Origin of the sequence: Companilactobacillus insicii, assembly GCF_003946015.1 — a bacterium.
GTDB lineage: Bacteria > Bacillota > Bacilli > Lactobacillales > Lactobacillaceae > Companilactobacillus > Companilactobacillus insicii.
In genome coordinates, this window is sequence record NZ_RHNU01000016.1 from 1 (window position 1) to 54,065 (window position 54,065).

At 36.4% G+C, this 54,065-nt stretch carries 40 protein-coding genes and 5 tRNA genes; 11 read left to right on the forward strand and 34 right to left on the reverse strand.

The features are described 5' to 3' along the window. Positions 1-96: 96 nt before the first annotated feature. From rpoC to pth, 20 genes are all read right to left on the reverse strand, one after another. Positions 97-3,765, reverse strand: coding sequence for a DNA-directed RNA polymerase subunit beta' (gene rpoC, locus EKM79_RS06460; RefSeq protein ID WP_125567079.1), 3,669 nt, complete (start codon positions 3,763-3,765; stop codon positions 97-99). Positions 3,766-3,794: 29 nt separating this feature from the next. Next, complete coding sequence (gene rpoB / locus EKM79_RS06465) at positions 3,795-7,400, reverse strand: DNA-directed RNA polymerase subunit beta (protein ID WP_125567081.1); 3,606 nt, start codon at positions 7,398-7,400, stop codon at positions 3,795-3,797. Positions 7,401-7,656: 256 nt separating this feature from the next. Next, positions 7,657-10,149, reverse strand: a complete 2,493-nt coding sequence (locus tag EKM79_RS06470) for an ATP-dependent Clp protease ATP-binding subunit (protein WP_125567083.1) — start codon at positions 10,147-10,149, stop codon at positions 7,657-7,659. 291 nt (positions 10,150-10,440) lie between these two features. After that, positions 10,441-10,514: transfer RNA gene (locus EKM79_RS06475), tRNA-Pro, on the reverse strand. Positions 10,515-10,534: 20 nt separating this feature from the next. Then, a tRNA-Gly gene (locus EKM79_RS06480) sits at positions 10,535-10,606 on the reverse strand. A gap of 4 nt (positions 10,607-10,610) precedes the next feature. Then, positions 10,611-10,683: transfer RNA gene (locus EKM79_RS06485), tRNA-Thr, on the reverse strand. Between the two features lie 49 nt (positions 10,684-10,732). Beyond that, positions 10,733-10,815: transfer RNA gene (locus EKM79_RS06490), tRNA-Leu, on the reverse strand. Positions 10,816-10,865: 50 nt separating this feature from the next. Next, positions 10,866-10,938, reverse strand: a tRNA-Val gene (locus tag EKM79_RS06495). Positions 10,939-11,467: 529 nt separating this feature from the next. Next, the gene (lysS, locus tag EKM79_RS06500; RefSeq protein ID WP_125567159.1) at positions 11,468-12,952 is read right to left on the reverse strand and encodes a lysine--tRNA ligase; all 1,485 of its coding nucleotides are present in this window, start codon (positions 12,950-12,952) and stop codon (positions 11,468-11,470) included. Positions 12,953-13,026: 74 nt separating this feature from the next. Beyond that, positions 13,027-14,031: a tRNA dihydrouridine synthase DusB gene (dusB, locus tag EKM79_RS06505; RefSeq protein WP_125567085.1), complete on the reverse strand. Its 1,005-nt coding sequence runs from the start codon at positions 14,029-14,031 to the stop codon at positions 13,027-13,029. A gap of 79 nt (positions 14,032-14,110) precedes the next feature. Next, positions 14,111-14,992 (reverse strand): Hsp33 family molecular chaperone HslO, encoded by an 882-nt coding sequence (gene hslO / locus EKM79_RS06510; protein ID WP_125567088.1) that lies wholly within the window; start codon positions 14,990-14,992, stop codon positions 14,111-14,113. Between the two features lie 67 nt (positions 14,993-15,059). Next, complete coding sequence (gene ftsH / locus EKM79_RS06515) at positions 15,060-17,219, reverse strand: ATP-dependent zinc metalloprotease FtsH (protein WP_125567090.1); 2,160 nt, start codon at positions 17,217-17,219, stop codon at positions 15,060-15,062. Positions 17,220-17,301: 82 nt separating this feature from the next. Further along, a complete protein-coding gene (gene hpt / locus EKM79_RS06520) occupies positions 17,302-17,847 on the reverse strand; it encodes a hypoxanthine phosphoribosyltransferase (protein ID WP_125567092.1) in 546 nt (181 codons plus the stop codon). Between the two features lie 2 nt (positions 17,848-17,849). Further along, the gene (gene tilS / locus EKM79_RS06525) at positions 17,850-19,178 is read right to left on the reverse strand and encodes a tRNA lysidine(34) synthetase TilS (protein ID WP_125567094.1); all 1,329 of its coding nucleotides are present in this window, start codon (positions 19,176-19,178) and stop codon (positions 17,850-17,852) included. A gap of 85 nt (positions 19,179-19,263) precedes the next feature. After that, entirely contained in the window at positions 19,264-19,665 is a 402-nt protein-coding gene (locus tag EKM79_RS06530; protein ID WP_125567096.1) for a S1 domain-containing RNA-binding protein, read from the reverse strand. Positions 19,666-19,687: 22 nt separating this feature from the next. Then, complete coding sequence (locus tag EKM79_RS06535; RefSeq protein WP_125567098.1) at positions 19,688-20,080, reverse strand: FtsB family cell division protein; 393 nt, start codon at positions 20,078-20,080, stop codon at positions 19,688-19,690. Between the two features lie 94 nt (positions 20,081-20,174). Beyond that, positions 20,175-20,417, reverse strand: coding sequence for an RNA-binding S4 domain-containing protein (locus EKM79_RS06540; RefSeq protein WP_125567100.1), 243 nt, complete (start codon positions 20,415-20,417; stop codon positions 20,175-20,177). A gap of 2 nt (positions 20,418-20,419) precedes the next feature. After that, on the reverse strand, positions 20,420-21,976 hold the full coding sequence (locus tag EKM79_RS06545) for a putative polysaccharide biosynthesis protein (RefSeq protein ID WP_125567102.1): 1,557 nt from the start codon (positions 21,974-21,976) through the stop codon (positions 20,420-20,422). Positions 21,977-21,981: 5 nt separating this feature from the next. Then, positions 21,982-25,509 carry a transcription-repair coupling factor gene (gene mfd / locus EKM79_RS06550; protein WP_125567104.1) on the reverse strand — a complete coding sequence of 1,176 codons (3,528 nt, stop codon included), beginning with the start codon at positions 25,507-25,509 and terminating at the stop codon, positions 21,982-21,984. Positions 25,510-25,783: 274 nt separating this feature from the next. Continuing rightward, positions 25,784-26,341: an aminoacyl-tRNA hydrolase gene (gene pth / locus EKM79_RS06555; protein WP_125567107.1), complete on the reverse strand. Its 558-nt coding sequence runs from the start codon at positions 26,339-26,341 to the stop codon at positions 25,784-25,786. A 147-nt stretch (positions 26,342-26,488) separates the two neighbouring features. Between pth and EKM79_RS06560 the strand changes: the two genes are divergently transcribed. From EKM79_RS06560 to EKM79_RS06585, 6 genes are all read left to right on the forward strand, one after another. Further along, positions 26,489-27,472, forward strand: coding sequence for an L-lactate dehydrogenase (locus EKM79_RS06560; RefSeq protein ID WP_125567108.1), 984 nt, complete (start codon positions 26,489-26,491; stop codon positions 27,470-27,472). A 105-nt stretch (positions 27,473-27,577) separates the two neighbouring features. Continuing rightward, complete coding sequence (cbpA, locus tag EKM79_RS06565; protein ID WP_125567110.1) at positions 27,578-28,240, forward strand: cyclic di-AMP binding protein CbpA; 663 nt, start codon at positions 27,578-27,580, stop codon at positions 28,238-28,240. Positions 28,241-28,549: 309 nt separating this feature from the next. Further along, positions 28,550-29,437, forward strand: coding sequence for an ABC transporter ATP-binding protein (locus EKM79_RS06570; RefSeq protein ID WP_125567112.1), 888 nt, complete (start codon positions 28,550-28,552; stop codon positions 29,435-29,437). Continuing rightward, a complete protein-coding gene (locus tag EKM79_RS06575; RefSeq protein ID WP_125567114.1) occupies positions 29,427-30,179 on the forward strand; it encodes an ABC transporter permease in 753 nt (250 codons plus the stop codon). The genes EKM79_RS06570 and EKM79_RS06575 overlap by 11 nt, the downstream gene beginning before the upstream one ends. A 24-nt stretch (positions 30,180-30,203) precedes the next feature. Then, positions 30,204-30,968 (forward strand): ABC transporter permease, encoded by a 765-nt coding sequence (locus tag EKM79_RS06580; RefSeq protein ID WP_125567116.1) that lies wholly within the window; start codon positions 30,204-30,206, stop codon positions 30,966-30,968. A gap of 21 nt (positions 30,969-30,989) precedes the next feature. Continuing rightward, on the forward strand, positions 30,990-31,349 hold the full coding sequence (locus EKM79_RS06585) for a helix-turn-helix domain-containing protein (protein WP_125567118.1): 360 nt from the start codon (positions 30,990-30,992) through the stop codon (positions 31,347-31,349). 105 nt (positions 31,350-31,454) lie between these two features. On the opposite strand, the gene EKM79_RS06590 is transcribed toward EKM79_RS06585, so the two are convergent. The 6 genes from EKM79_RS06590 to EKM79_RS06615 form a co-directional block, all read right to left on the reverse strand. Further along, positions 31,455-33,242, reverse strand: coding sequence for an ABC transporter ATP-binding protein (locus EKM79_RS06590; protein ID WP_125567120.1), 1,788 nt, complete (start codon positions 33,240-33,242; stop codon positions 31,455-31,457). Beyond that, positions 33,235-34,995 carry an ABC transporter ATP-binding protein gene (locus tag EKM79_RS06595; RefSeq protein WP_125567122.1) on the reverse strand — a complete coding sequence of 587 codons (1,761 nt, stop codon included), beginning with the start codon at positions 34,993-34,995 and terminating at the stop codon, positions 33,235-33,237. Before EKM79_RS06595 ends, EKM79_RS06590 begins: the two co-directional genes overlap by 8 nt. A 109-nt stretch (positions 34,996-35,104) precedes the next feature. Further along, positions 35,105-36,217 (reverse strand): alanine racemase, encoded by a 1,113-nt coding sequence (alr, locus tag EKM79_RS06600; protein ID WP_125567124.1) that lies wholly within the window; start codon positions 36,215-36,217, stop codon positions 35,105-35,107. Between the two features lie 27 nt (positions 36,218-36,244). Then, positions 36,245-36,613, reverse strand: coding sequence for a holo-ACP synthase (gene acpS, locus EKM79_RS06605; RefSeq protein WP_125567126.1), 369 nt, complete (start codon positions 36,611-36,613; stop codon positions 36,245-36,247). A gap of 113 nt (positions 36,614-36,726) precedes the next feature. Continuing rightward, positions 36,727-38,259, reverse strand: a complete 1,533-nt coding sequence (gene cshA, locus EKM79_RS06610) for a degradosome RNA helicase CshA (protein ID WP_125567128.1) — start codon at positions 38,257-38,259, stop codon at positions 36,727-36,729. An 81-nt stretch (positions 38,260-38,340) separates the two neighbouring features. After that, complete coding sequence (locus tag EKM79_RS06615) at positions 38,341-39,705, reverse strand: UDP-N-acetylmuramoyl-tripeptide--D-alanyl-D-alanine ligase (RefSeq protein WP_125567130.1); 1,365 nt, start codon at positions 39,703-39,705, stop codon at positions 38,341-38,343. An 89-nt stretch (positions 39,706-39,794) separates the two neighbouring features. Between EKM79_RS06615 and EKM79_RS06620 the strand changes: the two genes are divergently transcribed. Then, positions 39,795-41,021, forward strand: a complete 1,227-nt coding sequence (locus tag EKM79_RS06620; RefSeq protein ID WP_125567132.1) for a multidrug efflux MFS transporter — start codon at positions 39,795-39,797, stop codon at positions 41,019-41,021. A 26-nt stretch (positions 41,022-41,047) separates the two neighbouring features. On the opposite strand, the gene EKM79_RS06625 is transcribed toward EKM79_RS06620, so the two are convergent. From EKM79_RS06625 to EKM79_RS06650, 6 genes are all read right to left on the reverse strand, one after another. Beyond that, on the reverse strand, positions 41,048-41,296 hold the full coding sequence (locus tag EKM79_RS06625; protein ID WP_125567134.1) for a type B 50S ribosomal protein L31: 249 nt from the start codon (positions 41,294-41,296) through the stop codon (positions 41,048-41,050). Between the two features lie 100 nt (positions 41,297-41,396). Beyond that, complete coding sequence (gene abc-f, locus EKM79_RS06630; protein WP_125567137.1) at positions 41,397-42,890, reverse strand: ribosomal protection-like ABC-F family protein; 1,494 nt, start codon at positions 42,888-42,890, stop codon at positions 41,397-41,399. A gap of 285 nt (positions 42,891-43,175) precedes the next feature. After that, positions 43,176-44,453: a UDP-N-acetylglucosamine 1-carboxyvinyltransferase gene (locus EKM79_RS06635; protein WP_125567139.1), complete on the reverse strand. Its 1,278-nt coding sequence runs from the start codon at positions 44,451-44,453 to the stop codon at positions 43,176-43,178. A 37-nt stretch (positions 44,454-44,490) separates the two neighbouring features. Next, a complete protein-coding gene (locus EKM79_RS06640) occupies positions 44,491-46,104 on the reverse strand; it encodes a CTP synthase (RefSeq protein WP_125567141.1) in 1,614 nt (537 codons plus the stop codon). A gap of 162 nt (positions 46,105-46,266) precedes the next feature. Beyond that, the gene (rpoE, locus tag EKM79_RS06645; protein WP_125567143.1) at positions 46,267-46,911 is read right to left on the reverse strand and encodes a DNA-directed RNA polymerase subunit delta; all 645 of its coding nucleotides are present in this window, start codon (positions 46,909-46,911) and stop codon (positions 46,267-46,269) included. A 46-nt stretch (positions 46,912-46,957) separates the two neighbouring features. Continuing rightward, positions 46,958-47,398 carry a YwiB family protein gene (locus EKM79_RS06650; protein WP_125567145.1) on the reverse strand — a complete coding sequence of 147 codons (441 nt, stop codon included), beginning with the start codon at positions 47,396-47,398 and terminating at the stop codon, positions 46,958-46,960. A gap of 62 nt (positions 47,399-47,460) precedes the next feature. Here EKM79_RS06650 and EKM79_RS06655 point away from each other — a divergent pair, with 62 nt between their 5' ends. The 4 genes from EKM79_RS06655 to mscL all read left to right on the forward strand — a co-directional run bounded on the left by EKM79_RS06655 (position 47,461) and on the right by mscL (position 52,022). Then, positions 47,461-48,288: a lipoate--protein ligase family protein gene (locus tag EKM79_RS06655; protein ID WP_125567147.1), complete on the forward strand. Its 828-nt coding sequence runs from the start codon at positions 47,461-47,463 to the stop codon at positions 48,286-48,288. After that, positions 48,288-49,628 (forward strand): HD domain-containing protein, encoded by a 1,341-nt coding sequence (locus EKM79_RS06660; RefSeq protein WP_125567149.1) that lies wholly within the window; start codon positions 48,288-48,290, stop codon positions 49,626-49,628. Before EKM79_RS06655 ends, EKM79_RS06660 begins: the two co-directional genes overlap by 1 nt. 114 nt (positions 49,629-49,742) lie before the next feature. Beyond that, entirely contained in the window at positions 49,743-51,443 is a 1,701-nt protein-coding gene (locus EKM79_RS06665; RefSeq protein ID WP_125567151.1) for a glycerol-3-phosphate dehydrogenase/oxidase, read from the forward strand. A 165-nt stretch (positions 51,444-51,608) separates the two neighbouring features. Then, positions 51,609-52,022, forward strand: coding sequence for a large conductance mechanosensitive channel protein MscL (gene mscL, locus EKM79_RS06670; RefSeq protein ID WP_125567153.1), 414 nt, complete (start codon positions 51,609-51,611; stop codon positions 52,020-52,022). Positions 52,023-52,060: 38 nt separating this feature from the next. On the opposite strand, the gene EKM79_RS06675 is transcribed toward mscL, so the two are convergent. Together EKM79_RS06675 and EKM79_RS06680 are read right to left on the reverse strand one after the other, a co-directional pair. Next, positions 52,061-53,476: a DASS family sodium-coupled anion symporter gene (locus EKM79_RS06675; protein WP_125567155.1), complete on the reverse strand. Its 1,416-nt coding sequence runs from the start codon at positions 53,474-53,476 to the stop codon at positions 52,061-52,063. 96 nt (positions 53,477-53,572) lie between these two features. Continuing rightward, complete coding sequence (locus tag EKM79_RS06680) at positions 53,573-53,767, reverse strand: hypothetical protein (RefSeq protein ID WP_125567157.1); 195 nt, start codon at positions 53,765-53,767, stop codon at positions 53,573-53,575. Positions 53,768-54,065: the final 298 nt, after the last annotated feature.

A 54,065-nucleotide genomic window follows, 5' to 3' on the forward strand; every position in this document is an offset into this window, starting at 1 on the left:
TGTCACCAGTAGAATACCGGGAACATGCTTTAGCAGCTTAAATATTTAATTTTGTCTAACTTTTGTCTTGCACTTCATGCGGTCTTTTCAACTTAATTAGTGTTTTTCTTCTTTTGCAGCATCTTCAGCTTTCATTTGAGCTTCGATATCTGAAATTGTATATGCACCATTTAATGAGTTATCAGCCATAGGACCAGTCTTCTTAGGTTCCATGTGGTTATACTTAGCCATACCAGTACCGGCAGGGATAAGTTTACCAATAATAACATTTTCCTTAAGTCCAAGAAGTGGATCATTCTTACCTCTGATGGATGCATCAGTAAGAACTCTTGTTGTTTCCTGGAAGGAAGCAGATGACAAGAAACTATTTGTTTCAAGAGATGCCTTAGTAATACCAAGCAATACTGGACGTCCTGTAGCAGGAATACCACCGTTAAACAATGTTTCACGGTTGTGATCTGTAAATTGAGAAATATTCATTAATTGACCTGGTAATACATCAGTATCACCTGGATCAAGAATTCTGATCTTACGTAGCATTTGTCTGATCATAACCTCGAAATGCTTATCAGAAATATCAACACCTTGCATACGGTAAACCTTTTGAACTTCTGCAAGTAGATAATTTTCTGTCGTTTGAACATTTGTAATCTTGATCAATTCCTTAGGATCGATTGAACCTTGTGTTAACTTACCACCACGATCAACGTGATCACCTTCAGCAACAGCAACACTTGATGTATAAGGAACACTATAAGATCTAGTATCGATGTCACCTTCAACAGTGATTTCTTTAGTATGTTCTGCAGGGTTTTCGTCGATTGCGGTAACAGTACCGTCAACCTCTGAAATAATAGCAAGACCTTTAGGGTTTCTAGCTTCAACAATTTCTTGAACACGAGGAAGTCCTTGTGTAATATCATCGCCACCAGCAACACCACCGGTATGGAAGTTACGCATAGTCAATTGTGTACCTGGTTCACCGATTGATTGAGCAGCAACAGTACCGACTGCTTCACCAATTTCAACTTCTTCACCAGTAGCCAAGTTACGACCATAACATTTCTTACATACACCATGTTTTGTATCACATGTAAATGCTGAGCGGATTGTTACTTCCTTAACACCGGCATCAACAATCTTTTGTGCCAATGCTTCGTCCATAAGAACTCCACGAGCAGCAAGAACTTCACCAGTTTCAGGATCTTTAACAGTCTTTTGTGTATAACGTCCAACAAGACGATCATACAATGGTTCGATCATATCTGTACCTTCCATAATTGAACTTACTAGAAGTCCACGGTCAGTACCACAATCTTCTTCACGAACAATAACATCTTGAGCAACATCAACAAGACGACGAGTCAAGTAACCTGAGTTGGCTGTCTTCAAAGCCGTATCAGTCATACCTTTACGAGCACCGTGGGTTGACATGAACATTTCCAAGACAGATAGTCCTTCACGGAAGTTAGAAATAACAGGGATTTCCATCATACCACCGTTAGGAGCAGCCATAAGTCCACGCATACCTGCTAGCTGAGTAAAGTTTGAGATGTTACCACGGGCACCAGAGTCCGACATCATTGAAATAGGGTTTGTTGGATCAAATGAATCAATTAGTAATTGTTGAATTTCATCTTTTGTATCATTCCATACACTGATAACACGATCATGTCGTTCATCATCAGTGATAAGTCCACGACGGAATTGCTTAGAAATTGAAGCAACTTGTTTGTGGGCCTTTTCGATGATTTCAGGCTTTTCAGTTAAGTTAGGAACGTCTGTAACACCAACTGTTAATCCAGAAAGTGTACAAATTGTGTAACCTAATTCCTTCATATCATCAAGTAATGATGATGTTCTTTGAACGCGGTAAACCTTAAATACTTTAGCAATGATATCTGACATATAACCACTCTTGATTGGATCTACAAGATCCATATCATCAAGGCACTTATTAATATCTTCACCCTTACCTAGGAAGTACTTGTCTGGAACACCGTTTTCCAAGTTATCGTCAGTTGGTTCATTTAAGTATGGGAAATCTTCTGGAAGAATCTCGTTAAAGATAACCTTACCAACACTAGTCATCATGATCTTATCACGTTGATCATCTGCGAATGGCTTACTTGGCATTGATGAGACAGCCAAACCAATTCTTGTATGATAGTGAACATCACCGTTAAGTAATGCAGTTTGAACTTCATTAGAATCCTTGAAAATCTTACCTTCACCAGTCATATGTCTTGTTTCAATTGTTAAGTAGTAGTTACCCAAAACAACATCCTGTGATGGTGTAACGATAGGCTTACCATCTTTAGGAGCAAGAATATGGTGAGCAGCAAGCATAAGCATACGAGCTTCAGCTTGAGCTTCATCTGATAGAGGAACGTGAATAGCCATCTGATCACCATCAAAATCGGCATTGTAAGCTTCACAAGCCAATGGGTGAAGACGGATGGACTTACCATCAACCAATACAGGTTCAAAGGCTTGAATACCAAGTCTGTGAAGTGTAGGGGCACGGTTAAGTAATACTGGACGTTCTTTAATAACGTCTTCTAGTACATCCCAAATATCATCATCTTGACGATCAATCTTTCTTCTAGCGTTTTTAACGTTAGAAGCAATTTCACGTTTAACTAATTCATGCATAACAAATGGCTTGAATAATTCAAGAGCCATCTCACGAGGAAGTCCACATTGATAGAACTTCAATGTAGGACCAACATCGATAACCGAACGACCAGAATAGTCAACACGTTTACCAAGTAAGTTTTGACGGAAACGTCCTTGCTTACCTTTAAGCATATGTGAAAGTGACTTCAATGGACGGTTACCAGGTCCTGTAACAGGACGGCCACGACGACCATTATCGATCAACGCATCAACAGCTTCTTGAAGCATTCTCTTTTCGTTTTGAACAATAATGTTAGGAGCATGTAAATCCAACAATCTCTTCAAACGGTTATTACGGTTAATTACACGACGGTACAAATCGTTCAAGTCAGAAGTGGCAAAACGACCACCTTCAAGTTGAACCATTGGACGTAAATCTGGTGGGATAACAGGAATAGCTTCCATTACCATCCATTCAGGTTTGTTACCAGATTTTTGGAATGCACTGATGATATCCAAACGTCTGATAGCACGTGTACGTTTTTGACCTTGAGCTGTCTTCAAAGTTTCACGTAATTCTTTAACTTCAGCATCCATATCGACTTTGCTTAGAAGTTCTCTGATACCTTCGGCACCCATTTTGGCAACGAACTTATCACCGAATTCTTCGCGTTTCTTACGATATTCTGATTCTGTAAGTAGTTGTCTTTGTTCCAAGTCTGTTTCACCTGGGTCAATAACAACATATGAAGCAAAGTAAATTACTTCTTCAAGGTTTCTTGGACTCATGTCCAATACAAGTCCCATACGTGATGGGATTCCCTTGAAATACCAAATGTGTGTAACTGGTGCAGCTAATTCGATATGAGCCATACGTTCACGACGAACCTTTGAACGTGTAACTTCAACACCACAGCGGTCACAAACAATACCCTTATAACGGATACGTTTGTATTTACCACAGGCACATTCCCAGTCTTTAGTTGGTCCAAAAATTCTTTCATCGAATAGACCATCTTTTTCTGGTTTCAAAGTACGGTAGTTGATTGTTTCAGGTTTCTTAACTTCTCCATAAGACCAGCTACGAATCTTGTCAGGAGATGCTAAACCAATTTGCATACTTTCAAATTTATTAACGTCTATCAAAAGGTAACCTCCCTAAATCTAAATTATTACTATTTTTCTGATTTAGTACTTTGTGATTCGGCTGATTGTTGTTCTTCAAGCTTCTTAGCTTCTTCTTCAGCACGTTTTTGTTCTTGTTGTTTAGCAAACTTAGATAGAGCGTCAATACTTACTGTATCTTCATCTTCATCCATATCTCTAAGTTCAATTTCTTTTTGATGAGAATCAAGAACCTTCATATCAAGTCCTAGAGCTTGTAATTCTTTAACCAGAACACGGAATGATTCCGGAACACCTGGCTTAGGAATACTTTCACCCTTAACAATTGCTTCGTAAGTCTTAACACGACCTACAATATCATCAGACTTATATGTCAAGATTTCTTGAAGTGTATAAGCGGCACCATAGGCTTCAAGTGCCCAAACTTCCATTTCACCAAATCTCTGTCCACCAAATTGTGCTTTACCACCAAGTGGTTGTTGAGTAACTAGTGAGTATGGTCCGATTGAACGAGCATGTAACTTATCATCAACCATGTGGGCTAACTTCATGTAGTACATAACACCAACCGCAACACGGTTCTTGAATGGTTCACCAGTACGTCCATCATAAAGAATTGACTTACCATCTGAATCCATATCAGCTTCTTTAACAATATCCCATAATTCATTATCTTGAACACCATCGAAAACAGGTGTAGCCACATGAATTCCAAGTTTTCTAGCAGCCATTCCTAAATGAAGGTCTAGAACTTGTCCGATATTCATACGAGATGGAACACCCATTGGATTCAATAGAATGTCAACTGGTGTACCGTCTGGCATATATGGCATATCTTCTTGAGGGACAACAATTGAAACGGTACCTTTGTTACCATGACGTCCGGCCATCTTGTCACCAACTTGAATCTTACGCTTTTGAGCAATGTAAACACGAACTAGCATATTTACACCAGGATCCAATTCATCGCCGGCTTCACGAGTAAATACCTTAACATCTTGGATAATACCGCCACCACCATGTGGTACACGAAGTGAAGTATCACGTACTTCACGAGCTTTTTCACCGAAGATAGCGTGTAATAGACGTTCCTCAGCTGATAATTCTGTAACACCCTTAGGTGTAACCTTACCAACTAAGATATCACCATCACGTACTTCAGCACCTACACGGATAATACCGAACTCATCGAGATCTTTAAGTGATTCTTCACCAACGTTAGGAATCTCACGTGTAATTTCTTCAGGTCCAAGTTTTGTATCACGTGCTTCTGATTCATACTCTTCAATATGGATTGAAGTATAAGCATCTTCACGTACAAGCTTTTCAGAAAGCACAATGGCATCTTCGTAGTTGTACATGTTCCATGTCATAAAGGCAATAAGTGGGTTTTGACCTAATGCTAATTCACCGTTTTCCATAGCAGGACCATCGGCAATAATATCACCCTTTTTAACCTCTTCACCTTTACGTACAATTGGTCTTTGGTTATAACTCTTACCATTATTTGAACGACGGAATTTTGTAACTTTGTATTCGTCAGTTGTTCCATCATCATCACGTTTAACAGTGATCTTTTTAGCATCAACATAATCGATAGTACCATCATGTTTTGCAAGTAAGGCAGCACCAGAATCATGAGCTGCAATATATTCCATACTTGTACCAACAAGTGGAGCATGTGGATTGATCAAAGGAACAGCTTGACGTTGCATGTTAGCACCCATCAAGGCACGGTTAGAATCATCGTTTTCCAAGAAAGGAATACATGCTGTAGCAACTGAAACTACTTGCTTAGGTGAAACGTCCATATAATCGACTTTTTCAGGTGTTGTTTCAATATTGTCATCTTTGTGACGAGCCAAAATTGTATTATCAACAAATGAACCATCATCGTTTAACAGAGTATTAGCCTGAGCAACAATGTAGTTATCTTCTTCATCAGCTGTTAAATAATCGATTTTATCCGTAACTTTATGTGTATCCCATGAAACACGACGATAAGGTGTTTCAATGAAACCATACTTATTAATAATGGCATAACTGGCCAAGTTATTGATAAGTCCGATATTAGGACCTTCGGGAGTTTCAATTGGGCACATACGACCATAGTGAGTATAGTGAACATCACGAACTTCATATCCGGCACGGTCACGAGTCAAACCACCAGGTCCAAGAGCTGATAGACGACGCTTGTGTTCTAGCTCACCAAGTGGGTTTGTCTGATCCATGAATTGTGACAATTGTGATGAACCAAAGAATTCCTTGATTGAAGCTACAACAGGTCTAATATTAATCAATTGTTGAGGTGTAACTGTTGAGGAGTCTTGAATTGACATTCTTTCACGAACAACACGTTCCATACGTGATAAACCAATACGGAATTGGTTTTGAAGTAATTCACCGACTGAACGAATACGACGATTACCCAAGTGATCAATATCATCAGTTGTACCAATACCTTCTCTAAGGTTCAAGAAGTAGTTGATTCCAGCTAAAATATCAGCAGGTTGAATTGTACGAACGTGTTCGTCAATATGACCATTACCAATAAGGTTAACAACTTTTTCATTGTCGTTTTCTGAGTAAATCTTAATTGATTGAACAGTAATTGGGTCTGTCAATACACCTTCATCAGATGGTTGAAGAGTAACAGTCTTGAAATCATCACGATCTAAGTATGGGCTAAGCTTGCTCATAGCATCGCGATCTAATACTGTATCTTTAGCCAAAATAACTTCACCAGTGTCAGGATCAGCAAGTGTTTCAGCCAATGTCTTGTTCAATAATCTTGTTTTAATGTTAAGTTTCTTGTTGACTTTGTAACGACCAACAGGAGCCATGTCATATCTACGTGGGTCAAAGAATCTTGCATATAGCAATGAACGTGAACTATCTGCAGTCTTTGGTTCACCAGGACGGAGTCTTTCATAGATATCCTTCAAGGCTTCTTCAACACGTGAATCACTGGTATCTTTATGAACATCTTTTTCAAGAGTAAGGTTCAATGTGTCGTTTTCACCAAAAATATCAAGAATTTCAGAATCTGCACCGAAACCTAAGGCTCTGATCAATTCAGAAATAGGTAACTTTCTAGTTCTATCGATTCTTACATATCCTAGACCTTTAGCATCTGTTTCAAATTCTAGCCATGCACCACGGTTAGGAATAACCGTTGTACCGTAGTTAATACGACCATTCTTATCAGTATCTTCATTGTAATAAATACCAGGTGAACGTACTAATTGAGAAACAATAACACGTTCGGCACCATTAATAATGAAAGTACCTTGCTCTGTCATGATTGGGAAGTCGCCGAAGAAGACATCTTGTGTCTTGATCTCACCAGTTTCATGATTAGTTAACTTCAAAGTAACATGCAATGGTGCTGAGAAGTTAGCGTCATGTTGTCTTGCTTCTTCAACAGTATATTTAGGTTCTAGTAATTTGTAGTCAACATATTCCAATGAAAGATTTCCAGCAAAATCATCAATAGGCATAATGTCATCAAACATATCTTTTAGTCCTTCATCTAAGAACCAGTTATAAGAGTTTGTTTGGATGTCTATTAAATTTGGCAGTGGAAGTACTTCCTTGATCTTTGCATAACTACGACGAACACGGTGTGCACCATAATTAACGTTATGATAAGTCAAATTTTTCACCTCAACATATAATTTATTCAAAATATAACGCCAAGCCTAATATTACAATTGTGTTACAAATTGCAAGAAAACGGTTTAAAAAACGGTTTTTAGGCAAAAAAAAACCAAAAATAGAACTGAATCTATTTTTGCTTTTTTCTTATACGGCATAACCACGGACAATAGATCGCGGCTTACGTTTTGAACTTTAAATCTCATAAAAGAATACTACTCGCAATCATTATAATTGTCAATAGTCAAGTTCTTTTTAATGAGTTAACGATTTTCTAGCCTTTTTGGCTGTTTTAGCTTTCTTCTCCGAAACACTAATAGATAACTTACCTTGCTTTGAACCAACTTTAATTGTATCCCCTTCGTTAACTTTGTTCATTAACAGCATTTCACTTACAGGATCTTCAATTTCACGTTGAATAGTTCTTCTCATTGGACGTGCACCATATTCTGGATTATATCCGTCCTTAACTAAGTCACTATATGCAGATGGAGAAATTACTAATTTAATATTTCTTTCTGATAGACGTTTGCTCAAATTATTACTCATAATCTTAGCAATTGCCTTAAGTTGATCTTTATCTAGAGCCTTAAAGATGATTGTTTCATCAACACGATTCAAGAATTCAGGTCTGAAGAATTTCTTCAGCTCAGTGTTAATACGTTCTTGCATCTCCTTGAAATCATCATGAACATCCTTAGCACCAAATCCAACCGACTTGTCATCTTGAAGTGCACGAGCACCCAAGTTTGAAGTCATAATGATAATAGTATTTCTAAAATCAACCTTGCGACCTTTAGCATCTGTTAAAATCCCATCATCTAAAACTTGAAGTAACAAGTTGAAAACATCTGGATGAGCTTTTTCTACTTCATCTAATAGGATAACAGAATAAGGTTCATTTCTAACCTTCTCAGTCAATTGTCCACCTTCATCAAACCCGACATAACCAGGAGCTGATCCAATCAACTTAGATGTGCTGTATTGTTCCATGTATTCTGACATATCGACACGAATCAAATTGTCTTCTGATCCAAACATTACTTCAGCGATAGACTTAGCAAGCTCAGTCTTACCAACACCTGTAGGTCCTAAGAACATAAATGAACCAATTGGACGATTAGGGTCCTTCATACCACTTCTAGCACGACGAATAGCACGTGACACTGCACTAATAGCATCATTTTGTCCTACAACACGCTTATGTAACTCACGTTCAAGATTAAGAAGACGTTCACTCTCTTTACGAGTGATTTGCTTAACTGGTACACCTGTCCATTCAGCAATGATTTCTGCAATGTCATCTACTTTAACAACCGGCTTCTTAGAACGACCATTGTCTTGATCATCCTTAATTTTAGCAATTTTCTCTTGAACATCTTGTTCGTGTTCACGAATTTGAGCAGCCTTTTCAAAGTCTTGATCAAGAATTGCATCATTCTTATCATTAATAAGTTGCATTGATTCATTAGTTAATTTTTCAAGATCATTGTTCTTAGATACATTATGGATACGAACCTTAGCTGAAGCCTCGTCCATAAGATCAATTGCCTTATCAGGTAAGAAACGATTTGTTAAATATCTAGACGATAATTTAACAGCGGCTTGAATTGCCTCATCAGAAATTGTTAAACCATGATGTTGTTCATATCTTGGACGCAATCCTTCCAGGATCTTGACTGATTCTTCTTCGGTAGGCTCTTCGATATGAACTTGAGCAAAGCGACGCTCCAAAGCCGTATCTTTTTCAATGTACTTTTGATACTCATTAAGAGTAGTTGCACCAATCAATTGAAGTTCACCACGTGCAAGAGCCGGCTTCAAAATATTAGAGGCATCAATAGCACCTTCGGCACCACCTGCACCAATCAAAGTATGTAATTCATCAATGAATAAAATAACATGCTTATCCTTGTAAATCTCTTCGATGATTTTCTTTAATCTATCTTCAAATTCACCACGATACTTAGTACCAGCAACTAATGAGCCCATATCCAGCATCATAATACGCTTGTTTTGCATATCAAGTGGTACGTCCTTAGCAACGATGGCATTAGCCAGTCCTTCAGCGATGGCCGTCTTACCAACACCTGGTTCACCGACTAAAACTGGATTGTTCTTAGTTCTACGACTAAGAATTTGAATTGTACGTTCAACTTCTTTTTCACGTCCAATTACTGGATCAATTTTATTTTCAGCCGCAATTTTCGTTAAATCACGTGCTAATGAATCAAGTGTTGGTGTACCAGCAACTTCCTTCTTCTTTTGAGATTGACCAATACCACGACGAGTTGTCTTATTAGACATTCCCATCTTATTAAGTAGTAGACTCTTTGTCTTCGTTAAACTTAATCCCAAATTAGATAAAATACGATTTGCCAAATTATCAGCATCGTCTAAGATAGCTAGTAAAATATGTTCAGTACCAATACGACTTGTATTATATTGATTAGAGATTTCTTCAGAACTTGCAAGAATTGTTTGTCCCTTAGGTGAATAAGGAAGGTAAATCCCCTTGGCGGTATTAGATGAAACATCACCATAGCCAGTAAGATGCTCGATCTCTTCCTTAACATCATTCTCGCTAACAGCCAAGTCCCTTAAAGTAATACCGGCAATACCATCATTCTCCATTGTTAGGCCTAGTAGAATGTGTTCGGTACCAACAGCATTATGATGAAATATTTTAGCCTGGTCTTGGGCCAAAACAAGTGCGTTCTTTGCGCTTTCGGTAAATACTTTGTCCATGATAACTACCTCGACTTATAAATTCTTTAGTGTAGAAAGTATAATTCTGTTGTGTAAAAATGCAAGTGATAAACCTCAAGTACTACGTAAATCACTAATTCCACAAAAAAGTTTGATTTCTATATTAACATTAATATAATTTTTTTTGTACCAAAGTTACTTATTTCATAAATAAATAACCTCTTACTGCTATTATCCCACAAACTACACTTTCACATTACAAAAGAGCACAAACAAAAGAGATCACCCACTTCTAATATGAAGTCGATGATCTCTTCTAACTGTTTTAAATCGGGAAAACAAGATTCGAACTTGCGACCCCCGCGTCCCGAACGCGATGCTCTGCCAAGCTGAGCTACTTCCCGATTAGCTCTATGAATAATGAAGCGGAAGACGGGATTCGAACCCGCGACCCCCACCATGGCAAGGTGATGTTCTACCACTGAACTACTTCCGCATAATGCCGACTAGAGGATTCGAACCTCCGACCCCCTGTTTACAAGACAGATGCTCTGCCAACTGAGCTAAGTCGGCATCAGTATAACACAAATTATAAATAAATTCAATATTTTTTATATCGAAATACGGGTGAAAGGACTTGAACCTTCATGTCCATAGGACACTAGAACCTAAATCTAGCGCGTCTGCCAATTCCGCCACACCCGCAAAGTGTTAATGATGCTATTTATAACCATTAAACCTATTTAACAGTTTAATGGAGGATACAGGGATCGAACCTGTGACCTCCTGCTTGTAAGGCAGATGCTCTCCCAGCTGAGCTAATCCTCCATGTGTTCTTGTAACAAACAACTTTATTATTATACCTAAAACAAATAAAAAAAGTCAACGATAATTCGTCAACTTTTTTAAAATAAATTTTATTTGATTAATTGGTGTTTCTATTTCCGACTACGGTTACTAAATATTTCATCTGCCGTGGGGACCGATGCGAGCCACAGTACGGTCTCGCACCTCGACTTTAAGCTTTGCTTCGCAAATCTTAAAGATCGTCCCGTGGTGTAAGAGCGGATGGTTCACCGCTCTTACACCACATACACGGCAAATGAAATATTTCTCCACCTTCGTCTAGCAGCACTTAATAGAAGTTTAGCCATACCCTCTAGATCAGTATTCCATATCAAACAGCCGGAGGGAAAAAGTGATAAGACAGCTGTGACAGTTCTGTAGGATGTCGTATAGCCAGACGTACAGAATCGGACGACTTTTGAAATCTGCAATTTCTGCAGAGTTCTTCAGACCTTGGCTGAAGTCGGTCCCACAGCAGACTTATCACCTTTTGACCGTAGGTAAACCACTATTAATTATTACTATTATCTTCAGGCTTCATAGTAGGGAAAAGCACAACATCACGAATTGTTGGTGCATCAGTTAATAACATAACAAGACGATCAATACCAATTCCTAATCCACCTGTTGGTGGCATACCATATTCCAAAGCTTCAACGTAATCATCATCGATACCTTCAGCTTCGTCATTACCTTCATTTCTTTCAGCAACTTGAGCTTCGAATCTCTTACGTTGGTCAATAGGATCATTTAACTCTGTAAAGGCATTACCATATTCATTACCTAAGATATACAATTCGAATCTATCAGTAAATCTAGGATCCTTCTTATTCTTCTTAGCAAGTGGTGAAACTTCTAGTGGATAGCCATAAATAAATGTTGGTTCTTTAATCTCATCTTCCACAAATGTTTCAAAGAACTCACTAATGATATGTCCAACTTGCCAATACTTCTCATAATGAACATTATTATCGTCGGCCAACTTACGGGCTTCATCGACAATCATTTCTTGAGTGAAATCAATACCTGTCTTTTCTTTAATAGCATCAACCATAGATACACGCTTGAATGGCTTACCCAAATCAACATCTTCACCTTGATAAGTGATTTCAGTTGTTCCAAGAGCCTTTTGAGCAGCATGTCTAATAATGCCTTCAGTTTCGTTCATAACATCGTTAAAGTCAAAGTATGCAGCATATGTTTCAAGTGAAGTAAATTCAGGACTATGTTGTGTATCTAAACCTTCATTACGGAATACTCGGCCGATTTCATAAACTCGCTCAAAGCCACCAACAATAAGTCTCTTCAATGGCAATTCAAGAGCAATTCTCAAATACATGTCTTCATTAAGTGCATTGTAATGTGAAATAAAGGGTTTAGCATTAGCACCACCGGCTTGTGCATTCAAAGTAGGTGTTTCTACTTCCATGAAGCCTTCACCATCTAAATATTCACGAACAGCTGAAATAATCTTTGAACGCTTTTTAAAGCGGTCGAAACTATCTTCATTAGCAATTAAATCAAGATATCTTTGACGATACTTTTGTTCAACATTTGTTAAACCGTGAAACTTGTCAGGTAGTGGACGTAATGACTTAGCTAACATTGTTACCTTAGTAGCCTTAACAGTAAGTTCACCCATATCAGTCTTCATAACGTGACCTTCAATACCTAGATGATCACCGATATCTGAACGTTTGAAGATATGATAATTTTCTTCACCAACTTCATCTTTACGTACATAAATTTGAATTTTGCCACTTCTATCTTTAATATCAGCAAATCCTACTTTACCCTTACCACGTTTAGTCATCATACGACCAGCAATAATTACTGGTGTATTTTGTTCCTCAAGAACTTCTTTTGCTTCTTCGCTATATTTGTCTTGGAGTGTCTTTGCCAAGTCGGTTCTAACAAAACGTGAACCGTATGGATCAACGCCTTCATCATATAACTCTTGAAGTTTTTCACGTCTAACCCGTAGTTGGTCATTCATGACTCTTGTTTTCTTTATATCTTCTTTAGTTGGTTGCTTCTTATTATTTTCGTTACTCAAAATTCTTCCCCTGTCTACGAAATTTTTGGAGATCTAGCTTCTCGTTGTTCGTAACTTTCAACAAATTGATCTAATGTGTCAAAAACTGCCTGCATTGAATCTTCATTCATTACTTTAGCACGAGTTCTGACTGCATGGGGAATCCCCTTTAGATAATATGCTGCTTGTTGACGAAATTCAGGAACACCGACGTGCTCACCCTTTAAGTCTACCAGACGTTCGAGTTGAAGTTTAGCTATATTCACTTTTTCTCTAACAGTTGGTTCGGGTAATAACTCACCTGTTTCAATGTAATGTTCCATGGCATTAAGCTTCCATAAGTTTCCAAGGACAGCACGACCGACCATAGCAGCATCCGCACCAACCTCTTCAATCATGAACTTAGCATCCTCTGGAGTCTTAATATCACCATTACCCATAAATGGAATGGTCAACTTCTCGGCAACGTCATGTAAAATATCCCAATTAGAATGTCCAGAGTAAAACTGCGCTCTTGTACGTCCATGCATAGCAATAGCTGCTGCTCCACCTTCTTGAGCGGCTAACGCATTCTCCACAGCATACAAATGGTCATCATCCCAACCAGTTCTCATTTTTACAGTAACTGGCTTATCAATTGCTGAACTAACTGCATGAACAACATCATAAACCTTATCTGGATCTAATAGCCAATGTGAACCAGCATCTAATTTAACTACCTTTTTAACTGGACATCCCATATTAATATCAATAATATCAGCACTTGTATTCTCAGCCACAAATCTAGCGGCATTGACAAGCGATTCCTTATCACCACCAAAGATCTGAATACTTACTGGATGTTCTTTAGGATCAATAAATAACATACCAAGTGTCTTTTCATTATGATACTTAATACCCTTGTCACTAATCATTTCACACACTACTAATCCAGCACCAAATTCACGTGCGGTTAATCTAAAGGATGCATTAGTAATGCCTGCCATTGGTGCAACAACTATTTGATTTGGAATTGTTACATTACCTATTTTCCATTCCATTACACTTACCTCTAAAAGAAGCTGTTTTTATTTACAACTTGTCATGATAACAAATTTTGTAATTGAATGGCAAACTTGATTACTTGTTTTCAGAGATTATTTCCTGTAATTCCGCTTCACTAAATTGATATTTATTTCCACAGAATTTGCAGACAGCTTCTGCTCCATGATTCTCATCTATCATTGCTTGTAATTCATCTGTGGACAATGTTGCTAAAGATTTGCCAAACTTTTCTTTAGAACAATCACATTTGAATTGAACTGGCATTGTATCAAGAATTTTCATCTCGATACCATTCATTAGCTTATCCATAACTTCTTCGTTACTCAATCCTTCATTCAGTAAAGTCGACAAATTAGGAATGATTTTAAGATTATTTTCAATTTTATCAATATCAGAATCATTAGCACCTGGTAATGTTTGAATCAAAAATCCACCAGCAGCTCCTACAGTTTCATTTGGTTGAACAAATACTGAAACTCCAATAGCTGAAGGTATTTGTTCCGATTTGGCCATATAGTATGTGAAGTCGGCTCCAATTTCACCTGAAACTAATGGTACTTGTCCTGTAAATGGTTCCTTTAAATGTAAATCCTTAGTAATACTTAAAGTCCCTTGTGTCCCAACAGCACCTTTAACATCAATATGGTGATCATCATTTAGCGGCAAGCTGACATGATTATTTTGAATATATCCCTTCACATCACCATTGGCATTAGCATCAATAACAATTGCGCCTGCAGGTCCATCACCAACAATACGAGTAGTTAAGACCTCATCTTCTTTTAACGTTGAGGTGGCTACTAATATGGAGCCAATCATCGTACGTCCCAGTGCAGCTGTAGAATTGCTCCAAGTATCATGTCTCTTTTGTGCTTCAGCAACTGTTTCAGTGGCATTAACAACGTAAACTCTGAATTTTCCATCTTTCGAAACAGCTTTTGTTAAAATATCAGACATTTTTTTAATTCCTTTCCGTGAAAAAAACGACTCCTTCGAGTCGCTTCTTTGATTGATACATATTTTACTACTTATCTTCATTATTATCAGAATTATCATCATTAGATGAATCTGATTTGTTATCAGCGTCGCCTTTGGCTTCAGAATCACTTGATTTTTCTGATGGGAATTCAGTTTGATTAACATCAGAATCATCAGTCTTATCTGTAGTTGACTTAGCATCTTGTTTAGCAGCATCTTTGGCTTCAACAGCACGTTTTGCTTGTTCAAATGTAGCAGCACTTTCACTTGGGAATTCTGTGTTGATATCATTATCTGGCATCTTGCCATCATTGAATAAACTCAAAATTTCCTTTTCGTTAAGTGTTTCATACTTCAATAGTGCTTCGGCAATCAACTTATGTTGTTCACGATGGCTTTCGATGATTTCTCTAGCTTGTTCGTGACCTTCATCAAGAAGACGTTTAACCTCTTGATCAATAGCCTTAGCAGTATCTTCTGAGTAAGCAGGTATTTGACGATATCCACCACTACTAAATGGTTGTCCATCCTTTTCAAGTTGAACTGTACCTAGACGATCAGTCATACCATATTCAGTAACCATAGTACGAGCAATTTGTGTAGCTTGCTCAAAGTCATTTGAAGCACCTGATGATTGTGTACCAAAGATAATCTCTTCAGCAGTACGTCCACCAAGTAATCCAGCAATTTGCTCAGTAAATTCTTTCTTAGTTATAAGGTTTTGGTCATCCTTAGGAAGCATGATAGCATAACCACCAGCCTTACCACGAGGAACGATCGTAACCTTTCTAACAACTCGAGAATCGTTCAGAACTAAACCAATAAGAGCATGTCCAGCCTCATGATATGCAACCATGTGACGCTCTCTATCAGAGATGACACGATTCTTCTTGGCTGGTCCGGCAATAACACGGTCTTCAGCCTCATCAATATCCGTTGGATCGATTCTTTGCTTACCACGTCTAGCGGCAACCAAAGCAGCTTCATTAAGCAAGTTTTCAAGATCAGCACCAACAAAACCTGGTGTTGTTTGTGCCAATTGTTTCAAATCAACATCATCAGTAAATGGCTTGTTCTTGGCGTGAACTTTAAGAATAGCTTCACGTCCCTTAACATCTGGTCTACCGACTAAAATCTTACGGTCAAAACGTCCTGGACGAAGTAAAGCTGGATCCAAAACATCTGAACGGTTAGTAGCTGCCATAACGATGACACCTTCATTACCGGTAAATCCATCCATTTCAATAAGTAATTGGTTAAGTGTTTGTTCACGTTCATCATTTCCACCACCGGTACCAGAACCACGTTGGCGACCAACGGCATCGATTTCATCGATAAAGATAATTGATGGAGCATCTTTCTTAGCATTCTCAAATAAATCACGAACACGAGAAGCACCGACACCAACGAACATTTCAACGAAATCTGAACCAGAAATTGAATAAAACGGAACTTTAGCTTCACCAGCAACGGCTTTGGCTAGCAAAGTCTTACCAGTACCAGGAGGTCCTTCAAGAAGAACACCTGATGGGATTCTTGCACCTAGAGAAACATACTTACGGGGATCTTTCAAGAACTCAACAACTTCAACAAGTTCTTGTTTCTCCTCTTCTGCACCAGCAACATCTGAAAATCTAACTTTGTTCTTCTTAGGGTCTTCAGGTTTGACTTTGGACTTACCAAAGTTCATAACACGGTTTGCACCGCCACCTTGTCCTCCACGCCCCATCATCGCAAAGATGATAAAGAAGAAAAGAATAAATGGTAATACTAAAGTAAGAATTATTGAGATCCATTGAGATGATTGTGACTTAGCAGTTGCAGTCGTCTTAACTTTCTCAGCCGTAGCGGCGTTATTAATTCTCTTCAGCGTATCATTATTGGGTAGTACGGTCGAAGTAAATTGAGTTACTTTAGATTGACTAGTGGTTTGGCTTCTATTGAAAATAGAAACAGAACGTGTTGTTTCTGTTGTTTGAGCCTTTTTGTACTGACCAGTTACTTGGTAAGCACCACTAATAGGTTCAATCTTAAAGCTCTTAACTTTTCCTTGTTTCAACTGTGTAATAAATTGATCTTGGCTAAGTGTTTTAGATTGATCTGAGGATTGACCACCAGCAAACCAACTTGCTGCGAGCACTAAAACTACGAAGAGCAAGATATAAAACAGGCTATTATTGATTAACCTATTTCGATTATTTTTCATATATTTCCTCCTAATTACTTAGACGTTACATATTGTAACATTGACAAGCATTAACACAATAATAATTGTACCGCTAACTTAATTATTTTGTACTATAAATGTCCGGCTTCAATACACCCACATATGGCAGGTTACGGTAATGTTCGTTATAGTCCATCCCATACCCCACGACAAAGGCATCAGGTATCTGTACACCGATATAATCCACCTTTACGTGCTTGATTCTTCGAGAAGGTTTATCTAAGAATGAAACTAACTTAATAGATTTAGCCTCTCTTGTTTCAAACAACTTAACTAAACGGTCTAATGTGTATCCAGTATCTATAATATCCTCAACTATAACCACATCACGTCCGCGTAATGAAGTATCTAAATCCTTAATAATTCTAACATCACCAGTTGTCGTAGTATTTTCACCACCATAACTAGAAACATCCATGAAATCATATTCCATAGGAATATCAACGTGCTTAATCAGATCCATCATGAACATGGCTGCTCCACGCAAAATACAAACAAAAAGTGGATTCTTGCCTGCATATTCCTCAGTTAGTTCCTTTCCAAGACGCTCATTTGCCTTAGCAATCTCTTCTTCTGAAACTAATATTTTTTCAATATCCGAATTCATTTCTATACCTCATCCTCAAAGTCAATTTTCAAAAAATAATTACCTTTTTTTAAATAATCGCTTAAATTATAAATTTTTTCAACCCAAACTACCTGATTATCGAATAATAAAATTGGAATCTTATTTCTTTTATATTCTGGAACTTTTTCATTGATAAATCTTTTACTCAATTTTTGATGCCTGCCAGCGTCTATTAACAATTTGTCACCATTACGACGATTACGTAACGTTATTACTTCTGGCATTTCATCAACGATGACATCAGCTTCCTCTGCCTTACATCTCTTAATGGTGAATTTTTTTTCATCAATTATAACTGTCTGGTCAATTTTAATTTTATAACTATAATTTTCACTCAAATTATTATTTGATAGTAAGAAATCATCATATGAACGAATGAACTTCCAATTATCTTCTAAATTAATAGATGCATTGGGATTACTGCCGGTTATCACTGTAATTATTTGTTCTACTTGCTTGTTACTAACAGGAATATTCAAATTACGTGTAAAGAACCCACCCCAGAACAATGTTTGTTGACTGGAATCTATCTGTTTAAGCGGCTTAAGATCACCCTTAATCTGATTCTTATAAAACTTTATGTTCATTTCTGTTTCCAATTGTCTAAATTGTGAAACCGCCAAATCTATTAAAGCTGTTAATTGCTGATCAAATAATCTGAAATGAGATAACATCTGACCATTTTCTTTTTGTAACTCTGGAAAAATATTATTACGCAATCTATTTCTCATAGTTATATTCTCAAAGTTAGTCTCATCTTGAACATGATCTATATCATGTTTTTTTGCATATTTTCGTAGTTCAGCTTTTGAAAAACCTAAAAGTGGACGTACAAGTTGTCCATCATAAAAATCACGCTGTTGTTTCAAACTCGTTACTTCATAGACATTTCCTGAACGAATCATCTTCATTAGAATATTCTCGGCTAAATCATTAGCATGATGAGCCGTTATTAAGGTATCAAAATTGTTTTCTTGCATTATTTTAGCAAAGTAATGATACCTAAAATCTCGCCCTGCTGCTTCCATCCCTACATCATCATCAGGCTTTGATGTCCACTTAGTTGTATAGAATTTATAATTATTCTTTTCGCAATATTTTCTCAGGAATTCTACTTCATCCGCACTACTAGGACGTAAGTCATGATCGACATTGACTACAGCAAATGAATCCCTATCAACGATTCTAGAAATAAGATCCAACAAAACCATTGAATCTACACCGCCAGATACTGCCACTAATAACCTTTTTGCATGATATTCCTTTAATGTTTTTCTAACGGTTCCCAGAATTTTTTTATCTAACTCCAAATTTTTCCTCCTGAGTGCTCGCTTATCTGAAATAAAAAAAGCTGAGACAATCGTCACAGCTCTTATTTTGTTCTATTATTTTTTATTAACTTCTACGACCACCACGGCCACCGCGTTTACCTTCAGTATTCTTGCGAATAACACTCATTCGTTCTTCGCTTTCCTTCATGAATCCTGACATCATGTCGTCAAAGCTTTCAACTGGTTTACGTTGTGGCTTCCTTTCATGATGTTGATACTTAGGCTTTCTTGGTTGCTCTGTAGCTTGTTTAATCGAAAGTGCTATTTTATGATCTTTCTCATTAAGAACTAAAACCTTTACGGTATCGCCAACTTTAAGCACATCGTGGATGTCTTTAACGTATCCATTAGCAATTTCACTAATGTGAACCATTCCACTTTGTCCTTCACCGAGATCAACGAATGCCCCAAAATTTGTAATTCCAGTAACTTTACCTTCTGTTTTAGATCCTACTTCAACTGTCATCTAAATATAATAGTTCCTTCCCCTATTTTTGAATCGCATTAACACTATCTGGTAAATTATAAACTAATTCACCAGGCTTAGAATACATATACTTTTCCCGAATATATTTTTCTAAGTAATTCTTATCCTTAAGCTGATTTATTTCTACTTTCAAGTCACTTTGCGTTGCTTTTTGCTTGCTAAGTTTTTTTTGATTAACCTCAATCTTTTGCGCTGTTGATGTATAAGTCATATGAGCACTAACGATTTGGGACCCCAATATAAGCAAAACGATAGCAAAGAGAACGCCAATAGTAACTAGTCGCCTTTTATGAACTTTTTTTTCAAAATTACTGCGACTAGGTTTTGTAGAAGTTTTTTTCTGCTTTGGTTCAAGCACTGAAACATTGGAATTTGCTAACTTACGTACTTCCATGCTACTACTCCCCTTGAAATTATTACTATGAGTATAACAATTTTAAAGAATGTTTTGAACCAGTTTCGAGTTTTTTTAATCTAATTGCAATCTTTTAATTAATTTCTTCATACATATCGGCGGAATCGGTCTTTTTAGTGGTTTCTTTAATATTTAATACTTTAATTTTCATAGTTTTTTCGCCAAAATGTAATTCTAATTCGTCACCAACAGAGACTTCTGTAGAAGATTTAGCTACACGATCATTGATCAGTGCACGTCCATTATCCGCAAACTCCTTGGCAACGGTTCTTCTCTTAATGATTCTACTTACCTTTAAAAATTTATCTAATCTCATAATTAATCCTCAATCTTCATGAATTTTGTAATGAACTCGCCCATAGGCAAGATTTCCCATTCACTTTTACTCAAAATCTTTAGTTTCTTAGATAATCCCAAATACACAAATACCCCAATTGGAATTAACACGATACTAATTAATATACTGTGACCACGACTTAAGAACAAGTAATGTGAGCTAATAATTGCTAATAGTTTAATTACTACGCCCATAAATAATCCGATTGAAACAACCTTGATCAAAAAGCTTCTGCTTAATAAAAAGACGCCATTATCATAAATCAAGTACATCCCAATTAGGATTATACATTCACTTAAAATCGTTGCTAATGCTGCTCCCACAATATTAAAATGCGGAATCAAGATTATATTAAACGCAATTTTGACGAGCAACGACAGGGCAAATATTACTAACTTAACCAAATTCTTTTGATCGTCACCACTCGTTATAGCTACCATCAAATTGATAAATGAAACTATTACGATGGACAACATATAAATTGCCAGCGCCAGTGATCCATCCGCATTAGTAAATAACATCGTATTTATTTCAGGCATCAAAGCAACTAAACCTGAAGTTTCAGCAACCGCTAGCCACAAACATACACGCATCATTTTTTGAATAATGGTCTTGTTAACATTAGTCTGATTGGTCTCTCTAAGCTGTGGCATTATGGTGGAAACAAATGATAATGAAATCACAATTCCCAATTGAATTAACGGCTGTGCTCGATCAAAAACACCCTTCAAAATCTCAGCCTGATTAATTGGCATGCCACCATACATAAGAAGCCTTAAGACTGTAAAGGAATCAATGAACTGATAAAAAATCGTAATTCCCGTAAAAACAACAATCAATAAAATTTCCAGAGTTAATCCTCGTTCAATTTTGATTTTTGCTTCCCGATCATCTTGCAGAAGAGGTTCTCGCTGTTTAATAAAAGTTGCCATAAGTATCAGCACCGCAAACAATCCACCAATAAAGGCACCACTATTAGCTATTGTACCCATTTGATAAATACCTAAGAACCCTTTACCAAACAGAACTGCTGATCCAATAATAACTACAATTCTAATAAACTGTTCCAAAATTTGTGAAACCGCACTCGGCGTCATTTCCAAGTCACTTTGGAAATAGCCCCTAAAAGTAGCTTCAAAAGGTACCAATAAGAACGTCAGTGATACAGCTCTGATCTCATGATACAAGTTTGGATCTCCCATAAAACTGGCTAAGTATCTAGCCGAACCCCAAAGAAAAATAGTTAACATCATACACCCAGCCAATAGTGCAGCAAAAGTCAACTTTAACAATTTGCTTCTTGCTCTAGGGCTGTCTTGTTGTGCAAAAGTCTTTGATATAACTACTGGCAATCCAGATAAAGCTAAAACAGAAAAAATACCATAGATTGGATACACTTGCTGATAAATAAAATATCCCCTATCACCAACAATGTTTTGTAGCGGAATCCGATAAATTGCACTCATTAATTCTGAAAAGAGCGAAGCAATCGTCAGAATCCAGGTACCTTTGATGGCTCTTGATACTTCTTTCTTCATCGTTATTAGTTTTTAATTTTTTCTTTCTTTAATTTATCAAACTCTTTTGCCATTTCTGCGGCAAATTTTTGCAATTGTGAGAACCATTCATTCTTATCAACACTACCAGAATCTAGTGAAATACTAAATTCGTCATTGTTGTTATGAACGGTTGCCTTCATAGTTGTATTACCCAAGAACTTGAAAACAAGATCTCCTGTCAAATAATCATTAGCCTTGTCAGAGAACTTAATCACAATTATGCCACTTTTCATAATTACATTCTTAACAAGTGATTCATCTAATGACGTTTTCAAAAGACTAACATCCAACAAATTAGAAACCTCTTGTGGATAATCGCCAAAACGATCTAATAATTCAGATCTAACCTCTTGATAGTTCTCATCAGAGTCGATTTGTCTAATTCGCTTATATAATTCAACTTTTTGGCGCTCATCACTAATATAACTTGATGGAATATAAGCATCCAATTCCAAATTAAGTTCAGCATTGGTCTTCTCAGCCTTAGTATGACCCCTTTTCTTTGCAACTGCATCATTTAGCATCTGAGTATACAAATCGAAACCAACAGAGTCAATGAACCCATGTTGCTGCTTACCTAATAAGTTACCAGCACCACGGATAGATAAATCACGCATAGCAATTTTGAAGCCTGATCCTAATTCCGTGAAGTTCTTTATGGCCTCCAAACGCTGTTCGCCTACTTCTGTCAGAACCTTATTAGGTTTATACATCAAATAAGCATATGCAACGCGATTCGAACGACCGACACGTCCACGGATTTGATACAGCTGTGACAAGCCATATCTATCAGCATTCTCAACAATCAACGTATTCGTATTAGGCATATCCACGCCAGTTTCGATAATTGTTGTAGTTACTAAAACATCATACTCACCCGCAAGATAATCAGCAATAACACCCTCCATTTGAGTTTCAGTCATACGTCCGTGAGCGGTCGCAATTCTTGCCTCTGGAACTAGAGCCTGCAATTGACCTGCTACTTGCTCCATATCGTCAACACGGTTGTGCAAATAAAATACTTGTCCACCACGTTCCATCTCACGCTTAATCGCTTGAGCAATAACATCGTAATTTTGTTCCATAACATAAGTTTGAACTGGATAACGGTTGCTAGGTGCAGTTTCAATCAATGATAGATCACGAACACCTAACATCGACATATTTAAAGTTCTAGGTATTGGTGTTGCAGTCAATGTTAATACATCCACATTGGCCTTTAGCTGCTTAATTTTTTCCTTGTGCTTAACGCCAAACCGTTGTTCCTCATCAATTATCAACAAGCCAATATCTGAAAATTTAACATCCTTTGATAGCAAGCGATGCGTTCCGACAACAATATCGACTTGTCCGTCTGATAATCCTTGAATAATCTCTTTACTATGCTTTCTAGACTGAAATCTCGAAAGAACTTCAATATTAACTGGAAATCCTTCGAAGCGATCTTTCATCGTCTGATAATGCTGTTCAGCTAATAAAGTCGTTGGTGCTAAAAATACAACTTGCTTACCTGCTTCAACAGCCTTAAACGCTGCTCGTAATGCAACTTCTGTCTTACCAAAGCCAACGTCACCAACAAGCAGACGATCCATAGGATGTGCCTTTTCCATATCACGTTTGATCTCATCAATTGATCGTAACTGATCTGGTGTTTCTGGATACGGGAAGGCATTATCAAAGTCATGTTGCATATCGTCATCTTTAGGGAACGGATATCCTTTTTCAGCTTCACGTTTAGCATACAAATCAATTAAATCATCAGCGATATCTTCAATACTTGATTGAACTTTACGTTTTGTCTTCTGCCACTCATTGCCACCAAGTTTGTTGATACGAGGTGACTTACCTTCAGCTGACACGTATTTTTGAACCATATCAAGTTGCGAAACCGGAATGAACAAACGACCATCATCACGATATTCAATCGTAATATAATCCTGATGCTTACCATCGACTTCCATGGTCTGCATACCAATGAACTTACCAATACCATGGTTGACGTGAACCACGTAATCACCAGGCTTCAATTCGTTATAACTCTTCAAACGTTCAGCATTCGCCAAAGTTTGATGACGACGACGCTTAGGTTGTTTATTGAATAATTCCTTTTCAGTTATTATTGCAACTTTCTCATCTGGCATCTCAAAACCTAGACCTAAACTAGCATTCATAATTTGAGTTTGATCTTCAATTACCTTATCAGAAGTTGTCAATGTAGCTTTAATACCAAAATCAACCAAAGTATTATTAATAGCAGAAATACGCTTTTCATTACTGATCAGTAGAAGAATCGTATAACCTTGCTTTTGCCAGCGTTCAACTTCTGACTTCAGCAATGGCATCTGACTGAAAAATTGTTGCATACTTCTGACCGGAACATTGTGCAACTGATTAAGTCGAATATGTCCCATCCCTTGTTGAAAAGCTGACATGTAAACTTGAGGATTTTCGTTCTTTTTCATTATTTCAATGAAACTCTGACGAATAACTTGTTCAGGAAGTGCCTTCCCATACTCCAATTGACTTGCTAACCAGGCCTGATTATCAGCTTTATTGTCATTTGATTGTTCAACTAAACGTGAATACTCGTCAAACATGACAATATTATCAGAGCCCATGTACTCTAATAAATTACTAGGTTTATCAAGTAGGAAGTCAATAATACTACCAATATTATCTGGTCGCATGCCTTCAGATAATTCTTCGATCATCTGTGCAAAAGTCAATTCAAGGTTACTTTTGATATCTTTTTCTTTATCAGCTGAATCTAATTGTTTTCCATAACTTTTTTGTAATTTTTGCAAACCTGTTTCGACTTGATCAGAAGTTATAACACGATCATTGGCAGGTAAAATCTCTATCTCATCTAGTTCTTCCATACTTCGTTGAGTTTCCGTATCAAAGAACTTAATTTTATCAACCTGATTGCCGAAGAATTCTATTCGAACAGGATTGTCCACATTCAATGGATAAATATCAACAATATCACCACGAATAGCAAAATCTCCTGGTTTAGCAACTAACTTATTCTTTTTATAACCCATTTGAACAAATGTTGAATTAAGATTCTCCAAATCATATTCTTCATCCATTGCAATTTTTAATTGAGCCGATTTGAACAATTCCTTAGGTGACAATGCATATTCCAACCCAGCCACAGAGGTAACAACGATACCTGCTTCATCACCAACTAAAAAGCTCAAAGCATCTAGTCTTTGACTCAATTCATCAGGAGAACTAGTAGCTATTTCAGTAGATATTGCCTCTTCAACAGGAAAAATATGAATGTGTTCACTATCCAGCAAGTTTAAATCATCATACAAGCGATTTGCATGGAAATTAGTATTTTCAACTATTAGAATCTTTTTATTTTTTTGTTTAAGTGTTTGTAATGCAAATAGGGAAATCGTTGAACCAATCAATCCCGTCAACATGTTTTTGGTTTTTGGTTTGACTTGTTCAATAAATTCCCCGAGATTTAGTTTATTAGATATGAAATCTATTAAGTTCAAGGTTTGACCCCCTTTCTGTAGAGAGTGGAAAAAGCCGGTAGATCCTGAGCACTGCCTAGACTATCGGGAGTGGCACGAAGTGACGCTTTCGATAGTCGTAGCAGGCGCAGGGATCTGGCTTTTGGAACTCGTTTTGGAAACTGACTAAATATGCATAAACGAGTTCCGGAGGGGCAAACCTCTGTGCTTACTACGATTAATGATTGCGCCAACTTCGTTGTCACACTCATTAATCTAGGTAATGCTCAAGGTCTTACCGCCCCTCCTACACTCTCTAATTATACTTATTCATCAACTGGTCAAACGTATCTCCTGCAACCCAATCCTTAACAGCACTTACCGCATTGTCAATTCCAGTCAATGCAACTGGTTCTTGATCCTTAGTAAACGGTGTTAAAACCCAATTTACGACGGTTTGCTTGTCTGGATGCTGAATTCCAATTTTGATACGTTTGAAATTTTTTGTACCCATAGATGAGATTATACTCTTAATTCCATTATGACCACCGGCTGAGCCCTTGGCACGTAGTCTAATTTTACCAATAGGCATATCAAGATCATCTTGAACTACCATTATTTCTTCTGGCTTGATTTGATAGTATCCAGTCAAAAACTTAACAGCACGTCCGGATTCATTCATAAATGTTAGTGGCTTAACTAAGAAGACTGTTTCACCTTCGACTTTGAATTTACAATATTCTGCCTCAAAGTCTTTTTTCATTTGTGTTTGATTATATTCTTCCATTAATTTATCGATCGTCATAAAGCCCATATTGTGCTTTGTACGATCATATTTTTTTCCAGGATTTCCTAATCCAACGATAAGTTTCATATATTAATACCTCATTTCAACATGTAATTATATCATGCAAAAAGTGCGAATTTTTCAATTTTTTCACAATCACCCTGTTTATTTTCAGATATTATTTGTATAATTGGATACGAAACATATTTATTCTCGAAGGGATGATTATAAAAAATGACAACTCCAACAAACGAAAAGAACCATCAAAAAGTACTTCTAGTTGGTGACGGTGCCGTAGGTTCAACATTTGCCTACGCAATGACACTTCAAGGTATTGCACAAGAACTAGTTATCTGTGATATCGCCAAAGATAAGATTAAGGGTGACGCAATGGACCTTGCTGATGCACTTCCATTCTCATTCCCTAAGAACATTCACGCTGGTGAATATTCAGATGCTAAGGATGCTGACATCGTTGTTATCACTGCTGGTGCTCCACAAAAACCAGGTGAAACAAGACTTGACCTTGTTAACAAGAACTTGAACATCTTGAAGACAATCGTTGACCCAATCGTTGAATCAGGATTCAATGGTATCTTCTTAGTTGCTGCTAACCCAGTTGATATCTTGACATACGCTACATGGAAACTTTCAGGCTTCCCTAAGGAACGTGTAATTGGTTCAGGTACATCACTAGATTCAGCTAGATTACAAAAATTCGTTGGTGAAGAATTAGACATCGACCCTCGTTCAGTTAATGGTTACATCATGGGTGAACACGGTGATTCAGAATTCGCTGCATGGTCACACTTGTCAATCGGTGGCGTTACAATGGCTGAATGGATGGAACAACATCCAGAAGTTACACAAGACACACTTGACGCAATTTACAAGAAAGTTGTTAACGCAGCTTACGACATTATCAATACTAAGGGTGCTACATTCTACGGTATTGGTACTGCACTTGCAAGAATCTGCAAGGCATTGCTAAACGACGAAAACACTGTTCTTCCATTATCAAACATGATGACTGGTCAATATGGCGTTTCAGACATTTATATCGGTTCACCTGCTATCATCAACCGTAAAGGTCTAAAACAAATCATCGAAGTTCCATTAAACGATGAAGAATCAGCACAAATGAAGAAATCAGCTGCAGAACTTGAAAAGATCCTTAAAGATGGTTTTGAAGCTACAGGAATCAAGGGTCGTCAATAATCCTTAATTCCTACACTAAGAGTTGAAACTTATGTTTCAGCTCTTTTTTTTTCCATTTTTTTACTGTATCATTGATTCAATTAGAGAAGATTGGATGTGTGATATATGTTAGTTAAATCATTAGTTTTAAAGAAGGAAAAACTCACAACCGTCAAAGAAACAGTTACTCTTGAAGAAGCTTTGAAAGTTCTTGAAGACTCAGGATTTCGTTGTGTGCCTATTCTTGATGAAAGTGGCCAAATATTCAGGGGAAATATTTACAAAATGCACATTTATCGTCATAAGTCACGTGGTGGGGATATGAACTTACCTGTTACAACATTAATGAAGAACGCTACTAAGACAATCAGTGTTGACTCGCCTTTCTTTAAGGTATTCTTCAATATCAAGGATCTCCCATACATTGCAGTTCTTGACGAATCAAACTTATTCTATGGAATTTTAACTCACTCAAGACTATTGAGTATGTTATCTGACTCATGGAATCTTGAAATTAGTAGCTATGTTCTTACGGTAAGTTCATCTGGTGATCGTGGGGACTTGGAAAAGATGTCCAAAATTATTTCAAAATACGTTTCAATCTCAGCATGTGTAACATTAGATGCAAAATCTAATGAAGTTGTTCGTCGTACGCTATTTACACTGCCTTCAGGAACAAGCGTTGATACTTTGAAAGAGATCATCAAGCGTCTGGAGAAGAAGAGCTTCGTTGTTGCAGAAATCGATGATTTGAAATCAGGCAAGATTTTGAATCGTGACACACTTTAAAATACAAATAAAATATCATTTTTGATATGACATAAAGACAAAGTTCTGGTTTTCAGAACTTTGTTTTTTTTTATACTATTTTCGATTATTGCAAATAATCAGCTATCATTTTTAGCAAACTTAGAGCAACCTCAAAAAATACTGTTAAACCAATACCTGTAGTATTATTACGAAACCATTAGTTGCGCAAATTATCTTCTCAATTTACAAGATGATTGACACTAATTGCTTGTATGCAACTAGCAAATTGAACGACGGTAGAATTAGTTAATAAACATAACTAATTTATATTTAGGAGGTAAAAAATATATGCTCGTCGTTCAAAATATTAATACTTATATTGGTAGAAAAAAAATAATCAAAGACGCTACCTTCAAGATTCACCCAGGAAATATTACCGGGTTGATTGGACCCAATGGGGCTGGAAAAACAACCTTGATGAAAACAATTCTAGGCCTTACTAAATTTGATGGGCAAATTCAACTTAACCAAATCGCCGTTACAGAAAATCAATACACCGCGCTGGCGAATGTTGGGGCTTTAATTGAGCACCCCGCCATTTACCCATTTCTAACGGGAAAACAAAATCTAGCACTTTACGCACATGATCCAGACGATTGTCAACGTCTCATCTCCCAGTTAAACATGACTAAATATATTAATGAGCATGCCAAGGGATACTCCCTAGGTATGAAGCAGAAGCTAGGAATTGCTATTGCCCTATTAAACAACCCAGAATTAGTAATTCTGGACGAACCAATGAATGGCCTCGACGTCGAATCTACGATTGGTGTTCGTCAACTTATTCACCAGTATGCAGATAAGGGGACTGCCTTTCTCATTTCCAGTCATATTCTGAGTGAGCTTCAAAAGGTCATGACACAAGTTATACTAATCAATCGCGGCCAAATCATCGTTGATCAACCCATCGCAGAATTTGAGCACCTTCATCATCAAACTTACAAATTACTAACAGATGATACTCGCTTAACTGTTAAAAACTTTATAAAACATCATATTTGCTACACTTTGAATAATGATACCTTTCAAGTCAATCCTAAGAATATCTTTGAAATTCAAGACATACTTAGTTCACAAAATATACATCTAAAAGAATTAGCTCCAATTTCTTGTAATTTTGAACAGATTGTCATTCAGCTTTTAAATCAAGAACGAGGTAACCGCCATGATAACTAATTTGAGAGAAGAACTATTTAAATTTAGTCATCAAAAATCGGTCGTAGCTGGAATTATAATACTGATTCTTCTAATGATTTACAGCGCCTTAACGACCAAAACGGATGCGACACAAGTTATCTTTGAATTTGGGGCCGTTCAATGGATTCCCATTATCATAATTGCAGTTGGATCAACTTTCTTTGCTATGGAATATCAAAATAGAACAATTGTGATCCTTGTTTATAAACACACGAAGCGTTGGCAAATATACTTCTCAAAATTGATGATTGTCTGGTTATACAGCATCGTCTTAACGATAATCACCACTATTTTAACTATTATTATTAAATCCTTATTTATAGATACACCATGGTCAACATTAATTACCAATCATCAAACACAACTTACTTTGCTCATCGGTAATATCATCGGCACACTTATTTATGCGCTATTCATTGTTGCCCTGTCGTTCATGTTGATTATGATAATGAAAGTTAATGCTGTAGTGATTGGAATTGGGCTATCACTAGGGTTTCTGGGTGCTGGCATTTCAGTTGCACTTATGAAGTCGTTTACCTCTTTAATACCAATCCTACGTTGGAACCCACTAAATATGATTTTTATAACACAGCAACTGGCAAATCCACCGTATGCAGCAATCTCGCATTTAAGTTTGATTGAAATTGTTGGAGGTAATTTAATCTATACCATTATTTTCATAATTCTAGGTTATAACTTATTTAAAAAACGGCGAATCTAATTTAATTAAGGAGGCATATTTAAAATGGCTTTTAGTCTCTATCAAGAATTCTATAAACTCAATCATCGAAAACTAACCTGGATATCACCGCTCGTATTACTCATACTCATGATTCTAACCGGTATATCAATCGGGTATAATGAAAGTAAGTTGCTCATGGCCACCTGTTACAACGCACCAGATTGGATTATGCTCATTCTAGTCGTTATCGGATCTACGACCTTTTCCATGGAATTCCAAAATAATGCGATTCTAACATTACTCTACAAGTCACACAATAAGGTCATAGTCTATCTGTCAAAATATATTGTTATTCTAAGCTATAATCTCTGGCTACATTTGCTTGCCATATTATTCACATTAGGACTTAATGAAATTTCCATAAATCAGTCTGTGCCATGGTCTACACTCTATCTGTATCAGCAACCACTTTGGGAAAATATGTTGAAAACTTCTACAATTGACGTACTCACCACAACATTTATTATCAGTCTAATCTTTCTGTTCTCATGCCTAATCAATAACAACGCCATTGTAATTAGTTTCAGCCTACTCATGGTTTTCACGGGACAATTTATCTCCGCAAATTTGCTAAACTCTGAAAAGTTCACGCAAATTTTACGTTGGAACCCATTTAATATGACAAATCTAACTCGTCAATACTATAACTACACAACTTATTTTGATACCAGTCACTTACTTAACCAGCAACTATTACAAGGCACATTGAGTTACACACTGCTCTTCGTAATCGTTGGCTACCTTATTTTTAGGAAAAAACACTTTTAACTACTCAAGGAGGATTCAAATATGAATAAGTTTCCTGCACAACTCAAAAAAATTCGCAAAGAACAAAATACAACACAAGATGACCTAGCTAGCCAACTTTTCGTCACACGTCAGGCCATTTCAAAATGGGAATCTGGTGATTCAACTCCGGACCTAAATAATTTAATAAAACTAACAGATATTTTTAACGTCAGTTTGGATACTTTGGTATTCGGTGCCGAGCACGAAACCAAGGTTGACACGTCCGAATTTGTTTTTGATCCCAAACACAACCGTTACGTTCGTCGATTAGGTAAAATGAACTTTTGGGACTTCTTGTCTGGTTATTGGTGGGCAGTTCTCGCAATTGCCTTCATAATTGGTTTCTTTTCCATTTTTTGATTTAATCGATAAATACAAATAATAAAGCAGTGTACTTCAACGACTAGTATCAGTCGATAGAGTGCACTGCTTTATTGTATTTTCGCTACGTTTTTTACGTTTAAATCAATCCATTGATTGAAGCTCATACAATTCCGAATACAAGCCGCCTAACTTCAATAGTTCATCATGCGTTCCACGTTCTGCAATTCGACCATGGCTAAGAACTAAAATTTGATCAGCATCTTGAACTGTTGATAACCTGTGTGCAATTGCTATAGTAGTCCGATCATCCCTCATCTTTGACAATCCCCGAGTAATACTCTGCTCTGTTTGTGGATCAATATTGGCAGTTGCCTCATCTAAAATCAACACTTTAGGATTGCGGACAATCGTTCTGGCGAACGAAATTAGTTGACGTTGGCCAGTTGAGAAGCTACTACCACGTTCAATCACCTTGGCATTATACTTGTCAGGTAATTTCTCAATAAAACCATCTGCATCAACGAATTTAGCTGCCTGTTGAACTTGTTCATCCGAGATACTGTCATCATACATTCTTATGTTATTAGCAACGTTCCCATAAAACAAATATGGTTCCTGAATAACTAAACCGAGTTTATCTCGTAATTCTTTAGTTGAATAATCACGTATATCATGGTCATCAATTAAGATTTGTCCTTCTCCAAATTCATAAAACCTCAACAATATATTAATGATCGAGCTTTTACCACTACCTGTATGACCGACTAAAGCTACGGTCTGCCCCGGTTTAACTACGAAAGAAATATCTTTTAAAATTGGTTCTCCAGGCACATATGCAAAAGTAACATGGCGAAATTCAATTTTACCTATTTCGATTTTTGCATCACTATTTTCATTTTGTGCTGGACTATTTGTCTGATTATCAAATAATTTCATGATCCTATATCCAGCGACCATTCCATCTTGAAAATAAGACATATAGTTCATGACATTAGATAACGGATTAAAGAAGTTTTGTTGATACGAAATAAAGGCATAGATCACACCAGCAGCAACAATCGTATGTGTACTCATCAACCCGAATCCACCTAATGATATTACTTCAGCTAAAGTAAACATCAAGGTGATAGTTGGATAGAGTAAAAATGAATTAACATTGATCATTTTATTGCGCTGATTAAAATACAGATTATTTCTGTGTTCAAATTCTGAAATCATTCGTTTTTGTTGTCCGAATTGTTGAATAATATTGATTCCCATCAACGATTCATTCAACTTAGTATTTATTTGACTCAAATATTCACGTAAACGCTGGTAAATCTTCGAGCTAAGACGCTGATACAACCAAACCAATAAGTATAGAGCAATAACAAACAACCCCGTTGATAATGCCAAGGTCACATTTACTGACAGCATGGCTATAAAGGCCGAGACTATCGAAAAGGCTGCAACTAGAATCATTAAAAATAATGTCCAAAAATCATACAATGTTTTTGTATCATTAGTAACCCTAGACACAATCGAACCTGCAGGAGTTTTGTCGAAATAATCCATTCCTAACGTATGAAGCTTATGGAAGAGCTGACTACGAATACTCTCCAAAGTTCTTTCTGCACCCATAGAAAATGCAAAATTTTGAATAAATTGTACGACCGCTTTAATAATAGTTCCTATAAAATAAACTACGGCAAAACCAACAATAACTTGTATGCCCGTATCCTGATGGACTAGGTAGTGATCCATATAATACTGCAATAATCTAGGCAAAATTATATTAATGACACTTAATACGACAGCAAATACAATTGCAGTAATGAATTGACGTTTAAAAGCCCAAGCAAAATTAAATAATCTTTTTAAGATATCACGTTGCTGCTTTCTCGAGAGTGCTTGAATATCGCTAATAGTTTCTTCTTCTTTTTTATCCACGATTGTTCAACCTCCCTTCAATCTCAGCATTCTTTGCTTGTAAATTAAACGTATCATAATACCAACCATGATTTGCTAATAACTCTTGATGAGTTCCGTGTTCAATAATAGTTCCTTGATCAATTACTAAAATTTGATCTGCATACTCTACTGAACTCAATCGACTGGCAGCGATGATTGTTGTTCCATTTAATCTATTTTTTGCGATACGTCGTTCAATATTACGCTCCGTTTTTGAATCAACCGCAGACAAAGAATCGTCCAAAATCATTAATTCTGGATCACTTAAAACTGCCCTAGCGATTGCTAAACGTTGTTTTTGACCACCAGATAATGAAACTCCCAACTCACCTACTTGAGTGTCGTATCCCATTGGCATGTCGTTAATATCATTATCTAAATCCGCTACATGCGCCGCCGCTTCAACTTGATTTTGTATAGCGTCAATATTTGCAAATCTAATATTATCGCGAATATTTGTTGAAAATAAAAAGTTAGTCTGTGGTACGTAGCCAATCGTATCTAAATAATTATCCAGCTTAAAATCTCGTATATCATGATTACCAACGGTTATTTGTCCATTATAGTGGTCAAAATCACGCATCAGTAATCCAATTATAGTTGATTTACCACCACCAGTTGGTCCAACAATTCCCATAGTCTGACTAGGTTTGAGTTCAAAACTAATATCATGTAGTGCAATTGCATTGTCATCTGGATAATGGAATTTTTTTATTTCAAAATCCAAAATCCCACTAGGTACAGATTTAACCTCATGCTTCGGAGTTACAACTGAAGATTCTTCATCCAGTAATTCAGTAATCCGATCATAACTGGCTGAACCACGTTCCAAAATATTAAACAAACTACCAATCGCAAACATTGGCCAAGTTAATTCAGCCATATAGGTAATAAAGGAAACAAGTTCACCTATCGTGATTTGAGAATGTATAACCGCCAGTCCACCAAGAATTATGGTTATAACATACGATATTCCCATAATTATAGATGTTAATGGATCAAACATGGCATCTAAACGATATGACTTTTTATTAGCCTTTATATTTTTATCGACATATTTATTGAAATCTTGTTCATCCTGTTTTTCCTGTCCCAAAGCTTTCAGGACTTTTATTCCAACCACACTCTCTTGGGTCTTATTATTAATACTTGAGAACGCAGCTTGTGATTTCATAAAAGCATCATGAATTTTATTTCCCAATACATTAGCCATAACTGCCAACAGTATCAACGGCAAGATTGCATAAAATGTTAATTTCCAATCAACAAACATACCCATTGCAAAAATCATTGACAGTCCTGTAATCAACGAGTCTGCTAGCGTCAAAACACCAGGGCCGGCAACTTCACGGACTGCATCAATATCGTTAGTCGCATGTGCCATCAAATCACCTGTGCGCCATTTTTGATAAAAAGTAGTATCCATCTTCATAAAATGACGAAACAACCGATCACGTAAATCACGTTCTAAAACATAAGAACTGCCAAAAATCATTTTCTGCCAGACAAATCTTAACAGATAGCCTAAGACAGCTACCAAAACTAATAAAACCAAATTCATCATTAAAAAACTAATTGTTAATGTCCTCTTGCTGACGGTATCAACTACCACACCAACTATACGTGGAGGTATCACATTGCACGCAGCAACTAATAATAGTGCCAAGACTCCCAGTGAATACTGCTTCCAACGATGCTTAAAAAACCAACCTAATCTAGAAAAAATCCCCATATTGTTTCACCTATCATTAAAAATTCGATACCTCTTACTTTACACCTTCAAGTGAACTTTATGGCAACAAAAAAGATCACATCATAAATGATGCGATCAAATATAAAATTTATTTAACATATCTTCTAGGTAATCTCTCACTCAACGAACAAAGAATTTCATAATTAATTGTTCCTGCATATTGAGCAACATCAGTAGCAGTGATTTCGTCATCACCATCTTTACCAATCAATGTAACTTTGCTACCTACTGGCATTTTTTCAGGTAATTTAACCATAAACTGATCCATACATACTCTTCCGACAATTGGGCAACGTTTGCCATTGACCAGAACTTCAAATCCCTGCATGCGACGTAACCAACCATCAGCATATCCCATTGGAACAGTTCCAATCCATTCTGAATCGTCGCTGGTATACGTTGCTCCGTATCCAACACTGTCACCTTTGTTAATTTGTTTAACAAAGACTAATTCAGAATATAAACTCAAAGCCGGTTTCAATTCATATGGTAATTTTGTAATATCGGTTTGTGAAGGATTCAAACCATAAAGAGCAATACCATCACGAACCAAGTTAACTGCCAAATCTTGGTGCCAGAGTGCGGTTGCTGAATTGGCACAATGAACATACTTGAATTTGATTGGCAAATCAGTTGTCATTTCTTTAAAACGACTAACTTGTTTTTCAAAGTATGTTTCATCCGGATTATCAGCTGTAGCAAAGTGAGTAAATAATCCTTCTGCAACGAAATTATTACTATGTTCTTTTAAGTAGTTACAGGCGTCTATCAAATCGGACTTTTCTCTGAATCCGATACGTCCCATGCCGCTATCAATTCCTAAATGAACTTTTAAACCATTAACTTTGGACTCAACAGCTTGTTCAAGCCATTCCAGACTACCCACAGTTAACGAAATATCGGCATCTGCGGCAATTTTAGCATTATTTACACCAGTTATACCTAGAACCAAAATTGGAACCTTAACGCCGCTATCACGAATTTCTAGCCCTTCATCCAGCGTTGCAACACACAAACCACTAGCGCCGTATTCTAATTCAGCAGTAGCCACGGCTACTAGTCCATGACCATAGGCGTTTGCTTTTACAACAGCAAAAACATTCGTACCTTTTGGCACTGAATTCAATTCGTTTTGCAGATTTTCCTTTAAATTACTTAAATTGACCTCGACATATGCGGGGCGATGGATTGATGGTAACATGTGATACCTCCTAAAAGTTACAAATAACTATTCCGGTTTGTTAACATCCTCAATAATAACCTCCGTTATTACTAATTCATCCGTGTCGGAAATAGAAATTTGAATGTTTCCCTCAAAAATATCCGTTTTAATATATGGTTGACCGGACTCATAATTTAAAACACTTAAGTCGTGAAATCCAATCTTACCTAAACCCGTTCCCATTGCTTTAGTGAAAGATTCCTTAGCTGAAAACCTACCTGTCAAATAAGTCATTTGAGCTTTTTCAGTCTTCTTAGTTAAGAATACCGCCATTTCTTCACTTGTCAAAATTTTATCGGCAAATCTAGGATGTCGACCGTAGATCTTACGAACTCGATCGATTTCCGCAATGTCTACTCCTAGTCCTTTTATCATAATATCTCTCCACATTTTTTTTTGAAAAAAAAGACAAAGCAAAATTAATCACCTTGTCCCTCAGTACTTATATTATAAAACAAATGTTTTATTTTCCAAATATCTACGTCAAATTATAGATTTGTTCTAATCTTAAAACTCTTCTTTGATTGACCTTTTGATTTGGCAGAATTATTTCTATTGTCATGACGCTTCTCGCCTGACTTGCCACCACGGTGATCATCACGTCTTCTTGAATGATGGTTTCCACCACCATTACGATTACGATCATGGCCATAACGTCCACGTCTACCATGACCAGAACGACTACGACTAACCTTACGTGAAGGAAGTGGTCTTTCTGGAGCAATCTTAACAGGGACACTTTCAGCATCTTTAATAGTTGTGCTTAAGTAAACCTTAACTAAATCTTCAGCTGAATATTCTTCTAACAATTGCTTAACAGCATCGTTAAAGCGATCTAAGTTCTTATCAGCACCAAGAGTATTCTTAACTTCCTCTTTAACTGCTTCTAATTGTCCCTTAAGAACTTCAGTATCAGTAGGTGGAGCTAAAGGCTTCATGCGCTTCTTAGTTAGATTCTCAATAGTACGTAAGTAACCCATTTCGTTAGGAGTTACAAACGTTACAGAAACACCAGAGTGTCCGGCACGACCTGTACGGCCAATACGGTGAACATAACTATCAGGATCTTGAGGGATGTCATAGTTATAAACATGTGACACACCAGAAATATCCAATCCACGAGCAGCAACATCAGTTGCAACAAGGAATTCTAGCTTTCCAGCTTTGAATTTACGAAGTACGCTAGTACGTTTGTCTTGTGACAAATCACCATGTAGTCCTTCAGCGTTGTAACCACGAGCTTGTAATCCTCGTGTTAATTCATCAACACGACGCTTTGTTCTACCAAAGATCAATGCTAATTCTGGTCCTTGAACATCGAAGATTCTTGTCATAAGATCAAACTTCTCAAAGTCACGGGCTTTAACAAAGTATTGATCAATCTTGTCAGCAGTTAATTCTTTTGACTTAATCTTAACAATTTTTGGTTCTGTCATGAATTTGTCAGCAATACGCATAATTGGCTTAGGCATTGTTGCTGAGAACAATAGAGTTTGGTGTTTATTAGGAACATTTGAAAGAATGCTTTCAATATCTTCAACAAATCCCATATCTAGCATTTCATCGGCTTCATCTAGAACAACTGTCTTAACGTTACCTAATTTTAGAGTGTGTCTGTTGATATGATCGAGCATACGACCTGGAGTACCAACAACAATATTAGGATGGTTCTTTAAGGCACGAATTTGTCTTCTAATATCAGAGCCACCATAAACTGATTGAACTCTGACTTTTTTATCGCGACCTAATCTGTACAACTCTTCCTGAGTTTGAATGGCTAATTCTCTAGTAGGTGAGATAATTAGCGCTTGAATATCTGTAGATGACATATCAATGGCATCTAGAATTGGAAGTCCAAAAGCAGCGGTTTTACCTGTACCTGTTTGAGCTTGTCCAATTACATCATCACCGGATAATACCAGTGGGATAGTTTGAGCTTGGATGGGAGTAGTTTCTTCAAAACCAGCCTCATCTACAGCTTGTAGTAACTTTGAATCTAAATTTAATTCACTAAATTTCACAAAAATCCTCCAGTTGTTACGCGTTAAAATCACAATTGGCAACTATAACACGTTCTTCAATCATTCTCAAATAACACACTCTTATACTAATTTACTTAATACGTTCTCTAAATGAATGCCATGACTTGCCTTTAATAAGACAGTGTCACTTGAGTTTATTTCTTTTTCTAAATCATTCGTTAGTTCCGTTAATTGATCCTTGCTATACCAAGTTAAATCTTCATCAGCATATTTTTGATCCAACTTAGCTTTCAGAGCCTTCATTTCATCCCCTACAAGATAAACTTTTGCAAAGTCCCTTGTATTGATGTGGTCCGCAAGTGATTCGTGCAAATGTTTTGATGCACTACCGAGTTCCAGCATGTCTCCTAGAACGACGACCTTACGTCCAGGGGTTGAAATCTTTTTGAGACTTTCCAGAACCTCAATTGCAGCAGTCGGGTTTGAGTTGTATACATCACTTAAAATGTCTGCGCCATTTTTTGCTTTTAACCATTCTGTTCGATTCTCGGTAACATATAGGTCAGCCAAAGCTTTTGCCATAGCCTCTGGCTTAACATGAAGGGCTTGACCAACTAAAATTGCAGCCAAGGCATTCTTAACATTATATTCGCCCATCATCGGAATATCAAACTCTAAGTCTGGCCAAAGGTTAGTTTTGAACGAAGTTCTCGACTTTCCAGCCTTTATTGACGTAGCGTAAAGCGTATTCACATCTTTTTTTCCAAAAGTTAATTTTCTTTGTTCAACTTTTTGAGCACGTTCAGTCAATAATGGTTCATCGCCATCATAAATAAACTTGCCATCTTCTTGTAAATGATCGACAATCTCCATCTTTGCATCAGCAATTTTGTCGCGTGTACCAAAGAATTCGATATGTGCTTCACCGATCATAGTAATTACAGAGATATCTGGATTAGCTAAGCTACTTAAATGATCAATCTGACCTGGACGATCCATTCCCATTTCTACCACTAATACTTCAGTATTGATCGGCATATTTAAAATAGTAAATGGAACCCCAATTTCGTTATTAAAGTTCATTGGCGTTTTAGCCACATTATTATTACTGGCCAAAATTGCGACAATCATGTCTTTGGTAGTTGTCTTACCGTTACTGCCAGTCACTGCGACAACCTTTGGATTAACCTTTGCCAAATAATACTTTGCAAGTACTTCAAAAGCCGTGGAAACATTCTTAACTACGACATATGGAATCTCTTTATTAGGGATTTCATGATCACTCTGCCAAATGGTTGCACTTACTCCATTAGAAATAGCACTGTTAATAAATTCATGTCCATCACGGTCACCCTTTAATGGAAAGAACAAATCTCCTTTTTTTGCTTTGCGACTGTCAAAGCAAACCCCAGTAACCTCTACATCTGGAACAGTATCAACGTCTATTTTTAAAGCAGAATAAACTTCTTTTAACTTCATTTTCATGAATATTTTTCCCCAATTCTGAAAAATTATTTTAATTCTTCCTAAATAAAAAGAGTATAGTATTATATTTAGAAAGGAATTGATGCACTATGACATCTAAATCAACAAAAGTACCGGAAGAAAATAGTTACTGGAAACGTAACTTAAAAGTTCTTTGGTTCAGTACTTTTATGACAGGTATTGGCTTTAGTATGATAACACCCTTTTTGCCATTATACATTAATCAATTAGGGAATTTCACAAAAAATCAACTTGTCATTTGGAATGGTATTGCATTTTCTTCAACTTTCTTGGTTATGGCAATTGTTTCACCTATCTGGGGAAAAATTGCTGATCGTAGAGGCCGCAAGCTAATGCTTATCCGGGCAGCACTCGGTATGGCTATTGTAATTACGCTTCAAGCCTTTGCAACAGCCGCCTGGCAAATCGTCGTCCTAAGACTATTGCAGGGTGTCTTTTCAGGATTTGTAAGTAATGCGAATACTTTGATTGCATCTACCGCTCCAAGATCAGAAAGTGGTAAAGCACTGGGAACTTTAAACACCGGTGTTATATCAGGAACCTTACTTGGTCCTTTAGTTGGTGGTGTAATTGCACAATACCTTGGGTATAGAATTCCATTTATGGTAACTGGATCACTCTTATTCTTGGCATTTATATTAGTCACTATTTTTATTAAGGAGGACTTCACTCCTATTGCAAAAGGTGAAGAAGCTTCCACTAAAGAAATATTCCAAAAATTAAAGAATCCTAACTTAATCTTAGCAATGTTCGTTACAACCATGATAATTCAAACATCTAATAACTCTATCAATCCAATCATCAGTTTGTACGTTAAACAACTAATGCACGGATCTGATAAAGTTACACTAATTGCCGGTGTCGTGGCTGCTGTACCAGGTATAGCTAACATCATAGCAGCGCCTCGTTTTGGTGCACTTGGTGATCGTATTGGTACTGGCAAAATATTGATCGGTGGTTTGATTTTCGCCGTTTTAGTATACATCCCTCAAGCATTTGTAACTAATGTTTGGCAATTGGCTACGTTAAGATTTTTCGTAGGTATATCCGATGCATGTTTAGTTCCACAAGTTCAGACACTACTTGCAAAATATACTGATGCAAAATACACCGGTAGAATATTCGGATATAATCAGTCATTCCAGTCAGTCGGGAACGTCTGTGGTCCTCTACTTGGATCATTCATTTCCAGCACCCTGAGCTACTCAGCTGTCTTCATTAGTACAAGTATCTTAGCCGGTATTAACCTAGCTTGGGTATCAACACATTTAAAGTCAAAAAAAGCACAAAAATAAAAAGCCTCCTAATAAAGGATGGCTTTTTATTTTTGTGATAAACCATATTTCTTGTTGAAACGGTCGATACGTCCATCTGCTTGAGCAAACTTTTGTTTACCAGTGTAGAAAGGATGTGAGTCTGATGAGATTTCAACACGAATTAATGGGTATTCTGTACCTTCGTAATCAGTTGTTTCGTTTGATTGAACTGTTGAACCAGCTAAGAACTTCTTACCTGTTGATGAGTCCATGAATACAACTTGATGGTAATCTGGATGAATTCCTGTTTTCATTCTATGTCGCTCCTTTGCCCTAAATCTTTTGCAGAAATAGAGATTAATTTACTAACGGTATTAAATATTAACATGAACTACTACTTTATTCAATACAATTTTATTTTTGAAGTATCACCTTTTGATCAGAAACTTCATCTATTAGATCTTGATCGTGATCTATCAATAACATAGTCGGATGTTGCTTTTTGATTGCATCAATAATTTGTTGACGAGTAATTACATCCAAGAAATTAAGTGGCTCATCCCACAGATAAACGTTTGCTTCTTCAGACAAACTAATTGCTAATGCAACTTTTCGTTTCTGACCCTGACTCATGTTTTCCACAGGTTGATCAAATAGTTCACGCTCAAAACCTAATTTGCGCAAGTTTGAAAAGATCATTTCTGCTTCTATTTGCTTTTGAGCGGATATTTGCCGAATGTTTCCTGTTAATTCGTCTTCTTGTGCCAAATAAGAGACTTTTACATTACTTCCGATATTCAACTCGCCTGTTTGCTTAAAAGGCTGCTTAAGGCCCAAAATTTGCTTAAATACAGTTGTTTTACCTATACCATTTTGACCTACTAGTGAAATGACTTTATTCACAGGTAATTTAAAACTTATTTCTGGCGTCACAATATCATCATGTTGCAATTGTAACTTATCCACAGTAATTAAATTTTTAGGATGCTTCAATTCCACGTAATTTAGTTTTATAGGATCTTCAATTTCAATATTTTTAAGAAGTCCTTGTTTTGTTTCAATTTCACTGTCAACTCTACTAGCAATAGTCTTAGCTTTTTTCATCATTTTAGCTGACTTATGGCCAATAAAGCCCTTATCAAGGTTAACTTGCTGCAAACCGGTTTTATTTTTACCTTTTTCAGTTTGACGTGACCAATTTTCTCTTTTCACAGCTGTTTCGTGTAATCTGTTGATATCTTTTTTTAATTGATTCTTCTCGTCCATCTCAGATTGATCTTGAAGATTCTTTTCATGCTCCCAAGTATCGAAGTTCCCCTTATAAACATCTACATCTTGGCGATTGATGGATATAACATGGTCAATTACTTGATTCAAGAATGTTTTATCATGACTAATAACAATAAATCCTTTTTTACTCTTCAAGTAATCAGCGACAACCTTACGACCAATAATGTCCAAATGATTAGTTGGTTCATCGATTAATTGAAAACCATAATCATCAATGAACAAAATAGCTAATAATACTTTGGTTTGTTCTCCTGGACTCAATGTCGAGAACTCTTGATTCAAGATATCAGATTTAACTTGTAGTTTATCCAACTCAACTTCAATTTTCCACAGGTCGTAATCTTCCAACCCGGTCAATTCTTTTACAATATCCACAGCTGGGCGATTTTTATTAGTTATTCTTTGTGGATAATAATAAAAATTCAAATTAGAAACAATTTGACCTGAATACTGTAATTTGCCTAATAAGATATTCATCAAAGTCGTCTTGCCACGACCATTTCGACCAATCAGCCCCAACTTCCAACTTTCATCAATTCTTAAATTCAATGAATCAAACAAGTTATCCACCATTTGATCATATTTGAAGCTCAAATTTTCTATTTGTATTGTTCCCATTAACAAACACCTCATTTACGGTGCTTTGACCTCAACAAAAAAGGACACTACATAATAGTGTCCTTTAAACGAGTTAAAAATCAGATTTTAAGTAATACTAAAAATCTATCAGAATTTTACTCTGTTTCCTTTAAGGGACAGCCATTAAGACACACTAAGTCGAAGTCAAATTACACACTTATTTTGTATAATTTCAAATTTCAACTTAATTTCTCAACGGCTGCACTCCCTTCCTGTAATAAACTATTTAATAATCTAACAACAAAATAATCATTTGTCAATAAATTATTCAACTAAATCATCTTCACCAACTAATTTAACATCAGCACCTAGGCAATGCAACTTCCAAACAACTTGATCATATCCACGAAGAATATTCTCAGCGTTATTGATAGTCGTCTTACCTTCTGCTAATAATCCGGCAATCATCAGACAAGCTCCTGCACGAATTTCTTCAGCCGAAACAGTTGCGCCCTTCAATTCAGCGCCACCGCGAACAAAAATCAAATCATTTTCACTCGTGATATTGGCACCCATTTTGTTAAGCTCAGCAATATGTTTGATGCGCTTTGGATAAATAGTATCGATAACCATTGCTTCACCGCTAGCTTTCATAAGAAGTGGTGTAATTGGTTGTTGCAAATCTGTCGCAAATCCTGGGTACGGCATGGTCTTGATATTAACAGCTTTAAGTTCTGAAGATTCTTGAACATAAATACTATCTTCACCAATTTCCAAGTTAACACCCATTTCATCTAGTTTGGCCAAAAAGGCATCCAGATGTTCACTAATAATATTCTTGATCAAAATTCCGCCACCATTAGCAGCAGCTAAACTCAAGTAGGTTCCTGCTTCGATGCGATCAGGAATGATAGTATGTGCATTATTTGAACGTAAACTATCCACACCTTCAATACGGATTGTCTCCGTACCAACGCCACGAATCACAGCCCCCATATTGTTAAGGAATGTGGCTAAATCAATAATTTCTGGTTCCTTAGCCGCATTTTCAATGATGGTTGTTCCCTTAGCCTTAACAGCAGCCAAGATAACATTAATGGTAGCTCCAACTGAAACCATATCTAAAAAGATTTTTGCACCTTTAAGACCGCCATTTGGAGTAGTAATAATGATCTGACCGTGTTTGTTTTCAACTTGTGCACCGAGAGCTTCGAATCCCTTGATATGTTGATCAATTGGACGTGGTCCAATGTCATCGCCACCTGGGAAACCAACTACAGCTTTACCAAAGCGGCCCAGCATGGCTCCCATAAAGTAATATGAAGCACGCAAACTGCTTACCTTACCACTAGGTAGTTCGGCAAATTGAATCTTTGTCGGATCAATCTTTAATACATCATCCTTCATTTCTGAAGAAACGTTCATATCTTTCAAAATGGAACGTAAATTTTTTACATCTCTAATTTGTGGAACTGAATCTAACACTACAGGCGTATCAGATAATATAGCGGCTGGAATGAGCGCCACAGTGCTATTCTTAGCACCGCCAATCGTCACTTCACCTGATAACTTTTTTCCACCATTGATTACAAGTTTTTGCATAAGCTTTTCCCTAACTATTTTTAACTACTTCAGGAAATTACATATTATCTTCATCTAATCCTGAAGCTGCACCAATAAATGCTTTGAATAGACCTTCTGGTTTTGTTGGTCTTGATAAGAACTCTGGGTGATATTGAACTGCAATATGGAACTTGTTGCTTGGAACTTCAATAATTTCAACCAGGTGGTTGTCAGGAGAAACACCAGAGAATACTAATCCTAAATCTTCGAATTGTTTACGATATTCATTGTTAAATTCATATCTGTGTCTGTGTCTTTCTTGAATTACTGATTGATCATCATAAGCAGCGGCTGTCTTTGAACCTGGTTTCAACTTGCATGGATATGCACCCAACCGTAGTGTACCACCACGGTCCTCAACATCCTTCTTATCTGCCATAATATCAATAATTTTATTTTCAGCATCTGGATCAACTTCACCAGTTGTAGCATCTTTGATACCAGCAACATTTCTAGCAAATTCAATACTTGCCATTTGCATACCTAAACAAATACCAAAGTAAGGTACGTCATGTTCACGAGCATACTTAATAGTTGTAATCATACCTTCAAGTCCACGGCTACCAAATCCACCAGGAACAAGAATACCATCAGCATCCCCAAGCATTTCTTCAACATTATCTTCAGTAATAAGATCGGCAGAGATCTTCTTCAATTCGATATCTGTATTATAAGCATATCCTGCGGCATGAAGTGCTTCTGTAACAGAAATATAAGCATCTTGTAACTTTGTATACTTACCAACAAGTGTAATTTTTGTTGTATGCTTCAAATTGTTAACACGATCAACTAACTTGTTCCAATCTGTCATGTCAGCTTCTGGAGTTTCAAGATGCAAGTAACGACATACGATATCATCAAAGTTTTGAGCTTGTAAGTTCAAAGGAATATCATATAGTGATCTAGCATCACGTGATTCAATAACAGCTTCTGAATCTACATCACAGAATGATGCAATCTTATCTTTCATGTTTTGTGGCATAGGTTTTTCCGTACGAACAACCAAAATATTTGGTTGAATACCAATACCACGTAATTCTTTAACACTGTGTTGTGTTGGCTTTGTTTTCATTTCTCCAGCAGCCTTCAAGTAAGGTACTAGTGAAGTATGAATGTAAACAACATTTTCAGAACCCACTTCTGACTTCATTTGACGAAGTGCTTCTAGATATGGAAGTGATTCAATATCACCGACTGTACCACCGACTTCTGTGATGATTACATCAGAATCAGTTGTTGTAGCAGCGCGCATTATTTTTTGCTTAATCATATCTGTAATATGTGGAATAACTTGTACTGTAGCTCCGTTGTAATCACCACGACGTTCGCGACGAATAACTTCAGAGTAAATCTTACCTGTTGTAACGTTTGAATACTTATTCAAATCGTTATCAATAAATCTTTCATAGTGTCCTAAGTCAAGGTCAGTTTCTGTACCATCGTTAGTAACGTAAACCTCACCGTGTTGATATGGACTCATAGTTCCTGGATCCACATTAATATAAGGGTCAAATTTTTGCATTGTTACTTTTAGCCCACGGTTCTTTAATAATCTACCAAGGGATGCCGCAACAATACCCTTACCAAGAGATGAAACAACTCCACCTGTAATAAAAATATACTTAGTCATAGCTTTCCTCCACATATTCTTTCTAGGGATTTCCTACTCAACCAAAAATAAAAAAGTTCCCTATTCATATTGAACAGGGAACTTGTAATTAGACAATCTAATAGAGCCCAAACAATATAATACTGTTATCTATCCAAATCGTCAAACTTTAAATTCACAAATTTAAATATCGTCATCTTCATCATCGTCTGAGTCGTCATCATCGTCGTCTTCAAGATCGATGTCTGCATCGTCGTCTTCATCAGCATCAAACTCTGATAATTGACCTTCAATACCGTCATCTAAGCCAGTATCTTGTTCATCATCACTGTCGTCATCTACTGAAAGATCGGCATTTGTAAACTTAGAAAGATCTGGGCCATTGCTTGATGAGCCATCACTATCATCGTCATCATCCATATCTGTTACATCCAAATCAGAATCGTCATCATAGTCGACAACGTCATCGTCTTCAGAGTCATCACTCATGAAGGCATTAACCTTTTGGGCTGCCTTGTGTGTATTTTCAGTACCATTATCTTCTGGATGGTTTACTTCCTCATCAACAGAATCAAATGGATACCATTTACGCAATCCCCAAACGTTCTCACCAAGTGAAAGAAAACTTCCGTCATTATTTAAATCTGTATAAAATTGAGGAAGTGATTCCTTAACATCATCATCAGATCTGCCTAAGTAGTCCTGAATCTCATTGACAATGTCAGAAAAGTTCATTGCCTCTTTCTTGTTTGTATCAAGAATTTCGTAAGCAACCTCGATTAGAGAAAGCTCATCTTTGTTTTGGTTCTTGAATTTTTCAAATTCCAAACGGGTACACGTCCTTTCGCAGCGTCTTATTTATAATGATAGATTGTCAAGCCTTAAAAATCAATCGAAACTTGTAATTACCTACTACATTATTGTCATAAATCAAATCATAATCAATATTTATTTTTCCAGATAAAGGTTGATTAATTATTTCTACAGCAGAATCCTTAGTAAAAGTCTTTAATTGCATAATTCCATATTCAGTTTCCAAATGGCCACTATTATGATTTTTATGAGTAAAATATAATAGTGATGCCAAATTAGTTGATTTTGCTACACGTCTGACATGAATCTCTCCGCTGTCAGTCACTTTGACTAATATTGAAGCTTTGTCATTATTTTCCAGACTCTCATTAAATCTAAGATACATGGATTTACCAATCATAGTAAATTTACCAGGCTCGGCAATCTTTGTATGAGTTAATTCTCCAGATTGAAGAGTTTCCATATTTAGCTCTACATTTACATCTATACTGTTATTTTCCAAAATACGACACCTCTACATGATAAAATTAGAATAACAATTAATTTTAAAGAAGTGATTAATTAATGAATAAAACATTAGACAATACAATTTTATTATACAATCAAACAATCACCAAAGACGAAGATATGCTTGTACCATTTGCAGATACTGGAGCAATCTTAAAGTTCGTCTCAGAAAATTCCATTCCTGTAGCCCATTTTTGGACTACACCACCCACTGTTATCCTAGGTCTACAAGACCAGCGACTCAAGAATATTGCTGGTGGAATGAAACGACTAGAAGAAAAAAGATACATTTACTATGTACGCAATTCTGGTGGACTCGGCGTCGTTACTGACTCAGGAATTCTCAATTTTACTTTATTTTTACCAAATAAAAACAATATCACAATTGACCAAGCATATGAACAAATGCATCAAATTATGCAGAAAACTTTTTCTGACAAAATCAAAACTGGTGAAATAACTCGCTCATATTGTCCAGGCACATATGACTTGAGTATTGATGGCAAAAAAATTGCCGGAATCTCTCAAAGACGTGCTGGAAATGCTGTCGCAATTATGGCCTATATCAGTGTAACAGGTGACCAGAAGAAACGCTCGCAATTAATGAAAGATTTTTATGAAATTAGCAATTATCCCAAACATAAAAATATTGAATACCCTGATATTGATATTCACTGCATGACTGACTTAGACGAAATACTCAATCAAAATCTAACTATTGATGTTGCAAAGCAAAAAATTCTCAATACATTAGTTGATAATTATCAAATTGATCGTGGAAATTTTAACATTGTTAAAGAATCGTTACCATATAAAGATGCTTATAATCAGACCATGGATGATCTTATTTACAAAAATAAAAAGTTACTCTTAGGGGGAAAATAATGACTTACAATCTAGAAATGTTACCTAGAGAAAAAGTTTTTCGTGATCCAATACATAACTACATTCACGTACAACATCGTGTCATTCTCGATTTAATTAATACTAAAGAATTCCAACGACTACGTCGTGTAAAACAACTCGGTACAGCTTCTTTTACATTTCAAGGTGCTGAACATTCACGTTTCACTCACTGCATGGGTGTATATGAAATAACTAGACAAATCTGTGATAATTTCCAAAGAAATTATCCAACAAAAGTACCTGGAGATGGTCTGTGGGATGACAATGAAAGAATTGTCGCTCTATGTGCAGCTCTCCTTCATGATGTTGGTCATGGTCCATACTCACACACTTTTGAGCATATTTTTAATACTGACCATGAAGCCTGGACACAGGAAATAATCACTTCTCCAGAAACGGAAATCAACCAGGTACTTCGCAAGATTTCTGCTGACTTCCCCGAAAAAGTAGCAAGCGTTATTGCTCATACATACAAAAATCCACAAGTAGTTCAGATGATATCTAGCCAAATTGACGCTGACAGAATGGATTATTTATTGCGTGATGCTTACTTTACTGGCACTAAATACGGAATGTTTGATCTTACAAGAATTTTAAGAGTTATGCGTCCTTACAAAGATGGTATTGCCTTCGACAACGATGGTATGCACGCCGTTGAAGATTATGTTTTATCAAGATTCCAAATGTACCAACAAGTATATTTTCATCCAGTATCACGCGGTATGGAAGTAGTTCTAACTAAATTACTTCAACGTGCCAAAGACTTGTACGAACATAATCATATGAATGACTTTGAAATGCCAAGTTTACTAATACCATTCTTCGAAAATAACGTTGACATCAATGACTACCTACTACTAGATGATGGTGTTCTGAATACTTACTTCACATTATGGCAAGGCTATCCCGATGAAATCCTAAAAGACCTAGCATACAGATTCTTAAATCGTAAGCCATTCAAATCAGCTGAATACACTCAAAATACTGAATCTATACTACCTAAACTTGCCGATATGGTAGAAAGCGCTGGTTTTGCCAAAGAATATTACACAGCAACTAACACTAGTTATGACCTACCATATGATATCTACAGTCCCAACAGCAATAAAAGCCGTACTCAAATCGAAATAATGAACGATGATGGCTCACTAATTGAACTTTCCACCATTAGTAATTTAGTTAATGCTCTAACTGGTAAAATTTCTGGGGACGAACGTTTCTATTTCCCCAAGTCAATGTTAATCGAACATCCAAGTGATATTTTTAGTGATGAATATCTAAAATTTCAAAGCCATATACACAATGATTCGATAATTTAATATATGCTTAAACGTCTTTTGTATAATTTTATTATTTCAAGGTGAAACGCTTTCAGTTTTTTCTGTAATTTACTAAAATGTAAACATAATGAACTTTTTTAGGAGGAACACTCAATGAAAGAATTCTCAGAAAAAACTAGATTAGATAACCTACAATCTATGCAAAAAAATGAACTAGATTTATTGGTTATCGGTGGTGGAATTACAGGATCTGGAATCACACTAGATGCCCAGACGCGTGGCCTCAAGACCGGCTTAGTTGAAATGCGTGATTTTGCATCTGGAACTTCAAGCCGTTCTACCAAGCTAGTTCACGGTGGATTACGTTATCTTAAACAAGCTGCAATCAATGAAGTTCACGAAGTTGGTAGTGAACGTGCCATTGTGTATAACAATGCTCCTCAAATTACGACTCCATTAAAGATGATGCTTCCCTTCTACAATGGTGGAACATTTGGACCATTCTCAACTGCAATTGGACTTGATGTTTATGATCGTTTGGCGCAAGTTAAATCATCTGAACGAAAATATATGCTTGATCCTCAAAAAACCGTTGATCGTGAACCTTTCATCAAGAGCGAGAACCTTAAGGGTTCTGGAGTTTACGTCGAATATCGAACTGATGATGCCAGATTAACACTAGAAGTAGTAAAGAAGGCTAACGAATTAGGGGCCCTAATTGCTAACTACACCAAAGTAACTGGTCTACTATATAATGCCGAAAACAAAGTCTGCGGTGTAACTTTTGAAGACATGATAACTGGCGAAACTGGCGAAATTTATGCTAAAAAAGTTGTTAACTCATGCGGTCCTTGGGTTGACGAAATTAGAGATATGGATGGATCTAACGAAGGTAAACATCTTCACTTAACTAAGGGTGTGCATCTAGTAATTGATCATGAAAAGTTCCCAATTTCAAACTCAATCTACTTTGACACTCCGTTCCACGATGGCCGAATGATGTTTGCAATTCCTCGTGAGGGTAAAACTTACATAGGAACTACTGATACAACTTGGACTGAAGATCCAAAGGAACCAAATATTACAATCAAGGATGTAACATACATCTTAGCTGCCGCAAATCAAATGTTCGATCTTCCTGAACAATTGACACCCGATGATGTGGAATCTGGTTGGTCAGGTGTTCGTCCATTGATTCAAGAAGAAGGTAAATCACCTTCAGAAATTTCTCGTAAAGATGAAATCTTTAAATCAGAATCCGGATTATTATCAATCGCTGGTGGTAAATTAACAGGCTATCGTAAAATGGCTGAAAAAATCGTTAACGAAGTTGCCTTCGAATTATCCAATGAAACTGATTACGAGTATCAATCTCAACAAACTGAGAATCTAACACTATCCGGCGGTGAAGTTGGTGGCGATGAAGGCTGGAAGAATTATTTCGAAGACATGTCTGAAGAAGGAATCATCAACTACGATTTAAATCGTGATGATTCTGAAAAATTAGTTCAAAGATATGGATCTAATGTAACTGATATTTTTGAACTATTACCTAAAGAAGAAACAAAAGATGGTCTGCCACGTGTTGATTGGGCAATGTTACAATATGGGTTAAAAGCAGAAATGGTTGAACATCCTATCGATTACTTACTACGTCGCAGCAGTCAAATGTTATTCGATATTAATCATATGAAAGATATCGAAAATTCAGTTATTGATTATATGAGTGATTACTACAACTGGGATGAAGAAACTAAACAAGCGATGACGGATGAAGTTAATGAAAAACTCAAGTTAACTGACCTAAGTGAAATAAAGGATGCTTACCACAATCACATTGCAAAAGAAGTTTAGTTAATCAAAGGTCTGCCAATTTGGCAGGCTTTTTTTGAACAGGAAGTAATCGAAAAAAGTTACGATTTGGCTAATAAATAATTAAATTATCGACACACACTTACAAAATAATGAAAATATAGTAAAGTAGTCATTGTATCGAAAGCTATAAAGGAGAGCCACAAAATTCTTAAAGAATTTCAAGAGTTTATCTCTCGTGGTAGTGTCGTCGACTTAGCCGTAGGTGTTATCGTTGGTGCCGCATTTAATAATTTGGTATCAGCGTTAACTACTTATATTATCAACCCATTACTTGGTATTTTAATTGGTCAAATTAACTTGTCAGAAATGAAATTCGTTGTTTTTGGAGCTAGCTTCCAAATAGGTGATTTTGTTAATGCTTTGATCAACTTCTTGATCATCATGTTCGTAGTCTTCACTATTGTTAAATTAATGAACAAAATGCGTCGTGATGGTTCTAAGAGTAAGTTCGATGAAAGTGTTGAGGAATTAGATCCTCAACTAGAATACTTACAACAAATTCGTGATTTGTTAAGATATCAACAATTACGTGACCAAGAAAAAGACAGAAGAAGATAGCAAAAAAGTCGATGAATAACATCGACTTTTTTTATGTCCTAAAACATTCCTAAAAACTTCCACCAACCTAATCCAACAACCATGAAGATCAAGAATTCAACAAGTGACACGATAAATCCAACTTTCCACCATTCTCTTTGAGTTACATAACCAGTCGCAAAGTAGATAGAAGCTGTTCCAGTACCGTAATGTGTAGTACTTGGTGAAATACACGTTAAAATTGCAAACATCATAATAACCATTGTAGGATTTGCGCCCAAGCTAACTAATACTGTAGCAAAGGGAATGTACAATGCTTGCATATGAACCAATACACTGGTGAAAAAGTAATGAATATATAGATATACCAATGCCAATATAATAAATGCAGCTGTTAGACTCATCCCTTTAACACTATTAGACATAATATTTTTGAACCATTCAATTACACCAGTCTGTGCCAAATAAGGAGTAATTGCCATTAACGGTGGCAACCATAAAAATATATTCCATACTTTTTTTTCGGATAAAATATCTTCTAACCCAACAATCCCAGTAATAATCAGAATAGCTAATCCTAATAATGCGATGCTCGTATTGTCCAACTTAGTAATTTGCGTTGTTGACCAAAGTACGATCATCAATATGAATACAGCTATCATAATGCTTTCTTTGATAGAAACCTTACCCATCTTATCCAATTCTTTTTTTGCAAAATTTTGCGCATTAGGAATCTTTTTTAGCTCCGGTTTATGGATAAAATAAATAACCAATGGAACAACAATCAGTGCCAAAATACTAGGAACTGATGTGTACTTAAACCAATCCAGCCAAGAAATAGAAATATTAAAAACACTCTTTCCCATGCTGATAGCCAAAGGGTTAGTTGCCATAGCAGTAAAGAATAATGATCCAGCAATTAAGTTCTGATGAAAACTAGTCAGCAATAAGAATGAACCAATTTTATTCTGAGTTCCATCATCTGGTTCAGATCCTAGAGATTTTGATAACGACATAGTTATTGGATACAAAACACCAGCTCCACGGGCATTAGTATTCGGTACAAATGGAGCCATAATTACATCACAGATAGTCAAAATATACGACAACGCTAATGAACTGTGACCAAATCTATAAATTAGATAATAAGCAATTCGAAATCCTAGTTTTGTCGTTCTGAATCCTATTGCCACAAAAAAAGCAAACATAATCAGCCAAACTGCACTGTTACCAAATCCAGCATATACCAGCTCAGCCGGCATTACCTGCGAAACGGTTAATACAGCCATCATTATGATTGCCAAAATAGCCAAAGGTGCGACATTTAATAAACATCCCAAAATAAAACCGACAAAAACAGCAAATGTGCGCCACCCTACAACTTTGATTCCTAATGGAACTGGTAAAAACCAAATGGCCAATACCACAGCAACAATAAGAATCGAATAAATTATTTTTTTATTTCGTTCTTGCATTGTTTCTCCCCTTAATTAATTTCTTTTATTGTATCAAAAAAAGGGATAGCAAAAATATAATGTTTCATATATAAAGTTATAATTATAATATATAAATCAAAAGAAAATGTACGAATGTCCACTTACAATAAAGAAACTAAAACAAATCACCGTTGTAATTCCAATTGCAAGTCCAATAGTTACTAGATCTGATTTATAAGTCTTAATATTACGAGCATATCGATCATTCTTTAAGCAGAACATCAAAATGACAACAATCATTGTAAAAGTCCAAAACATCGGAATCATCATCAACACCACCAATAAAAGTACTTTTTGTTTTAACAAAATACTATCATCTCATGATTTAGTCAAAGCTTTAACTCACGATGTACTTTTTGGAAACATAGTCAACTTTCGAGCACTAAGGAAAATAGTTCCAGTAATATGATTTTGGATTCTTTCTCCAGTTTGATTACAGAATCGAATATAAAAAAACTAGATATTTTTTCCTGGTATAAACCCAGAAAAATGGGTCTAAACTTTCTGGTATTGGTGAAAGCCAATACCAGTTTTTTTATTGTCTAAATTTCTGGATAGAAAAAGGACC

What these genes read in the sequence shown, in the direction of transcription:
- EKM79_RS06470 (WP_125567083.1), bottom strand. Translation starts at nt 10,149, where the DNA reads ATGGACAAAGTATTTACCGAAAGCGCAAAGAACGCACTTGTTTTGGCC.
- lysS (WP_125567159.1), bottom strand. Translation starts at nt 12,952, where the DNA reads ATGAATGACCAACTACGGGTTAGACGTGAAAAACTTCAAGAGTTATAT.
- dusB (WP_125567085.1), bottom strand. Translation starts at nt 14,031, where the DNA reads ATGGAATGGAAAATAGGTAATGTAACAATTCCAAATCAAATAGTTGTT.
- hslO (WP_125567088.1), bottom strand. Translation starts at nt 14,992, where the DNA reads ATGTCTGATATTTTAACAAAAGCTGTTTCGAAAGATGGAAAATTCAGA.
- ftsH (WP_125567090.1), bottom strand. Translation starts at nt 17,219, where the DNA reads ATGAAAAATAATCGAAATAGGTTAATCAATAATAGCCTGTTTTATATC.
- hpt (WP_125567092.1), bottom strand. Translation starts at nt 17,847, where the DNA reads ATGAATTCGGATATTGAAAAAATATTAGTTTCAGAAGAAGAGATTGCT.
- EKM79_RS06530 (WP_125567096.1), bottom strand. Translation starts at nt 19,665, where the DNA reads ATGACAGTTGAAGTAGGATCTAAAACAGAAGGTAAAGTTACTGGAATT.
- EKM79_RS06535 (WP_125567098.1), bottom strand. Translation starts at nt 20,080, where the DNA reads ATGGAAGTACGTAAGTTAGCAAATTCCAATGTTTCAGTGCTTGAACCA.
- EKM79_RS06540 (WP_125567100.1), bottom strand. Translation starts at nt 20,417, where the DNA reads ATGAGATTAGATAAATTTTTAAAGGTAAGTAGAATCATTAAGAGAAGA.
- EKM79_RS06545 (WP_125567102.1), bottom strand. Translation starts at nt 21,976, where the DNA reads ATGAAGAAAGAAGTATCAAGAGCCATCAAAGGTACCTGGATTCTGACG.
- pth (WP_125567107.1), bottom strand. Translation starts at nt 26,341, where the DNA reads ATGAAACTTATCGTTGGATTAGGAAATCCTGGAAAAAAATATGATCGT.
- EKM79_RS06560 (WP_125567108.1), top strand. Translation starts at nt 26,489, where the DNA reads ATGACAACTCCAACAAACGAAAAGAACCATCAAAAAGTACTTCTAGTT.
- cbpA (WP_125567110.1), top strand. Translation starts at nt 27,578, where the DNA reads ATGTTAGTTAAATCATTAGTTTTAAAGAAGGAAAAACTCACAACCGTC.
- EKM79_RS06570 (WP_125567112.1), top strand. Translation starts at nt 28,550, where the DNA reads ATGCTCGTCGTTCAAAATATTAATACTTATATTGGTAGAAAAAAAATA.
- EKM79_RS06575 (WP_125567114.1), top strand. Translation starts at nt 29,427, where the DNA reads ATGATAACTAATTTGAGAGAAGAACTATTTAAATTTAGTCATCAAAAA.
- EKM79_RS06580 (WP_125567116.1), top strand. Translation starts at nt 30,204, where the DNA reads ATGGCTTTTAGTCTCTATCAAGAATTCTATAAACTCAATCATCGAAAA.
- EKM79_RS06585 (WP_125567118.1), top strand. Translation starts at nt 30,990, where the DNA reads ATGAATAAGTTTCCTGCACAACTCAAAAAAATTCGCAAAGAACAAAAT.
- EKM79_RS06595 (WP_125567122.1), bottom strand. Translation starts at nt 34,995, where the DNA reads ATGGGGATTTTTTCTAGATTAGGTTGGTTTTTTAAGCATCGTTGGAAG.
- alr (WP_125567124.1), bottom strand. Translation starts at nt 36,217, where the DNA reads ATGTTACCATCAATCCATCGCCCCGCATATGTCGAGGTCAATTTAAGT.
- acpS (WP_125567126.1), bottom strand. Translation starts at nt 36,613, where the DNA reads ATGATAAAAGGACTAGGAGTAGACATTGCGGAAATCGATCGAGTTCGT.
- EKM79_RS06615 (WP_125567130.1), bottom strand. Translation starts at nt 39,705, where the DNA reads ATGAAAATGAAGTTAAAAGAAGTTTATTCTGCTTTAAAAATAGACGTT.
- EKM79_RS06620 (WP_125567132.1), top strand. Translation starts at nt 39,795, where the DNA reads ATGACATCTAAATCAACAAAAGTACCGGAAGAAAATAGTTACTGGAAA.
- EKM79_RS06625 (WP_125567134.1), bottom strand. Translation starts at nt 41,296, where the DNA reads ATGAAAACAGGAATTCATCCAGATTACCATCAAGTTGTATTCATGGAC.
- abc-f (WP_125567137.1), bottom strand. Translation starts at nt 42,890, where the DNA reads ATGGGAACAATACAAATAGAAAATTTGAGCTTCAAATATGATCAAATG.
- EKM79_RS06635 (WP_125567139.1), bottom strand. Translation starts at nt 44,453, where the DNA reads ATGCAAAAACTTGTAATCAATGGTGGAAAAAAGTTATCAGGTGAAGTG.
- EKM79_RS06640 (WP_125567141.1), bottom strand. Translation starts at nt 46,104, where the DNA reads ATGACTAAGTATATTTTTATTACAGGTGGAGTTGTTTCATCTCTTGGT.
- EKM79_RS06655 (WP_125567147.1), top strand. Translation starts at nt 47,461, where the DNA reads ATGAATAAAACATTAGACAATACAATTTTATTATACAATCAAACAATC.
- EKM79_RS06660 (WP_125567149.1), top strand. Translation starts at nt 48,288, where the DNA reads ATGACTTACAATCTAGAAATGTTACCTAGAGAAAAAGTTTTTCGTGAT.
- EKM79_RS06665 (WP_125567151.1), top strand. Translation starts at nt 49,743, where the DNA reads ATGAAAGAATTCTCAGAAAAAACTAGATTAGATAACCTACAATCTATG.
- EKM79_RS06675 (WP_125567155.1), bottom strand. Translation starts at nt 53,476, where the DNA reads ATGCAAGAACGAAATAAAAAAATAATTTATTCGATTCTTATTGTTGCT.
- EKM79_RS06680 (WP_125567157.1), bottom strand. Translation starts at nt 53,767, where the DNA reads ATGATGATTCCGATGTTTTGGACTTTTACAATGATTGTTGTCATTTTG.